At 68.9% G+C, this 56,878-nt stretch carries 49 protein-coding genes and 1 tRNA gene (1 of these 50 cut by a window edge); 32 read left to right on the plus strand and 18 right to left on the minus strand.

Annotated features, from left to right (window positions below):
* The coding region (gene fghA, locus GSQ87_RS06090) for an S-formylglutathione hydrolase (RefSeq protein ID WP_158914286.1) at positions 1-778 on the plus strand (778 nt) is incomplete at its 5' end.
* A gap of 166 nt (positions 779-944) precedes the next feature.
* Here the strand turns inward: fghA and GSQ87_RS06095 are convergent.
* Entirely contained in the window at positions 945-2,261 is a 1,317-nt protein-coding gene (locus GSQ87_RS06095) for an amidohydrolase family protein (RefSeq protein ID WP_158914288.1), read from the minus strand.
* A gap of 50 nt (positions 2,262-2,311) precedes the next feature.
* On the opposite strand from GSQ87_RS06095, the gene GSQ87_RS06100 reads away from it, so the two are divergent.
* The 7 genes from GSQ87_RS06100 (at position 2,312) to GSQ87_RS06130 (ending at position 10,634) form a co-directional block, all read left to right on the plus strand.
* The gene (locus tag GSQ87_RS06100) at positions 2,312-3,388 is read left to right on the plus strand and encodes an isoaspartyl peptidase/L-asparaginase family protein (RefSeq protein WP_158914290.1); all 1,077 of its coding nucleotides are present in this window, start codon (positions 2,312-2,314) and stop codon (positions 3,386-3,388) included.
* A gap of 323 nt (positions 3,389-3,711) precedes the next feature.
* The gene (locus GSQ87_RS06105; protein ID WP_371416653.1) at positions 3,712-5,124 is read left to right on the plus strand and encodes a circularly permuted type 2 ATP-grasp protein; all 1,413 of its coding nucleotides are present in this window, start codon (positions 3,712-3,714) and stop codon (positions 5,122-5,124) included.
* A 205-nt stretch (positions 5,125-5,329) separates the two neighbouring features.
* Complete coding sequence (locus GSQ87_RS06110) at positions 5,330-6,271, plus strand: alpha-E domain-containing protein (protein WP_158914292.1); 942 nt, start codon at positions 5,330-5,332, stop codon at positions 6,269-6,271.
* A 7-nt stretch (positions 6,272-6,278) separates the two neighbouring features.
* Positions 6,279-7,094: a transglutaminase family protein gene (locus tag GSQ87_RS06115; protein ID WP_254062754.1), complete on the plus strand. Its 816-nt coding sequence runs from the start codon at positions 6,279-6,281 to the stop codon at positions 7,092-7,094.
* 54 nt (positions 7,095-7,148) lie between these two features.
* On the plus strand, positions 7,149-7,892 hold the full coding sequence (locus GSQ87_RS06120) for a peptidase (protein ID WP_158914294.1): 744 nt from the start codon (positions 7,149-7,151) through the stop codon (positions 7,890-7,892).
* Positions 7,893-8,176: 284 nt separating this feature from the next.
* Entirely contained in the window at positions 8,177-9,991 is a 1,815-nt protein-coding gene (locus GSQ87_RS06125) for an ATP-binding protein (RefSeq protein ID WP_158914296.1), read from the plus strand.
* Positions 9,992-10,082: 91 nt separating this feature from the next.
* Positions 10,083-10,634 carry a hypothetical protein gene (locus GSQ87_RS06130; protein ID WP_158914298.1) on the plus strand — a complete coding sequence of 184 codons (552 nt, stop codon included), beginning with the start codon at positions 10,083-10,085 and terminating at the stop codon, positions 10,632-10,634.
* 9 nt (positions 10,635-10,643) lie between these two features.
* Here the strand turns inward: GSQ87_RS06130 and phaR are convergent, their stop codons facing one another.
* Positions 10,644-11,285: a polyhydroxyalkanoate synthesis repressor PhaR gene (gene phaR / locus GSQ87_RS06135; RefSeq protein WP_158914300.1), complete on the minus strand. Its 642-nt coding sequence runs from the start codon at positions 11,283-11,285 to the stop codon at positions 10,644-10,646.
* Positions 11,286-11,437: 152 nt separating this feature from the next.
* Here phaR and GSQ87_RS06140 point away from each other — a divergent pair, with 152 nt between their 5' ends.
* The gene (locus GSQ87_RS06140; RefSeq protein ID WP_158914302.1) at positions 11,438-12,457 is read left to right on the plus strand and encodes a LacI family DNA-binding transcriptional regulator; all 1,020 of its coding nucleotides are present in this window, start codon (positions 11,438-11,440) and stop codon (positions 12,455-12,457) included.
* Positions 12,458-12,488: 31 nt separating this feature from the next.
* Here GSQ87_RS06140 and cysN read toward each other — a convergent pair whose 3' ends face one another.
* The 5 genes from cysN to GSQ87_RS06165 all read right to left on the minus strand — a co-directional run bounded on the left by cysN (position 12,489) and on the right by GSQ87_RS06165 (position 17,662).
* The gene (gene cysN / locus GSQ87_RS06145; RefSeq protein ID WP_158914304.1) at positions 12,489-14,417 is read right to left on the minus strand and encodes a sulfate adenylyltransferase subunit CysN; all 1,929 of its coding nucleotides are present in this window, start codon (positions 14,415-14,417) and stop codon (positions 12,489-12,491) included.
* On the minus strand, positions 14,417-15,373 hold the full coding sequence (gene cysD / locus GSQ87_RS06150; protein WP_158914306.1) for a sulfate adenylyltransferase subunit CysD: 957 nt from the start codon (positions 15,371-15,373) through the stop codon (positions 14,417-14,419). Before cysD ends, cysN begins: the two co-directional genes overlap by 1 nt.
* Before the next feature lie 103 nt (positions 15,374-15,476).
* A complete protein-coding gene (locus GSQ87_RS06155) occupies positions 15,477-15,746 on the minus strand; it encodes a hypothetical protein (RefSeq protein WP_158914308.1) in 270 nt (89 codons plus the stop codon).
* A 33-nt stretch (positions 15,747-15,779) separates the two neighbouring features.
* Positions 15,780-16,652, minus strand: coding sequence for a bifunctional methylenetetrahydrofolate dehydrogenase/methenyltetrahydrofolate cyclohydrolase FolD (folD, locus tag GSQ87_RS06160; protein ID WP_158914310.1), 873 nt, complete (start codon positions 16,650-16,652; stop codon positions 15,780-15,782).
* Between the two features lie 119 nt (positions 16,653-16,771).
* Positions 16,772-17,662 (minus strand): alpha/beta hydrolase, encoded by an 891-nt coding sequence (locus GSQ87_RS06165; protein WP_158914312.1) that lies wholly within the window; start codon positions 17,660-17,662, stop codon positions 16,772-16,774.
* Between the two features lie 169 nt (positions 17,663-17,831).
* Between GSQ87_RS06165 and GSQ87_RS06170 the strand changes: the two genes are divergently transcribed.
* From GSQ87_RS06170 to treY, 7 genes are all read left to right on the plus strand, one after another.
* Positions 17,832-18,524, plus strand: a complete 693-nt coding sequence (locus tag GSQ87_RS06170; RefSeq protein ID WP_158914314.1) for a cysteine hydrolase family protein — start codon at positions 17,832-17,834, stop codon at positions 18,522-18,524.
* 219 nt (positions 18,525-18,743) lie between these two features.
* A complete protein-coding gene (locus GSQ87_RS06175; protein ID WP_158914316.1) occupies positions 18,744-21,851 on the plus strand; it encodes a maltotransferase domain-containing protein in 3,108 nt (1,035 codons plus the stop codon).
* Positions 21,826-25,116 (plus strand): maltose alpha-D-glucosyltransferase, encoded by a 3,291-nt coding sequence (gene treS / locus GSQ87_RS06180; protein WP_174241404.1) that lies wholly within the window; start codon positions 21,826-21,828, stop codon positions 25,114-25,116. The genes GSQ87_RS06175 and treS overlap by 26 nt, the downstream gene beginning before the upstream one ends.
* Positions 25,113-27,287 carry a 1,4-alpha-glucan branching protein GlgB gene (gene glgB, locus GSQ87_RS06185; protein WP_158914318.1) on the plus strand — a complete coding sequence of 725 codons (2,175 nt, stop codon included), beginning with the start codon at positions 25,113-25,115 and terminating at the stop codon, positions 27,285-27,287. Before treS ends, glgB begins: the two co-directional genes overlap by 4 nt.
* 5 nt (positions 27,288-27,292) lie before the next feature.
* Positions 27,293-29,398: a glycogen debranching protein GlgX gene (gene glgX, locus GSQ87_RS06190; RefSeq protein WP_158914320.1), complete on the plus strand. Its 2,106-nt coding sequence runs from the start codon at positions 27,293-27,295 to the stop codon at positions 29,396-29,398.
* Positions 29,395-31,164, plus strand: a complete 1,770-nt coding sequence (treZ, locus tag GSQ87_RS06195) for a malto-oligosyltrehalose trehalohydrolase (RefSeq protein ID WP_158914322.1) — start codon at positions 29,395-29,397, stop codon at positions 31,162-31,164. The genes glgX and treZ overlap by 4 nt, the downstream gene beginning before the upstream one ends.
* Positions 31,165-31,291: 127 nt before the next feature.
* Positions 31,292-35,920 (plus strand): malto-oligosyltrehalose synthase, encoded by a 4,629-nt coding sequence (gene treY / locus GSQ87_RS22310; protein ID WP_174241405.1) that lies wholly within the window; start codon positions 31,292-31,294, stop codon positions 35,918-35,920.
* A gap of 36 nt (positions 35,921-35,956) precedes the next feature.
* On the opposite strand, the gene GSQ87_RS06205 is transcribed toward treY, so the two are convergent.
* Entirely contained in the window at positions 35,957-37,057 is a 1,101-nt protein-coding gene (locus GSQ87_RS06205) for a pyridoxal phosphate-dependent aminotransferase (protein ID WP_158914324.1), read from the minus strand.
* A 248-nt stretch (positions 37,058-37,305) separates the two neighbouring features.
* Here GSQ87_RS06205 and GSQ87_RS06210 point away from each other — a divergent pair, with 248 nt between their 5' ends.
* Positions 37,306-37,929, plus strand: a complete 624-nt coding sequence (locus tag GSQ87_RS06210) for a DsbA family protein (protein WP_158914326.1) — start codon at positions 37,306-37,308, stop codon at positions 37,927-37,929.
* Positions 37,930-38,045: 116 nt separating this feature from the next.
* Here GSQ87_RS06210 and GSQ87_RS06215 read toward each other — a convergent pair.
* Positions 38,046-38,121: transfer RNA gene (locus tag GSQ87_RS06215), tRNA-Ala, on the minus strand.
* Between the two features lie 152 nt (positions 38,122-38,273).
* Between GSQ87_RS06215 and GSQ87_RS06220 the strand changes: the two genes are divergently transcribed.
* Positions 38,274-38,594 (plus strand): YggT family protein, encoded by a 321-nt coding sequence (locus GSQ87_RS06220; RefSeq protein WP_158914328.1) that lies wholly within the window; start codon positions 38,274-38,276, stop codon positions 38,592-38,594.
* Between the two features lie 58 nt (positions 38,595-38,652).
* Positions 38,653-39,990, plus strand: a complete 1,338-nt coding sequence (locus GSQ87_RS06225) for a dihydroorotase (protein WP_158914330.1) — start codon at positions 38,653-38,655, stop codon at positions 39,988-39,990.
* Positions 39,991-40,133: 143 nt separating this feature from the next.
* Here GSQ87_RS06225 and GSQ87_RS06230 read toward each other — a convergent pair whose 3' ends face one another.
* The 3 genes from GSQ87_RS06230 to GSQ87_RS06240 all read right to left on the minus strand — a co-directional run bounded on the left by GSQ87_RS06230 (position 40,134) and on the right by GSQ87_RS06240 (position 43,508).
* Positions 40,134-40,274, minus strand: coding sequence for a hypothetical protein (locus GSQ87_RS06230; protein WP_158914332.1), 141 nt, complete (start codon positions 40,272-40,274; stop codon positions 40,134-40,136).
* 59 nt (positions 40,275-40,333) lie between these two features.
* Positions 40,334-41,650, minus strand: a complete 1,317-nt coding sequence (locus GSQ87_RS06235; RefSeq protein ID WP_158914334.1) for a hypothetical protein — start codon at positions 41,648-41,650, stop codon at positions 40,334-40,336.
* A gap of 130 nt (positions 41,651-41,780) precedes the next feature.
* The gene (locus tag GSQ87_RS06240) at positions 41,781-43,508 is read right to left on the minus strand and encodes a tetratricopeptide repeat protein (RefSeq protein WP_158914336.1); all 1,728 of its coding nucleotides are present in this window, start codon (positions 43,506-43,508) and stop codon (positions 41,781-41,783) included.
* A 183-nt stretch (positions 43,509-43,691) separates the two neighbouring features.
* On the opposite strand from GSQ87_RS06240, the gene flbT reads away from it, so the two are divergent.
* From flbT to GSQ87_RS06265, 5 genes are all read left to right on the plus strand, one after another.
* Positions 43,692-44,120: a flagellar biosynthesis repressor FlbT gene (gene flbT, locus GSQ87_RS06245; RefSeq protein ID WP_158914338.1), complete on the plus strand. Its 429-nt coding sequence runs from the start codon at positions 43,692-43,694 to the stop codon at positions 44,118-44,120.
* The gene (flaF, locus tag GSQ87_RS06250; RefSeq protein WP_158914340.1) at positions 44,080-44,445 is read left to right on the plus strand and encodes a flagellar biosynthesis regulator FlaF; all 366 of its coding nucleotides are present in this window, start codon (positions 44,080-44,082) and stop codon (positions 44,443-44,445) included. Before flbT ends, flaF begins: the two co-directional genes overlap by 41 nt.
* Before the next feature lie 81 nt (positions 44,446-44,526).
* Positions 44,527-45,486, plus strand: coding sequence for a signal recognition particle-docking protein FtsY (gene ftsY, locus GSQ87_RS06255; RefSeq protein WP_158914342.1), 960 nt, complete (start codon positions 44,527-44,529; stop codon positions 45,484-45,486).
* A complete protein-coding gene (locus tag GSQ87_RS06260; protein WP_158914344.1) occupies positions 45,483-46,112 on the plus strand; it encodes an inner membrane-spanning protein YciB in 630 nt (209 codons plus the stop codon). The genes ftsY and GSQ87_RS06260 overlap by 4 nt, the downstream gene beginning before the upstream one ends.
* A gap of 71 nt (positions 46,113-46,183) precedes the next feature.
* Entirely contained in the window at positions 46,184-46,810 is a 627-nt protein-coding gene (locus GSQ87_RS06265; protein WP_158914346.1) for a MarR family winged helix-turn-helix transcriptional regulator, read from the plus strand.
* Here the strand turns inward: GSQ87_RS06265 and GSQ87_RS06270 are convergent.
* Both GSQ87_RS06270 and map read right to left on the minus strand, forming a co-directional pair.
* Positions 46,800-47,078 (minus strand): hypothetical protein, encoded by a 279-nt coding sequence (locus GSQ87_RS06270; protein WP_158914348.1) that lies wholly within the window; start codon positions 47,076-47,078, stop codon positions 46,800-46,802. The two genes, GSQ87_RS06265 and GSQ87_RS06270, sit on opposite strands and share 11 nt — an antisense overlap.
* Positions 47,079-47,185: 107 nt before the next feature.
* On the minus strand, positions 47,186-48,013 hold the full coding sequence (gene map, locus GSQ87_RS06275; RefSeq protein WP_158914350.1) for a type I methionyl aminopeptidase: 828 nt from the start codon (positions 48,011-48,013) through the stop codon (positions 47,186-47,188).
* Between the two features lie 371 nt (positions 48,014-48,384).
* Between map and GSQ87_RS06280 the strand changes: the two genes are divergently transcribed.
* Entirely contained in the window at positions 48,385-48,807 is a 423-nt protein-coding gene (locus GSQ87_RS06280) for a hypothetical protein (RefSeq protein WP_158914352.1), read from the plus strand.
* A 29-nt stretch (positions 48,808-48,836) separates the two neighbouring features.
* On the opposite strand, the gene sfsA is transcribed toward GSQ87_RS06280, so the two are convergent.
* The 3 genes from sfsA to ccmA are packed head-to-tail and all read right to left on the minus strand — an operon-like array spanning position 48,837 to position 50,841.
* Positions 48,837-49,550 carry a DNA/RNA nuclease SfsA gene (gene sfsA, locus GSQ87_RS06285; RefSeq protein ID WP_158914354.1) on the minus strand — a complete coding sequence of 238 codons (714 nt, stop codon included), beginning with the start codon at positions 49,548-49,550 and terminating at the stop codon, positions 48,837-48,839.
* Positions 49,551-49,561: 11 nt separating this feature from the next.
* Entirely contained in the window at positions 49,562-50,227 is a 666-nt protein-coding gene (gene ccmB / locus GSQ87_RS06290; protein WP_158914356.1) for a heme exporter protein CcmB, read from the minus strand.
* A complete protein-coding gene (gene ccmA / locus GSQ87_RS06295; RefSeq protein ID WP_158914358.1) occupies positions 50,224-50,841 on the minus strand; it encodes a heme ABC exporter ATP-binding protein CcmA in 618 nt (205 codons plus the stop codon). Before ccmA ends, ccmB begins: the two co-directional genes overlap by 4 nt.
* Before the next feature lie 94 nt (positions 50,842-50,935).
* On the opposite strand from ccmA, the gene GSQ87_RS06300 reads away from it, so the two are divergent.
* The 6 genes from GSQ87_RS06300 (at position 50,936) to pseH (ending at position 54,933) form a co-directional block, all read left to right on the plus strand.
* Complete coding sequence (locus tag GSQ87_RS06300) at positions 50,936-51,247, plus strand: Mpo1-like protein (protein ID WP_158914360.1); 312 nt, start codon at positions 50,936-50,938, stop codon at positions 51,245-51,247.
* 203 nt (positions 51,248-51,450) lie between these two features.
* A complete protein-coding gene (locus tag GSQ87_RS06305) occupies positions 51,451-52,128 on the plus strand; it encodes a LemA family protein (protein ID WP_158914362.1) in 678 nt (225 codons plus the stop codon).
* Position 52,129: 1 nt separating this feature from the next.
* A complete protein-coding gene (locus GSQ87_RS06310) occupies positions 52,130-52,951 on the plus strand; it encodes a YgcG family protein (protein ID WP_254062755.1) in 822 nt (273 codons plus the stop codon).
* Between the two features lie 15 nt (positions 52,952-52,966).
* The gene (locus GSQ87_RS06315; RefSeq protein WP_158914364.1) at positions 52,967-53,650 is read left to right on the plus strand and encodes a TPM domain-containing protein; all 684 of its coding nucleotides are present in this window, start codon (positions 52,967-52,969) and stop codon (positions 53,648-53,650) included.
* Between the two features lie 3 nt (positions 53,651-53,653).
* The gene (locus GSQ87_RS06320) at positions 53,654-54,364 is read left to right on the plus strand and encodes a cytidylyltransferase domain-containing protein (RefSeq protein WP_158914366.1); all 711 of its coding nucleotides are present in this window, start codon (positions 53,654-53,656) and stop codon (positions 54,362-54,364) included.
* Positions 54,361-54,933, plus strand: coding sequence for a UDP-4-amino-4,6-dideoxy-N-acetyl-beta-L-altrosamine N-acetyltransferase (gene pseH, locus GSQ87_RS06325; protein WP_158914368.1), 573 nt, complete (start codon positions 54,361-54,363; stop codon positions 54,931-54,933). The genes GSQ87_RS06320 and pseH overlap by 4 nt, the downstream gene beginning before the upstream one ends.
* Positions 54,934-55,097: 164 nt before the next feature.
* On the opposite strand, the gene pseG is transcribed toward pseH, so the two are convergent.
* Positions 55,098-56,132: a UDP-2,4-diacetamido-2,4,6-trideoxy-beta-L-altropyranose hydrolase gene (pseG, locus tag GSQ87_RS06330; protein WP_158914370.1), complete on the minus strand. Its 1,035-nt coding sequence runs from the start codon at positions 56,130-56,132 to the stop codon at positions 55,098-55,100.
* Between the two features lie 60 nt (positions 56,133-56,192).
* On the opposite strand from pseG, the gene GSQ87_RS06335 reads away from it, so the two are divergent.
* A protein-coding gene (locus GSQ87_RS06335) for an NAD-dependent deacylase (protein ID WP_158914372.1) crosses the window boundary here: on the plus strand, positions 56,193-56,878 show its 5' portion. Its footprint extends 10 nt past the window's final position; 686 of the gene's 696 nt are visible here — the first part of the coding sequence; it begins with the start codon at positions 56,193-56,195; the stop codon falls past the right edge of the window.

A 56,878-nucleotide genomic window follows, 5' to 3' on the forward strand; every position in this document is an offset into this window, starting at 1 on the left:
CCGCGAGACCGGGACGTCGATGACCTTCAGTGTCTTCGTTCCGCCCCAAGCGAAGACGGGCGCCAAGCTGCCGGTGGTGTTCTGGCTGTCGGGCCTGACCAGCACCCACATCAACGTGGTGGAAAAGGGCGAGTACCGCCGCGCCTGCGCCGAGCTGGGCCTGATCCTGGTGGCGCCCGACACCTCGCCGCGCGGCGAGGGGGTGGCGACCGATCCCGAGGGCGGATGGGATTTCGCCCTGGGCGCGGGCTTCTATCTAGACGCCGCCCAACAGCCCTACGCCGCCAACTACCGCATGGGCAGCTATGTCGCCGCCGAACTCCCGGGCGTGATCGGCGAGCATTTTCCCGCCGACATGGCGCGCAAGGCGATCATGGGGTTTTCCATGGGCGGGCACGGGGCGCTGGTCACCGCGTTGAGGAACCCCGGCGCCTATCGCTCGGTGTCGGCGTTCGCGCCCATTTCAGCGCCGTCGCAGGTCCCTTGGGGCCACAAGGCGTTCTCGGGCTACCTGGGCGGCGACCGCGAGGCCTGGGCGCAGTACGACGCCTGCGAACTGATCGCGCGGGGCCATCGGGTGGACGAGCTGTTGGTGGACCAGGGCGAGGTCGACGCCTACCTGCACACCCAGCTCCGCCCCGACCTGCTGGCCGCCGCCTGCGCCAAGGCCGACCTGCCGCTGACCCTGCGGATGCAGCCGGGCTATGATCACAGCTACTACTTCGTCTCGAGCTTCATCGAAGAGCACCTGCGCTGGCACGCGGCGCGGTTGGCCTGAGGCCCCTCTCCCCTTGCGGGAGAGGGAGGGGCCCGTTGCGTTAGCAATGGGAGGGTGAGGGGTCGACGGATGTTCGCCGTTGATATCGCAGCACGACCCCTCAACCTTCCCACGCGTCTATCGACACGCGGGCCCCTTCCTTCTCCCGCAAGGGGAGAAGGAGAAGCTAGGGCCGCTTGTAAACCGTCCCGTCCTTCATCACGAACACCACCCGTCGCACCGCCTGGATATCGACCGTCGGGTCGCCCGTCACCGCGATCAGGTCGGCCATATACCCAGCATGCAGGTGTCCCAGTCGGTCGCCCTGGCGCAGGATCTTGGCGTCCACGGCCGTCGCGGCCAGCAGGGCCTGGGCCGGGGTCATGCCGTCGCGCACCATCCAGTCCAGCTCGCGCCAGTTGTCGCCGTGGGTGAACACGCCGACGTCCGAGCCACACCCCACCGTCACCCCCAGCCGGCGCGCGAGCGCGAAGGCGTGGGCGGCGGTCTGCATGGCCGGCGTCGGCGGCGACTGGCCGGGGATGTAGTGCTGGAAGTAGATCCCGCTCGCCTCCACCGCCGTCAGGGTGGGCAGGTAGGCCACGCCCTGCTTGGCCATCAGGGCGAAGGTCGCCTCGCTGCCGTTGTAGCCGTGCTCGATGGTGTCCACCCCGGCCGAAGCCGCGCGCCGCATCCCCTCGTCGGTGGAGGCGTGGACGGCGACGGGATGGCCCTCGGAGTGGGCGGTCTCCACCAGCGCCCTTAGTTCCGCTTCGCTGAAGGTCGGCTGGGTCGAGCCGTCTGGTCCAACGCGGTAGTCGGCATAGACCTTGATCCAGTCAGCGCCCGCCGCCGCCTGTTCGCGCGCGGCCCGGATCATCTCGTCCACGCCCGAGACCTCCTGCGCGCCCTGGGTCAGCTCGACAGCGCCGGGATAGCTGCGGCGGGCGGGACCATAGGCGCCGGTGGCGACGATGGCGCGGGTGGCGACGAACAGGCGTGGCCCGGCGACGACCCCCTGCTCGATGGCCTGCTTCAACCCGACGTCGGCGGAGCCCGCGCCCTCGGTGCCCAGGTCGCGCAGGGTGGTGAAGCCGGCCATCAGGGTCGCGGTCGCCTGCTTGCCGGCGCGCAGCGTGCGCAGCGCCAGCGGCTCCTTGATCACCTGATCGTCCCACAGGGTCTCGTTGTAGGGATGCAGGAACAGGTGGGAGTGGATGTCCATCAGCCCCGGCAGCAGGGTCGTGTCCGGCAGCTCCACCACCTGAGCGCCGGGCGGGGCAGAGATCGTGGCGGCGGGGCCGACGGCGGTTATCCTGTTCCCCTGCACCAGCACCACCCAGCCGGGATGGACGCTCCCGTCGTCGGCGGTGAAGACCCGCGCGGGCCGGAGCAGCGTCGCCACCGGCTCGGCCGCGTGGGCGCCGGACGCCGCCGAAAGCAGCGCCAGCGCCGCCGTCGCCACCACCGCCAGAACGCCTGTTCCCCTGCGCCGCAATCTCATGCCAAATCCGCCCCGTCCCGTGATGTGCGGGCAGGGGAGCGGAGTTTCGCATGGCCGTAAAGAGCCTGTTGGGTGCGGCGGTGGCTGCTGTGGCCCTGATCGTCGGAGGACCCGCCATGGCCCAATCCCAAACCCCGCCGAAACCGCACTGGTCCATCGTCCTGCACGGCGGCGCCGGGGTGATCGAGCGCGCCGAGATGAGCCCGCAGATGGACGCCGCTTATCGCGCCGGCCTGAAGGCGGCGCTTGAAGCCGGTGCGGCGGTGCTGAAGCGGGGCGGAAGCTCCGTGGACGCCGTGGAAGCTTCGATCCGCATCCTGGAGGACGATCCCCTGTTCAACGCCGGTCGCGGCGCGGTCTTCACCGCCGAGGGCAAGAACGAGCTCGACGCCGCGGTGATGGACGGCAAGACGCTGATGGCCGGGTCGGTTGCCGGCGTCACCCGCACCCGCCACCCCATCAGCCTCGCCCGCGCGGTGATGGAGCATTCGCCCCACGTCATGCTGATCGGCTCGGGCGCGGACGCCTTCGCCAAGGCGCAGGGGCTGGAGCAGGTCGATCCCAGCTTCTTCTTCACCGAGCATCGCTGGGAAGGCCTGGTGAAGGAGCTGAACAAGGAGGGCCGCCCGATCCCGCCGCGCCCGGCCGGCGCGCCGCCGCCGCCCGCCCAGCCGCTGGCGGTGCTGGAGGGGCCGGACGCCCACCGCTTCGGCACCGTGGGCGTGGCGGCGCTGGACGAACACGGGAACGTGGCTGCCGGCACCTCGACCGGCGGCATTCAGGCCAAGCTGTGGGGCCGGGTCGGCGACAGCCCGATCATCGGGGCGGGGACCTATGCGTCCAACCAGTCCTGCGCGGTCTCTGCCACCGGGGCGGGCGAGTACTTCATTCGCCTGACCGTGGCGCGCGAGATCTGCGCCCTGGTCCAGTACAAAGGTATGGGGCTGCAAGCCGCCGCCGACGAGGTGATCCACAAGCAGCTCACCGCGCTGGGCGGCGACGGCGGGGTGATCGCCATGGCGCCGGACGGCCAGGTGGCGTGGAGCTTCAACACCTCGGGCATGTACCGGGCGAAGGTGAGCGCGGGTGGGGCCGAGATGGTCGGGATCTACAAGGACGAGCCGTAGCGCTTCTCCCTCTCCCCTTGCGGGAGAAGGAAGGGGCCCAGCTTTGCTGGGAAGGATGAGGGTCGACGAACGTCGGCCGCGGACATCGCAGCGCGACCCCTCAACCCTCCCATTGCTAACGCAACGGGCCCCTCCCTCTCCCGCAAGGGGAGAGGGCCCGCCGCGCACTGCCCCAAAATTCATCCGCGCCGCGCCCTTTCGCACAAAATCCAGGCGATGGAGCCGATTGACGTTCTGCACGCTTGAGCAGCGAAGTGTGCGGCTGAGCGATTTGCTCAGATCGTCAGGGTGAACAGGCGCTGAGCATGCTGGCATTCGACGAGATGAACGGCGCCCCGGACGACCAGACGTCTCCGGAGGTGCGCGACGGCTATACGGCGGTGAAACGCTGGCTGGACGACGCGCCGCCAGGCCTGCTGAAGGCCCGGCGCGAGCAGGCCGAGCTGCTGTTCCGACGGATCGGCATCACCTTCGCCGTCTATGGCGATGCCGAGGCCGAGGAGCGGCTGATCCCGTTCGACATCATCCCGCGTATCATCACGCAAAAAGAATGGGCAGGGCTGGAGCGCGGCCTGGTGCAACGGGCGCGCGCATTGAATGCATTCCTGGCCGACATCTACGGCCCGCGCGAGTGTATCCGCGCCGGGATCGTCCCGGCCGACCTGATCCTGCGCAATCCGCAGTTCTGCCTGGAGATGGTCAACCAGCGCCCGCCGCACGGCGTTTATGTCCACGTGGCGGGGATCGACCTGGTGCGCACCGGGCCGGACGACTTCTATGTGCTGGAGGACAACTGCCGCACGCCGTCCGGCGTCTCCTACATGCTGGAGAACCGGGAGGTGATGATGCGCCTGTTCCCGGACCTGTTCTCCAGCCATCGCGTGGCGCCGGTCGAGACCTATACCGACGCCCTGCTGACCACCTTGCGCTCGGTCGCGCCCCAGCGGGCCTCGGCGGACCCGACGGTGGTGCTGATGACGCCCGGGCTGCACAACTCCGCCTTCTACGAGCACAGCTTCCTGGCCGACAAGCTGGGCATCGAGCTGGTGGAGGGGCGCGACCTGTTCGTGCAGGACGAGGTGGTGTTCATGCGCACCACTGAGGGCGCCAAGCGGGTGGACGTAATCTACCGCCGTATCGACGACGACTTCATCGACCCGCTGGTGTTCCGGCCCGACAGCATGCTGGGCGTGCCGGGCCTGATGAGCGCCTACTGCGCGGGCAACGTCACGCTGGCCAATGCGCCGGGCGCGGGGGCGGCCGACGACAAGGCGATCTACAGCTACATGCCCGAGATCGTCCGCTTCTTCACCGGCGAGGCGCCGATCCTGAAGAACGTGCCGAGCTGGCGCTGCCGCGAGCCGGAGGCGCTGGCCCATGTGCTCGATCGCCTGCCGGAACTGGTGGTCAAGGAGGTCAACGGGTCGGGCGGCTACGGCATGCTGGTCGGGCCGACGTCTTCGAAGGCCGAGATCGAGACCTTCCGCCATCGGCTGAAGGCGTCGCCGGAGACCTTCATCGCCCAGCCGACGCTGGCGCTGTCCACCTGCCCGACCTTCGTCGAGAGCGGCGTCGCCCCCCGCCACGTCGACCTGCGGCCCTTTGTGCTCAGCGGCGCGGACGAGGTGCGGATCATCCCCGGCGGGTTGACGCGGGTGGCTCTGAAGGAGGGCTCGCTGGTGGTCAACTCCAGCCAGGGCGGCGGGACCAAGGACACCTGGGTGTTGGATGTTTAGCGTGGTGGCTGGGATCGCCAATCGCCCGCTGTCTTCCTTCCCCCTCGAAGGGGGAAGGGCAGGGATGGGGGTGTTCGCAGTGTTTGGTGGGAAGGGCGCGGGAGGCGTCGCCTCATCGGCGCGTCAGGAACCCCCAGCGCATGCACCCCCACCCGGGCCCTCCCCCTTCGAGGGGGAGGGGGAAACCTGTCCAGGGGAAGCTTAGATGCTCGCACGCACCGCCGACGCCCTGTTCTGGACCGCGCGCTACATGGAGCGCGCCGATTATCTCGCCCGCCTGCTGGAGACGGCGATGCGCGCCGCCTCGCTGCCGGCCAGCTATGGCGGCTCCTCCACCGAGTGGGAGAGCGCGGTGGCTTCGGCCGGGGCGGCGGAAGAGTTCTACGCCCGCTATGGCGACGCCACCGAGGAGACGGTGCGCGACTGGCTGGCCTTCAGCCCCGACTACCCCTCCTCGATCCGCAACTGCCTGACCACCGCGCGCACCAATGCGCGGGCGGTGCGCACCGCGCTGACGCCGGAGATGTGGGATGCGGTCAGCGACACGGCGGTGGAGCTGTCGCGCTTCCCGGCCCGGGGCATGGACAGCGAGGAGTTGATCCGCTTCCTGGAGTGGGTGAAGGGCGTGGTGCGCGCCTTCGATGGCGCGGCGCGGCGCACCATGCTGAGGAACGACGTCTACTGGTTCGTGCGTCTGGGCGGGGCGATCGAGCGGGCCGACAACACCGCCCGCATCCTGGACGTGAAGTACCATATCCTGCTCCCCGAGCATGAGCGGGTGGGCGGTTCGCTGGACTACTTCCAGTGGTCCACCATCCTGCGCGAGGTCTCGGCCAACACTGCTTACCGCTGGGTCTACCGCCAGAGCGTCAAGCCGTGGCTGGTGGCCGACCTGCTGATCCTCAACAGACAGATGCCGCGTTCGCTGGCCAGTTGCTACGAGGTGATCGCGCGCCAGACCGACCTGCTGGCCGAGGCCTATGGGCGGCGCGGGCCCAGCCAGAAGCAGGCGCGCTCGATCCTGGCGCGGCTGACGGGCGCGCGGATCGAAGATATCTTCCAATCCGGCCTGCACGAGTTCATCACCGGATTTCTCGACGACAACGTCCAGCTCGGCGGTTCCATCGCGGACCAGTACCTGACCTGATGGGGGGATGATGCGCGTCCACGTGGATTACGTGACCCGCTACGAATACGACACCCCCGCTCGCCTGATCCAGCAGGTGCTGCGCATGACGCCGCGTCCCTATGACGGCCAGCACGTGCGCGACTGGCGGGTGGAGATCGATGGGGACGGCCGGCTGCGGGCCGGAGAGGATGCGCTGGGCAACGTGGTCCACATGCTGTCGCTGGCCGGACCCGTGCGCCGATTGATGGCGCGGGTGATCGGCGAGGTCGACACTTCCGACACCGGCGGCATGGTCCATGGGGCGATCGAGCGGTTCCCGCCCGCCGTCTTCCTGCGCGAGACCGACCTGACCCGCTGCGACGCGGCCCTGCACGCCTTCGCCGCCGAGGTCGCCGCCAAGGGCGGTTCGAAGCTGGACCAGCTGCACGCCCTGTTGGGCGCGCTGAACGAGCAGGTGGCGTTCGACACCAGCCCGACCACCTCCACCACCACGGCGGCGGAGGCGTTCGCGATGAAGCGGGGCGTGTGCCAGGATCTCAGCCACATCTTCATCGGGGCGGCCCGCGTCATGGGCATGCCGGCCCGCTACGTCTCCGGCCACCTCGCCCGCAGCGACGGGGAGATCGACCAGGAGGCCGGTCACGCCTGGTGCGAAACCTATGTCGAGGACCTGGGCTGGGTCGGTTTCGACGCCGCCAACGGGGTCTGCCCCACCGACGCCTATGTCCGCGTCGCCATCGGCTTGGACTATTTGGGGGCGGCGCCGGTGCGCGGGAGCCGCTATGGAGGTGGCGGCGAACAACTGGACGTGAAGCTGCGCGTTACCCCGGCGGGCCAATAGGCCGGGCCGGCGACGGCGGCCAAGGGCGCGCCGAGCGGCCGGAGGAACGGACCCATGACCTATTGCTGCGGCCTCCTGCTGAAGGACGGCCTAGTGATGATCGCCGACACCCGCACCAACGCCGGCGTCGACAACATCTCGGTGTTCCGCAAGCTGCATACCGTCGAGGGGCAGGACAGGTTCCTGGCCGTGGCCACGGCCGGCAACCTGTCGGTGACCCAGTCGGTGCTGAGCAACCTGTCCAATGGGGTGCGCGACCCGATCACCGAGGAGGTCCACACCCTGATGACGGTGAAGGACATGTTCAGCGCCGCCAAGCTGCTGGGCGACGCGGTGGCCACCGTGAGGCGCAAGATCGCCGAGGCGGTCGAGCCCGAGATCTCAGCCGACGTCACCCTGCTGTTCGGGGGCCAGATCGCCGGCGAGGAGATGCGGTTTTTCCTGATCTACAGCGAAGGCAACTTCATCGAGTGCGAGCCCGAAACGCCCTATTTCCAAGCCGGCGAGACCAAGTACGGCAAGCCGATCCTGCTGCGCTCGGTCAATTACGAGACCGACCTGTACGAGGCGCTGAAGGTGGGGCTGGTGTCGTTCGACAGCACGCTGCGGTCCAACTTGGCGGTGGGCATGCCGATCGACCTGCTGTTGCTGCGGCGTGGCGAACTGACACCCGAACTATCCCACCGCATCGAAGTGGACGACGTCTATTTCCATGATCTCGGCGAACGCTGGTCGACGGCGTTGCGTGACGCCATCGTCGACATCCCGCCGGTGCCCTATGGGAATGGTAATAATTGATTGTGTTTTTCTTTGCTAATATTTCGAAATATCCACTTGTGTTGGGATTTGCTTATATTATTACCTAGAAATACTCAACTCATTAGGTTGATATAGAGCGTCAATCACCCAGATCGTCTTGCGACTTCCAGGCTCACGCCTTGATCACGCGCGTTGCAGAGATGAAGCCGTTAAGATTTCTAAAGCGAATTTGGGGATATCAAACTAACCAAGATACCTCGGTGAGGGCCATGGCTCGCGATATCCTCACGAACGCCCTGCCAATTTTCAACCGGAAATTGCATATGGGCCGAAAGGTCCGATGGGCTGCTTTCGTCGGTCTGGTGATGCTGCCGGCGGGGCTGGTTCTGAGCGGGCTCATCCTGCTCGGGAGTTACCGTCACCAGCTCCAGCTCGAGCGCCGCCTGGACGTCGCCCAGAATGCGCGGGGCGAGATGTACGGCCTGCTGCGATATGCGACCCAGGCCGAATCCAGCCAGCGGGGCTTCCTGCTTTCGGGCAACCCGGCCTTCCTACTTCCCTATTACGCCGCGCTCGACAAATTGCCGGAGTTTCGACAGCAGCTCTCCAAGGATCTGACTGTCCCCGGACAACAGGAGCAATTCGCGATCGTTTCCCAACTTCTCGGTCAAAAGCTCGACTACCTCGCCCAGTCGATCGAGCTGCGCAGGACAGGGGAGCCGGAGACGCTGTTGCGCTTGCGCAAGTCGGGGCGGGGCGAGCGTTACATGTCCGGCATCCGGCAAGGCACGGCGCGGCTGATCGCGCTTCAGCTCGCTTCGGTCCATCGCCAGGAAGCGGAGCTTGAGCAGGCGGGGCGTGAAACCGCCTTGCTGGTGGCGGGCATGTTCACGGGCATGTTCGTGCTGATCATCGGGGCGGCGGCCCTGGTCGCCCTGGCCTTCCGCGATCATGAAGCCTACGAGCAGCGGCTGCGCATCGCCAGCGAGCAGGCCGAAGCCGCCAACCACGCCAAGAGCGAGTTCCTGGCCAATATGAGTCACGAGATCCGCACGCCGCTGAACGGGGTGGTGGCGGTGGCCGACATGCTGTCGCGCGCCAACCTGGAGTCCAAGGAGCGCGAGATGGTCGAGATCATCTGCGCGTCCGGCGACACCTTGCAGCGCCTCCTGTCCGACATCCTGGACGTGGCCCGCATGGAATCCGGCAAGATCACCATCGAGGCCGCGGTCTTCCACGCCGGCGACATGGCCCGATCCGTCGCCGGCCTGTCCCAGCTCAAGTGCGACGAGAAGGGCGTGCGCCTGGTGATCGAGGTGGCGCCGGAGATCGACCAGACCGTGATGGGCGACTTGGTGCGCGTGCGCCAGGTGGTGACCAACCTGCTCAGCAACGCGGTCAAGTTCACCGAGAAGGGCGAGGTGCGGTTGATCGCGGACCGCACGCCCGATGGCGCGGCGCGCTTCACCGTCATCGACACCGGGGTCGGCTTCCCCATGGCCGACAAGGCCAAGGTGCTCGGACGCTTCGAGCAGGCCGACAGCTCCATCGCCCGCCGGTTCGGCGGCACGGGCCTCGGCCTGTCGATCTGCCGCGACCTGGCCAAGCTGATGGGCGGCGCGCTGGATTGTTCGAGCGAACCGGGCGTCGGTTCGCGTTTCTGGGTGGAACTGCCGCTGGAGGCGGCCGAGCTCGAACCCACGCCCGAGGTGGAGATCGCGTCCGAGGGCATGGATCAGGCGATGCGCATCCTGCTGGCCGACGACCACCCCACCAACCGCAAGGTGGTGGAGCTGATGCTGGAGGGCGGCCTGGCCGACCTGACCAGCGTCGAGGACGGGGCGCAGGCCCTGGAGAAGTTTCGCGCGCAGCCGTTCGAACTGGTGCTGATGGACATGCAGATGCCGGTCATGGACGGCCTGACCGCCATCCGTGAAATCCGCCGCGTGGAGCTGGAGGGCTCTCTCCCGCGCACGCCCGTAATCATGCTGACCGCCAACGCCTTGCCCGACCAGATCGCCGCGGCCGTCGAGGCCGGCGCCGACCTGCACCTGTCCAAGCCGTTCACCGCCGGCGCCCTGTTCGACGCCATCAATCTGGCGATGACCCGCTCCGACAGCGAGACCCTGGCGGCCTGATCTCGCCTTGACGAGACGGTTTACGCATGTAGTCATGGATCGACTACAGTCGTAATCCGGCGCGGTCCTCCGCGTCTCGAAAGGGTCGCCGATGAAGTTCGCCCCGCTCGCGCCCATCGTCGCTATCCTTATCCTGGGGGGATGCGACCAGCGGGGCGCGCAGACCGACGCGTTCTGGCGCGCGCGCCAGGCCGCCGTGGACCGTCCACAGTTCTGGTCCGTCCAGGCGGTGGGCCAGCCGGGCAGGCCGATCCGGGTCTGCACCGACACGCAGATGCGCAAGGGGTTCGGCAGGCCAAACCCCGCGATCGGGGATCAGCTCTGCGGACGGCTCGGAGATGCGGTCCGCACCAAGGACGGTTGGGCCTTCCGATGCACGCTGGGCGGAGAGACCTATGCGGTCAACGCCTCCAACCACGGCGATCCGGCCCGGGCCTTCGAGGCAAGCTTCAGCATCAGCTCGCTCGACACCGGCAAGGGCTATCGCCAGACGCTCCGCTACGCCCGCCTGGGCGACTGCCCGGCGGGTTGGGATATCGGCCAGGCCACCAACCAGCGCGGCGAACGGGTCAGCGACGCGCTCGCGCCACTTGGCGGGACCCCGGCCCCGCAACCCATCCCGTCGACGGCGGCGCCGAGGTGAGGGCCTAGCTCACCCTTTCTTGGCGAGGCGTTCGAGTTGGCGTTGCATCTCGTCCATGCGGCTCTTCAGGTCGGCGATGGAGTCGTCTTCGGCCGGGGGCGTCGCCGCTGGTTCGGGGCGATGGGCCTCGGGCGGAGTGTAGGCGAAGGGGGTGAACATCTTCATCGCCCGGTCGAACAGCACCATGTTCTGGCGGATCTGCTCTTCGAACACGCGGTAGCCCTCCTTGCCGGTGAAGGGGGTGGGGAAGCCCGCGCCGAGCGAGCCGGCCACCTGTTCGCGCAGCCGGTCCTGCTGCTGGGCGAAGGCGTCCAGCGACATTTCCAGATAACCGGGCACCAACCCCTGAATCTGGTTGCCGTAAAGCTGGATGAGCTGACGAAGGAACTGGATCGGCAGCAGGTTCTGGCCGCTGTTCTCCGCCTCGAAGATGATCTGGGTCAGGACCTGGCGGGTAATGTCTTCGTTGGTCTTGGCGTCATAGACGACGAAATCCACGCCCTCCTTGACCATGTCGGACAGGTGTTCGAGTGTGACGTAGGAACTGGACTGTGTATTATACAGCCTCCGGTTCGCATACTTCTTGATGACCACGCGGTCGCCGGTCTTCTTGGCTTCCGGGCCAGGTTCACCCTGGGCTGTTTCGGACACCTAATCCTCCATCCCTCGTCGCGAACGGCGACGTTTCGTAAGACTATCGTGGATCGCCCTGCTTCCGCTAGGGTGAGCTTTTAGCGGGCATGCAGACGACGGCGGCCTTAGGCCTTATGATCGAATGCGGACGATCCGGATTTATGGGGGAGATGCGTCTGAAGACGAATGGCCCTGTCACCCTGAGCGACGTCGCCGCCCGCGCCGGGGTGTCGATCAAGACCGTGTCGCGGGTGGTCAATCGAGAGGCGAACGTCTCCAGCGCGACCCGTGAACGGGTCGAGGCGGTGCTGAGCGATCTCGATTACCGGCCGAACATCTTCGCGCGCAGCTTGGCGGGCTCGCGCTCGTATCTGCTGTCGTTGCTGTTCGACAATCCGAACGCGAGCTACGTCCACGATCTTCAGCTGGGCGCACTGCGGCAGTGCCGGGCGGTCGGCTACCACCTGATCGTTGAGGAGATGGATTCCGGCGCCGCAGATTTCGAACAGCAGGTGGCGCGCCTGCTGCAGGGCTCGCTCACCGATGGGCTGATCCTCACCCCGCCGCTTTCGGACAATGCGCTGCTGCTGGCGGCGCTGGCGGCGCGGGGGCTGCCCTGCGTGCGCATCGCGCCCTACACGGCCGGAGAGGTGGGGACGGCCATCCTGATCGACGACGCGGCGGCGGCGGCGGAGCTGACGACGCACCTGTTGGACCTCGGGCATCGGCGCATCGGCTTCATCGAGGGTCCTTCCGGACATGGGGCGACGCGCCTGCGCTACGACGGCTTCGCCTCGGCGCTGCGGGCGAGAGGGCTGGCGCCGGAGCCGGACCTGGTGGTGACGGGCGATTTCACTTCCCGATCGGGGATGGAGGCGGGGGAGCGGTTGCTGGCGCGCCCCGATCGGCCGACCGCGATCTTCGCCAGCAACGACGACATGGCGCTGGGCGCGATGCTGACCGCCAGCCGGTTGGGGCTGCACATCCCGGAAGACCTGTCGGTCGCCGGCTTCGACGACTCCCGCACGGCGCTGCTCACATGGCCGCAACTGACCACCGTGCGCCAGCCGGTGACGGATATGAGCGCGGCGGCGGCGCGGGTGCTGATCTCCAGGGAGCCCATGCCTAGGAGGATCATGTTCGACCTGGAGGTGGTGGTGCGGGGATCGACGGGGGTGGCGAGGGGGTAGGGTTCCTTCTCCCCTTGCGGGAGAAGGATCGCTACCCCACCACGCCCTGCGCCTTCAGCAACGCCACCACAGCCTCGGCATGCTCGGCCGGCTCGCCCTCGGCGGCGGCGAGGCGGAGTTCGGGATGCTCGGGCGCCTCGTAGGGGCTGTCGACGCCGGTGAAGTGCTTTAGCTGTCCGGCGCGGGCCTTCTTGTAGAGTCCCTTCACGTCGCGGCTTTCGGCCACCTGCAAGGGTGTATCGACGAACACCTCGAAGAACTCGCCCTCGGGCAGCATGGCGCGGGCCATGTCGCGTTCGGCGCGGAACGGCGAGATGAAGCTGACCAGCACGATCAGGCCGGCGTCGGCCATCAGCCTGGCCACCTCGGCCACCCGGCGGATGTTCTCCACCCGGTCCGCGTCGGTGAAGCCCAGGTCGCGGTTGAGGCCATGGCGCACGTTGTCGCCATCCAGCAGGTAGGTGTGGCGACCCTCCGCCTGCAGCTTCTTCTCCACCAGGTTGGCGATGGTGGACTTGCCGGCGCCCGATAGGCCGGTGAACCATAGCACCGCCGGCTTCTGGCCCTTGGCCGCCGCGCGGGTCTCGCGGGAGACGTCGAGCGCCTGCCAGTGGATGTTGTGCGCGCGGCGCAGCGCATAGCCGATCATCCCGGCCGCAACCGTGGCGTTGGTCATCCGGTCGATCAGGATGAAGCCGCCCAGGTCCTTGTTCTCGGCGTAGGGCTCAAAGGCGATCGGCTGGTCCAGCGAGATATTGCAGGTGGCGATCCCGTTCAGCTCCAGCGTCTTGGCCGCCAGCCGCTCCAGGGTGTTGACGTTGATCTTGTGCTTGATCTCGGTGACCGTGGCGGCCGCCGTCCGGGTCCCGAGCTTGAGCCAGTAGGATCGCCCGGCCAGCAAAGGCTCCTCCGCCATCCAGACCAGGGTGGTCTCGAACTGGTCGGCGACCTCGGGCGGGTGGTCGGCGATGGCGATCACGTCCCCGCGCGAGCAGTCCACCTCGTCGTCCAGCGTCAGGGTGACGGACTGGCCGGCGACCGCATGGTCCAGGTCGCCGTCGAAACTGACGATGCGCGCGACGGTGGAGGTCTTGCCCGAGGGCAGGATGCGCACCGCATCGCCGGGCCGCACCTCGCCTGAGGCGATCAGGCCGGCGAAACCCCGGAAGTCCAGGTTGGGACGGTTGACCCACTGCACCGGCAGGCGGAACGGCTTGCGCCGGTCGGCGGCGACGTCCAACTCCACCGTTTCCAGGTGCTCGATCAGCGATGGTCCAGCGTACCAGGGCGTGGCCGGCGAGCGGCTGGCGATATTGTCCCCGGCCAGGCCGGAGATCGGGATGGCGGTGAAGTCGCGCACGCCGATGGAGGTGGCGAAGGCGCCGTAGTCGGCGACGATGGCGTCGAAGCGGGCCTGATCGTAGCCGACCAGGTCCATCTTGTTCACCGCCAGCACCAGGTGGCGGATACCCAGCAGGTGGGCCAGATAGCTGTGCCGGCGGGTCTGGGTCAGCACGCCCTTGCGCGCGTCGATCAGGATCACCGCCAGGTCGGCGGTGGAGGCGCCGGTGACCATGTTGCGGGTGTACTGCTCGTGGCCGGGCGTATCGGCGACGATGAACTTGCGCTTGTCGGTGGCGAAGAAGCGATAGGCCACGTCGATGGTGATGCCCTGTTCGCGCTCGGCCGCCAGCCCGTCGACCAGCAGGGCGAAGTCGATCTCCTGGCCCTGGGTCCCGACGCGCTTTGAATCGGCTTCGAGGGCTGAGAGCTGGTCCTCGAAGATCATCTTCGAATCGTAGAGCAGCCGGCCGATCAGGGTGGACTTGCCGTCGTCGACGCTGCCGCAGGTGATGAAGCGCAGCAGCGACTTGGTTTCGTGCGCGGCCAGATAGGCGTCGATGTCGCGGGCCGCCAGTTCGGAGGTGCGGTAGGCGCCGGTCGAGGGGGGAGCGGGCATTAGAAGTAGCCCTCCTGCTTCTTCTTCTCCATCGAGGCGGACTGGTCGTGGTCGATGGCGCGGCCCTGGCGCTCGCTGGTGGTGGTCAGCAGCATCTCCTGGATCACCTCGGTCAGGGTCGAGGCCCTGCTCTCCACCGCGCCGGTCAGGGGATAGCAGCCCAGCGTGCGGAAGCGGATCGAGCGCTCCACCGGGACCTCGCCGGGACGGAGCGGAAACCGCTCGTCGTCGACCATCAGCAGCAGGCCGTCGCGCTCCACCGTCGGGCGGGGGGCGGCGAAGTAGAGCGGCACGATGGGGATGTCCTCGCGCCGGATGTATTGCCACACGTCCAGCTCGGTCCAGTTGGACAGGGGGAAGACCCGCAGGCTCTCGCCCCTGGCCTTGCGGGCGTTGTAGAGCCGCCAGAGTTCGGGGCGCTGGCTCTTGGGGTCCCAGCGGTGGTTGGTGGAGCGGAACGAGAAGATCCGCTCCTTGGCGCGCGACTTCTCCTCGTCGCGGCGCGCGCCCCCGAAGGCGGCGTCGAAGCCGTATTTGTCCAGCGCCTGCTTGAGCCCCTGGGTCTTCCACACGTCGGTATGCACCGACGAGCCGTGGTCGAACGGATTGATCCCGGCGGCCACCGCCTCTGGGTTCTTGTGGACCAGCAACTCCATGCCGGCCTCGGCCGCCATCCGGTCGCGCAGGGCGTACATGGCGCGGAACTTCCAGGTGGTGTCCACGTGCAGCAGCGGGAATGGCGGCGGGGCGGGAAAGAAGGCCTTGCGCGCCAGGTGCAGCATCACCGCGCTGTCCTTGCCCACCGAGTACAGCATCACCGGCCGTTCGGTCTCGGCCACGACCTCGCGCAGGATGTGGATCGACTCCGCTTCCAGGCGCTGCAGATGGGTGAGGGCGGCCGATCCGGCGCGCGCGTGCGATGCGACCGGAGGCAGGGGGGGATCGGACAAGGTCATGGTCGGCCTCATCTAAGCACTGAAGCCGAGTTCGCCTCTTTAGAAAAGCTGGGAGCCTTCATAGGCCAGGCCATCGCGTCCGTCGGGGCGGAAGGCCGAGGGATCAGGGCTTGCGGCGGGTCAGGAAGCCGCCGCTCATCTGACCCAGGGCGGTGCGGCATTTGGGGGAGACCCTGGTCCCTTTCATGGCGAGGCATTGGCGCACCGCCCCCCGGACATGGGGCAGGCCCATGCAGAAGGTCTGGACGTCGGCCGCGCAGGCTTCGCGCGCCTGCGGGATGATGGCGCTGCGCTGGGCCGTGAACACCTGCGCCTGGGCGGAGCCGGCGGCGAGCAGGCCGGCGAGGGCGAAGGCGGCGATGATCTTCGGCATGGCGGGGTTCCTCGTACGCGTGGCGAGCGCGACTCACCCGCCCAGGCCCTCGCGCCGCTTGTAGGCGATCAGGGTGTTTTCCAACAGGCACGCGATGGTCATGGGGCCGACGCCGCCGGGGACCGGGGTGATCGCACCGGCCACCTCGACCGCCTCGGCGAAGTCCACGTCGCCCACCAAACGGGTCTTGCCGTCCTCGCCATCCAGCCGGTTGATACCCACGTCGATGACGATGGCGCCCGGCTTGATGAAGTCGGCCTTGACCAGCCCGGGAACGCCGACCGCGCTGACCAGGATGTCGGCCTGGCGGCAGACGCCGGGCAGGTCGCGGGTGCGGGAATGGGCGATGGTCACTGTGCAGTCCGCCGCGAGCAGCAGTTGGGTCATCGGCTTGCCGACGATGCCCGAGCGGCCGAGCACTACGGCGGTCATCCCGGCCAGCCTGGGCGCGACCTCGGCGATCAGCTTCATGCAGCCGCGCGGGGTGCAGGGGATCAGACCAACCTCGCCGCCCCACAGCCGGCCGACGTTGAGCGCATGGAAGCCGTCCACGTCCTTGTCCGGGTCGATCGCCGCCAGCACCCTGGCCACCTGGATATGGCCGGGCAGGGGAAGCTGGACCAGCACCCCGTCCACGCCCGGATCGGCGTTCAGGCTGGCGACCAGCGCCAGCAGCTCGGCTTCGGACGCGTCGGCGGCCAGCCGGTGCTCGGTGGAGACCATGCCGGCCTTGCGGGTCGCCACGCCCTTGTTGCGCACATAGACTTGGCTGGCCGGGTTCTCGCCCATCAGCACGACGGCCAGGCCCGGACGGCGCGCGCTCGCGGGCAGGGCCTCGATCTCGGCGGCGATCGTCTCGCGCAGCCGGGCGGCGCAGGCGGCGCCGTCGATGATGCGTGCGGTCATGCTCGAACCCCTGGAAGCGCTCACGAGGCGCGCGCGTGGCGGAACCGAGGTCCGCCGAACCGGAGCGGCCTGCTAACGCACGACCGTCACAAACCCTAGCCCGGCGGAACGGCGGCGGATCAGGGCCTAGTCTGCAGCCATTTCACGATTTCCGACTCCAGAGCGATCCGGTGATCGGAGAAGGGATGGTCGGTGATCATGTGGACCTCGCGCACGTCGGCGTCGCCCACGGCGCGCAGCCGGTCGGCGAGCGCGTGGGAGGCGGGCTGGCTACCGTCCTCGGCGGTCACCAACAGCACCGGCCGTGGCGCGATGCGGGGCGCAAGGCGGCGGAAGTCCCATCGCTCGGGCGCGGCGATGAGTTCGCCGACCAGGCCGTCCACGGTGGCGCCGCCGAGCGGGATCACGTTGTCGGGGAAGTCCGATCCCGGCGCATGGGCCCGCGCCAGCGCCTTCGGCGCTCCGCCCTGGGCGTCTTGTCCCATGTTCCAGGCCGAGATCATGATCAGGCCGGCCACGCGCGGAGCGTTGGCGGTCGCGCTCGCGGCCATGAAGCCGCCCATACTGTGCCCGGCGACGAAGATGCGGCGGGGATCGACCCCGAACTTGGCGGCGACCGCCGGATCGCGCAGGAAGCCGAGCGCGGCGTCCGCATCCTCGCGCGCATGGGCGAAGGAGAACCGGCCGGGACTTCCCCACGATCCGCGATAGTGCAGGGTCAGCACGTCGAAGCCGGCGCGCCGCACCGCCTGCGCCAGGTCCAGGTTCTGTTCGTTGCCGGGGAAACCGTGCAGCAGGAGCAGGGTGGCGTGCGGTCCAGGTCCCGACGCCGTGTAGAGGACGCCGTTGAGCAGCGCGCCGTGACTGGGGATGCGCACATAGGCCATGCCGGCGGGGTGGGCGGCGTCGCGCGGCGGATCGGCGATCACCGCCATCGGCGTCTGCGCCCTGGCCGCGCCGGTCAGCGCGAGAAGGCCGCACATGGCCCCGATGACGAAAGACCGCTTCATCCTAGTCTCCGCTGACGATGTGCGTGCGGCCAACGCGACTCGCCGCCCTTTTCCTTACAAGCCTCTTAGCACCCACGGCCCGGTCGTGTCGTCCGACGGAGGGGAACGACGGGGGCGGCAGGGCGTGGTTTCCTGCATCGGCGCGATGCGTGATGGATGGATGGGACGGATGCACTCGATCGAACTCGACCCGGCGCTGGAGACGCGCCTTCGCCGCGATCGCGGCGGCGGCCTGCACGTGCTGGACCGGATCGACCTGGCGCGGACGGCGCACGTGGTCATCGATCTCCAGAACGGCTTCATGGAGGGCGGCGCGCCGGTCGAGGTGCCGACCGCCCGCGAGATCGTGCCCAACGTCAATCGCATCAGCCAGGCCGTGAGGCGGGCCGGCGGCCTGAACGTGTTCGTCAGGTTCACCACCCCGGTGGAGTCGCTCCAGGGCTGGGCCAGCTTCTATTCCCGCCTGTCGCCCGAACGCCGCGCCGCGCACCAGGCCGCCTTCGCACCCGGCGCGCATTATTGGGAGCTTTGGCCGGACCTGTCGGTGGAGGACGGCGACCTGGCCTTGGACAAGCAGCGCTTCAGCGCCTTCACGCCCGGGACCTGCGACCTGCACGCGGTGCTGGGAGGGCGCGGGATCGACACCCTGATCGTCACCGGCACGGCGTCCAACACCTGCTGCGAGAGCACCGCGCGTGACGCGATGCAGCTGAACTACAAGGTGATTTTCGTCAGCGACGCCAACGCCGCCCACACCGACGCCAACCACAACGCTACGCTGAACAACATGTGCGCATTGTTCGCCGACGTGATGACCGCCCAGGAGGTGACGGCGCTGATCGCCGCCTCTTCATCTTCGTAGGCGCGACGGGCGAAAAGGATGCGCCCTGCCTGCAACGCTTTCAAATCGTGGAGGGGGCCGGCGGAACGGAAGCGGTGAAGGGGCCGTTGTTGGGGCGACTTGGTCGGGTTTCCGCTTGGAACTGGCCGGGACCGCCACTTCGCCGGAGACTGCATGAGGCCCCAGCAATCCGGTGTCGCTCTGAGGATATGCTCCGTCGCCCATCGAGAGGCCGTCGCTTTGGCGCGCCGGGCCGATGCGCTGGAGGGCGTGCGAGAGCTGGGCTTCGAGGCCCTCCTGCTCCCGCCCGAGGTCTGGGCGGCCTGCACCGGTGCTTCGACCCTCGACCCTGGCGTCCTCTCGTTCGCGGCGCTGCGTGATCTGGCGCAATCGCTGTCGACGGCGGGATTGGGCGTTTTCCTGGACGTCGATCTGGGCGCCTTGCCCCTCGAACATCCGCTAGTCCAGGCCCATCCGGACGCTTTCGCGATCCGACCGATCACCGAGGAGCTGGCCTCGATCGATCCGCGCCGGCGAGCGGCGGCGAGCGGGCAGGCGCGCATGCGGCGTCGGACGGCGGAAACGGCGCTCCTGCTCGATTGGGCCGCCTCGACCCTGGGCGAAGCGTTCGGGGCCGGGGTGCGGGGCGTGCGCTTCCTATCGCCGGCCGGCTTCGAGCCGGCCTTCTGGACCGCCCTGACCGAGCGGGTCGGAGCGACGGCGATGGAAGCGACCTTCATTGCCGCCACGGCGGGGCTCGACCGGCCGTCCGTGCTGGCGCTTGACGGTTGCGGGTTCGACTATCTGACTTCGTCGCTGGCCTGGTGGGACGCGCGCGCCCCCTGGCTGATCGAGGAGTACGAAGCCTTGCGGCGGATCGCGCCGCTGATCGCCGACTTCGGCGACACGGCCGAGGGCGCGCCGCGCGTCCAGGCCTCGCCCGCCGCCTATGCGCGTTCGCTCCATCTGGCGGCCGCGATGGGCGCGGGCGCGATCGTCCCGATGAACGGAACGGCGGAGGGCGGCGATCTGCCGATCCTCGCCGAAGCCATGCGCGCGGCCAATCGCCAGACGGTCGAACTCTCCGGCTTCGATGGCGAGATGCGACTGCTCACCGGCGCGGGAAGTCCGGCGACGGCCTTGCTGCGCGCGGCAGGGCCGGACCTGCGCGCCGCCGATACGGCCCTGCTTGTATTGGTCAATCCGGACCTGGACCGGCCGGCCTCGTTCTCAAGCGCCGATCTCGGGCCGCTGGGCGCGATGTTCGGACCCTATGCGCGTATCGATGGCGAGGGCGAGCCGTTCGCGCCCCTGGAACCGGGCCAAGTGCGGCTGCTAACGGCGGGTCGGCAAACGCCGATCCTGATCGCCAGCAAGGGCGGCAAGGCCGGCGCGAAAGCCGCAGCGGAGGCTCCGCGCATCGCTATCGAGGCGCTGTCGCCCTCCGTCGACGGCGGACGGTTCGCGGTCAAGCGCACGGCGGGCGATCCGGTGGTGATCGAGGCCGACATCTTCGCGGACGGGCACGAACAACTCGCAGCCGAACTGCTGTGGCGCCCCGTCGACGCCGAGGATTGGCGCCCGGTGCGGATGGAGCCGCTGGGCAACGACCGCTGGCAGGCCGAGTTCACCCCTGAGCGGATGGGTCGCCACCTGTTCGCCGTCGAGGCCTGGCTGGATCGGTTCGGCGGTTTGCGTCGCGACTTCGCCAAGAAGCTGGCGGCTGGCGTGGCGAGTCCCGTCGACGTCCAGGAAGCCATGATGCAGGTCCAGGCCGCGCGCGACCGCAGCGGCGCCGGGTTGCGGCTGGCCTTGGGCGAGATGCTGGCCGACCTGGACGCGGCGAACGAGGCCGCCAAGGCCGAGCTGTTGCTCTCGCCCGACCTGGCGCGGCTGATGGACCGGGCGGACGCGCGGCCGTTCAGCGTGCGCGGCGAACTTCAGGCGTTGGACGCCGAGCGGTTGGGCGCGCGGTTCGCCAGCTGGTACGAGCTGTTCCCCCGCTCCCAGACCGACGACCCCGCGCGTCACGGCACGTTCGACGACGTGATCGCGCGCCTGCCGGCGGTGCGGGCCATGGGCTTCGACGTGGTCTACTTCCCGCCGATTCACCCGATCGGGCGCAAGAACCGCAAGGGCCGCAACAATAGCCTGACCGCCGGCCCCGACGATCCCGGCAGCCCCTACGCCATCGGCTCGGAAGAGGGCGGCCATGACGCGGTGCATCCCGAACTCGGCGGGCTGGAAGGGTTCGAGCGCCTGATCGCCGCCGCCCGCCAGCAGGGACTGGAAGTGGCGCTGGACTTCGCCATCCAGTGCGCCCCCGACCATCCCTGGCTCAAACAGCACCCAGGCTGGTTCGATTACCGGCCCGACGGCACGATCAAGTATGCCGAGAACCCGCCCAAGACGTACGAGGACATCGTCAACGTCGACTTCTACAAGCCAGATTCCGTTCCTGGCCTGTGGCTGGCGCTGCGCGACGCGGTGCTGTTCTGGGCCGAGCGGGGCGTGCGCCTGTTCCGGGTCGATAACCCCCACACCAAGCCGCTGCCGTTCTGGGCGTGGATGATCGCCGACGTGCGCGGCCGCTATCCGGATGCAGTGTTCCTGGCCGAGGCCTTCACCCGGCCCAAGGTGATGTACCGCCTGGCCAAGGTCGGCTTCTCGCAGTCCTACACCTACTTCACCTGGCGCCACACCAAGGCGGAGCTGACCGACTACCTGGTCGAGCTGACCACTACCGCGCCCAAGGAGTTCTTCCGGCCGCACTTCTTCGTCAACACGCCCGACATCAACCCCTACTTCCTGCAGAGCTCGGGACGTTCGGGTTTCCTGATCCGCGCGGCGCTGGCGGCGACGCTGTCGGGCCTGTTCGGGGTCTATTCCGGCTTCGAGCTGCTGGAGGCCGATCCGGTGCCCGGCAAGGAGGAGTACAAGGACTCCGAGAAGTACGAGATCAAGCCGCGCGACTGGAACCAGCCCGGCAATATCATCGCCGAGATCACCCGGCTGAACGCCATCCGCAAGGCCAACCCGGCGCTGCAGACCCACCTGGGCGTGATCTTCTACAAGGCGTTCAACGACAGTGTGCTCTACTTCGGCAAGGCGACGGCGGCCAAGGCCGACATGGTGCTGGTCGCCGTCAACCTCGATCCGCACAACGCCCAGGCGTTCGACTTCGAGATCCCGCTCTGGGAATGGGGCCTGCCCGACGACGGCGCGCTGGAGGTGGAGGACCTGCTGCGCGACAGCCGCTTCACCTGGCGCGGCAAGGTCCAGCGCATGACGCTCACACCCGACCAGCCCTACGCCATCTGGCGTGTCCAGCCCCTCCGCCAGGCCTGACGTGACCCGCACCCCCGACCCCATGCCCGAAGTCTCTCCGGCCTCCACCATCGCCGCCGATCCCCTGTGGTACAAGGATGCGGTCATCTACCAGCTGCACCTGAAGTCGTTCTTCGACGCCAACAACGACGGCGTCGGCGACTTCCCCGGCCTGATCTCCAAGCTGGATTACATCGCCGAACTGGGCGTCACCGCGATCTGGCTGTTGCCCTTCTACCCATCGCCCCGCCGCGACGACGGCTACGACATCGGCGAGTATCGCGGCGTCCATCCCGAATACGGGGTGATGGACGACGTGCGTCGCTTCATCGCCGAGGCCCATGCGCGGGGCATCCGGGTCATCACCGAGCTGGTGATCAACCACACCTCCGACCAGCATCCCTGGTTCCAGGCGGCGCGCGCTGCGCCGGCCGGTTCGCCGGAGCGGGACTTCTACGTCTGGTCCGACGACGACCACCGCTGGTCCGACACCCGCATCATCTTCCTGGACACCGAGAAGTCGAACTGGACCTGGGACCCGGTGGCCAAGGCCTATTTCTGGCACCGCTTCTACTCGCACCAGCCAGACCTGAACTTCGACAACCCGGTGGTGCTGGCCGAGGTGCTGGACGTGATGAAGTTCTGGCTGGAGGCGGGGGTGGACGGCCTGCGCCTGGACGCCATCCCCTATCTGGTCGAGCGCGACGGCACCTCCAACGAGAACCTGCCCGAGACCCACCACATCCTCAAGCGCATCCGCGCCGAGCTGGACGCCACCTTTCCGGACCGCATGCTGCTGGCCGAGGCCAACATGTGGCCGGAGGATACCCAGCAATACTTCGGCGACGGCGACGAATGCCACATGGCCTTCCACTTCCCGCTGATGCCGCGGATGTACATGGCGATCGCCCAGGAGGACCGCTTCCCGATCACCGACATCATGCGTCAGACCCCGGACATCCCGGAGGCCTGTCAGTGGGCCATCTTCCTGCGCAACCACGACGAGCTGACCCTGGAAATGGTCACAGACCAGGAGCGCGACTACCTGTGGGAGACCTACGCGTCGGATAAGCGCGCGCGGATCAACCTGGGCATCCGCCGCCGCCTGGCTCCGCTGATGCAGCGCGACCGCCGGCGGGTCGAGCTGATGAACTTCCTGCTGCTGACCATGCCGGGCACGCCGGTGCTCTACTATGGCGACGAGATCGGCATGGGCGACAACATCCACTTGGGCGACCGGGACGGGGTGCGCACGCCGATGCAGTGGTCCAGCGACCGCAACGGCGGCTTCTCCCGCGCCGACCCGGCCGAGCTGACCCTGCCGGCGATCATGGACCCGCTGTACGGCTTCCAGGCCGTCAACGTGGAGGCCCAGTCGCGCGACAGCCATTCGCTGCTCAACACGCTGCGGCGGATGCTGGCCGTGCGCAAGCAACGCCAGGTGTTCGGACGCGGCGCCCAGCGCTTCCTCAAGCCGCAGAACCGCAAGGTGCTGGCCTATCTGCGCGAGTACGAGGGCGAGACCATCCTGTGCGTGGCCAACATGGCGCGCACCGCCCAGGCGGTGGAGCTGGAGCTGTCGGAGTTCGCCGGCCGCACGCCGCTGGAGCTGACCGGCCGCACCCCGTTCCCGACCATCGGCCAACTGACCTACCTGCTGACCCTGCCGCCCTACGGCTTCTACTGGTTCCAGCTCAGCGAGGACATCGCCCCGCCGGCCTGGAGCACCGCCAGCGCCGGCATGCCCGAGCACCACACCTTCGTCTTGCGCGGCGAGCTGTCCGATCTGCTCGGCTATCCCAGCCGCAGCGTGCTGGAGACCGAGATCCTGCCGTCCTATGTCGCGGCGCGGCGCTGGTTCCAGGGTAAGGACGCGACAGTCCAGAGCGCCGTCGTCCGGCGCGCCTCGTCCCTTCCGGGCGGCGGCGACCAGTTCCTGGCCGAGGTGGAGGTCGAGACGGCCCTGGGGCGCGGGCTCTATCAGGTGCCGCTGGGCGTGGCCTGGGAGGACGAGGTCTCCGGCCCGTTCGCCCCCAATTTGGCGCTGGCCCGGGTGCGGCGGGGCCGGCGCGTTGGGCTGCTGACCGACGCCTTCGCCACGCCGGGCTTCGTGCGGTCGCTGATCATGGGGTTGCGGTCGGGAGAGGACATCGCCACCGACGCCGGGACGCTGCGCTTCCGTCCCGAGCCGGGCTTCGACCTGCCGGTGGACGCGGAGTTGGAATGGCTGGCCGCCGAGCAGAGCAATTCCAGCCTGAAGATCGGCTCCCAAGCCGTGCTGAAGCTGCTGCGCCGCACCGAGGCGGGCGTGCATCCCGAGCCGGAGATGACCCGCGAGCTGGCCCGTCGCGGCTTCGCCAACGCCGCGCCGCTGCTGGGCGAGGTGGTCTGGAACGACGCCGACGGATCGCCGCGCACCCTGGTGGTGGTGCAAGGCTTCGTGGAGAACCAGGGCGACGGTTGGGGTTGGACGGTCGAGTACCTGGGCCGCATCCTGCACGACCACGGCCAGGATTCCGTTGTCGCCGAGGAGAAGCCCGGCTTCGAGAGCTACGAGAACTTCGCCCACGTGCTGGGCCGAAGGCTTGCCGCCATGCATGCCGTGCTGGCCGAGCCGAGCGACGATCCGGCCTTCGCGCCCGAACCGGCGGGCGAGACTGATGTGGCGGAATGGACCCGCCGGGTCGGCGGCCAGGTGGCGGGTGCGCTCGACCTGCTGACTGCGCGCGTCGAGGACCTGCACGACCCCGAAGCCGTGCGCGAGGTGCTCGCCCGCCGCACGGACCTGCTGACGGCCATTGCGGGACAGGCGAAGGCGGGGCTGGGCGCGCCGCGCACGCGTATCCATGGCGACCTGCATCTCGGCCAGGTCCTGGTCACTGGCGGCGACGTGGTGATCATCGACTTCGAGGGCGAGCCGGCCAAGACCATGGAGGCGCGCCGGCTCAAGGACAGCCGCTGGCGCGACGTGGCCGGCATGCTGCGCTCGTTCGACTACGCCGCCGCCGTGGCCGCCGCCAAGGACGAGCAGGGCCGCACCGGGGCTGGCGACGTGCGCACTGGCGAACTGCTGGACCAGTTCCGCGAGGTCGCCGTGGCCGCCTTCCTGGAAGGCTATTCGGAAGAGGGCCTCGATCCCGACCCCGGCCTGCTCGATCTGTTCCTGCTGGAGAAGGCGGCCTACGAGCTCGCCTACGAGGCCGCCAACCGGCCCGACTGGCTGCGTATCCCGGCGCGGGGGCTGATCGCCATCGCCGGCCGGCTCCTTTCGAAAGCCGCCTCATGAATCCGCTCGACGCCGCCGCCGCCGAACTGATCGAGGGCCGGCTGACCGATCCGTTCGCCTTCCTCGGCCCCCACGAGGCTGCCGAGGGGCGCGTCGTGCGCACCTTCCAGCCGGGCGCCGAGGCGGTCGAGGTTCTCGCCCGCGACGACGGGCGCGTGCTGGGCGAACTGGCGGCGGGGCAGGGCGGCCTGTTCGCCGGCGCCGTGAGCGAAGCGGTCCCCTACGTCCTGCGCGTCCGCTGGCCCGGCGCGGTGCAGGAGACCGAGGACCCCTACGCGTTCGGCCTGGGGCTGGGCGATCTGGACCTGCACCTGTTCAGCGAGGGCCGTCATTGGGACCTGGCGCGGCGCATGGGCGCCCAGCCGACCGAGATGGACGGCGTGAGCGGCGTTTCGTTCTCGGTCTGGGCGCCGGATGCGCGCCGAGTTTCTGTGATCGGCGACTTCAACACCTGGGACGGTCGCCGCCACCCCATGCGGTTGCGCCATGGGGCCGGGGTGTGGGAGCTGTTCACGCCGCGCCTGGAGCCGGGCGCGCGCTACAAGTTCGAGATCGTCGGCGCGGACGGCGTCGCGCGCCAGAAGGCCGACCCGCTTGCCCGCGCTACCGAACCGCCGCCCGCCACATCGTCGGTGGTGGCCGCCGCGCCGGACTTCGCCTGGACCGACGGCGACTGGATGGCCTCGCGCGGACAGGCCCAGGCGCCGACCGCGCCGATCTCGATCTACGAGGTTCACGCCGGCTCGTGGCTGCGGCCCGAGGGGAATTTCGAGGGCGTGCTGGACTGGGCAGCGCTCGGCGAGCGGCTGGTCCCCTATGCGGCCGGGATGGGCTTCACCCATATCGAGCTGCTGCCGATCATGGAGCATCCGTTCGGCGGCTCCTGGGGCTACCAGCCCCTATCGCAGTTCGCGCCCAGCGCCCGCTATGGTTCGCCCGAGGACTTCGCCCGCTTCGTCGACACCTGCCACCGCTTCGGCGTCGGGGTGATCCTGGACTGGGTGCCGGCCCACTTCCCGACCGACGCCCACGGCCTCGCCCGGTTCGACGGCACGGCCCTGTACGAGCACGCCGACCCGCGGGAGGGGTTCCACCAGGACTGGAACACCCTGATCTACAATCTCGGCCGGCGCGAGGTGGCGGGGACGCTGATCGCCAGTGCGCTGTGGTGGCTGGAGGTCTTCCATGTCGACGGCCTGCGCGTGGATGCGGTGGCCTCGATGCTCTACCGCGACTACAGCCGCAACGCCGGGGAATGGGTGCCCAACCAGTTCGGCGGACGCGAGAACCTGGAGTCGATCGACTTCCTGCGCCGGCTGAACACCGTCGTCGCGGAGCGTTGCCCCGGCGCGATCACGCTGGCGGAGGAGTCCACCGCCTGGCCCGGCGTCTCGGCCCCGGTGCACGAAGGCGGGCTGGGCTTTTCCTACAAGTGGAACATGGGCTGGATGCACGACACGCTCAGCTACATGGAGCGCGATCCGCTGTATCGGGCGTGGCACCACAGCGAGCTGACCTTCGGGCTGATCTACGCCTTTTCGGAGAAGTTCGTGCTGCCGCTGTCCCACGACGAGGTGGTGCACGGAAAGGGCTCGCTGCTCGGCAAGATGCCCGGCGATCCGTGGCGCAAGATGGCCAATCTGCGCGCCTACCTGGCCTTCATGTGGGCCCATCCCGGCAAGAAGCTGCTGTTCATGGGCATTGAGCTGGCCCAGTCGCGCGAATGGAACCACGACGGCGAGCTGGACTGGGGCCTGCTGGAGCAGGGCGACCATGCCGGCGTCCAGCGGCTGGTGCGCGACCTGAACCGGCTCTACGCCGCCGAACCGGCCCTGCACCGCACCGACGTGGAGCCGTCCGGCTTCCGCTGGATCGTCGGCGACGACCAGGCCAACAGCGTGTTCGTCTTCCTGCGCTCGGCGCCCGGCGCCCAGCCCCTGCTGTTTGCGGTCAACATGACGCCGGAGCCGCGCTGGGCCTATCGCGTGGGCGCGCCCATGGCCGGGACCTGGCGCGAGGCGCTCAACACCGACGCGCAAAGCTACGGCGGCGGGAACATCGGCTCGGGCGGAACCGTTGAAGCCCGACCCGAGCCCCTGCACGGGCAGCCCTGCTCGCTGGAGCTGACGCTGCCGCCGCTGGGCGCGGTCGTTCTGAAATACGAGGGCTAAGCTGCGTGACGATCATTCCCGACCGCCTGGATGCGGGCCTGCCCTATCCGTTGGGCGCCACCTTCGACGGCCTTGGGGTCAACTTCGCGGTGTTCTCGGCCAACGCCGAGCGCATCCAGCTCTGCCTGTTCGAGCAGACCGGCCGGCGCGAGATCGCGCGGATCGACCTGCCGCAATGCACCGACGAGGTCTGGCACGGCTATCTGCCCGGCGCCTATGACGGTCTGCTCTACGGGTTCCGCGCCCACGGGCCCTATGCGCCGCAGGACGGCCACAGGTTCAATCCGAACAAGCTGCTGCTCGATCCCTACGCCAAGGGTCTGGCCGGGGCGGTGCGCTGGACCGACGCCCTGTTCGGCTACCGGGTGAACTCGCCGCGCCACGACCTGTCCTTCGACCGCCGCGACAGCGCGCCGGCCATGCCCAAGGCGGTGGTGGTCTCCTCAAGTTTCGACTGGCAGGACGACAAGCCGCTCAACACGCCCTGGTCGGACACGGTGATCTACGAGGTCCACGTGCGCGGCCTGACCAAGCTGCTCAGCGACGTGCGACCGCCCGAACAGGGCACCTTCGCCGCCCTGGCCGATCCCGCGGTCATCCAGCATTTCCAGCGCCTGGGCGTCACCGCCGTCGAGCTGCTGCCGATCCACGCCTACGTGCAGGACCGTTTCCTACAGGAGAAGGGGCTGACCAACTACTGGGGCTACAACACGCAGTCCTTCTTCGCGCCCGAGCCGCGCTACATGGCCAGCCAGGACTTGAACGAGCTGCGCCTGGCCATCCGCCGGCTGCACGCCGCCGGCCTCGAAGTGCTGCTGGACGTGGTCTACAACCACACCGCCGAGGGCAGCGAGCAGGGCCCGACCATGTCGTTCCGCGGCCTGGACCACGCCAGCTATTACCGCCTGGTCGAGGGCCAGCCGCGCTACTGCGTCAACGACACCGGCACCGGCAACACGCTCAACACCTCCCACCCGCGCGTGTTGCAGATGGTCGCCGACAGCCTGCGCTACTGGGTCGAGGAGTTCCACGTCGACGGCTTCCGCTTCGACCTGGGCATGACGCTGGGGCGCTCGCCGGGCGGCTTCGACCCCTCCCACGGCTTCTTCCAGGTGTTGCGCCAGGACCCGGTGCTGTCGAAGGTCAAGCTGATCGCGGAACCCTGGGACGTCGGGCCGGGCGGCTATCAGCTCGGCGCCTTCCCGCCGGGCTTTTCGGAGTGGAACGACAAGTTCCGCGACGGCGTGCGGCGCTACTGGCGCGGCGATCCTGGCATGCGGCCCGAGCTGGCGGCGCGACTGGCGGGCTCGGCGGACCTGTTCAACCGCCGCAAGCGACGGCCGTGGGCGTCGATCAACTTCCTGTCCAGCCACGACGGCTTCACGCTGAACGACACGGTCTCCTACGAGCATCGCCACAACGAGGCCAACGGCGAGGACAACCGCGACGGTCATAGCGAGAACTATTCCGACAACTGGGGCGTGGAGGGCGAGACCGAGGACGCCGGAATCCAGATCGTGCGCGACAAGGTCCGCCGCTCGATGCTGGTCAGCCTGTTCACCAGCCTGGGCGCGCCCATGCTGCTTGGCGGCGACGAGTTCGGCCGCACCCAGAAGGGCAACAACAACGCCTACTGCCAGGACGACGAACTGTCGTGGTTCGACTGGGACCTGATCCGCTCGCCGGAAGGCGGGGCATTGACGGACTTCATCGCCCGGCTGATCCGGTTGCGGCGCGAGCACCCGGTGCTGGCCTGCAAGGACTTCCTGCACGGCGATAAGGAATTGATCCCCGGCGTGCGCGAGATCGACTGGTTCGACGAGCGTGGAGCCAACCTGTCGCCCGATGACTGGCGCAATCCGGAGGGACGCGCCCTGGTCATGCGCCGCGCGGTGCGCGTGCCGGGCGGCGTGCAGGTCGCCACCCTGCTGATGAACGGGGGCGGGACGCCGATGAGCTTCCGCCTGCCGCCGCCGACCGATTTCAAGCGGGTGGTGATGCTGGACAGCGCCGATCCCGGCGTCAGCGAGCGCGATATGCAGGGCGACGACGTCTATGAGGTGCAGGACCGCGCCGCGGTGCTGATGATCGGCCTGGCCAAGGCGTCATGACGGGCCCGGCGCCCCGGCCGAGGTTCGGCGCGGTCCCTATCGGCCCTGACCGCACCCGCTTCGGACTCTGGGCGCCGGCGTTGTCGCAAGCCTCGGTCGAGATCGAGGGGCAGGCGCCGGTTCCGATGCAGGCGCTGGAAGAGGGGTGGTTCGAAGCTGAGGCGGCTTGCGGTCCCGGCGCCCGCTATCGCTTCCGTGTCGGCCCCGACCTGCTGGTTCCGGACCCCGCGTCGCGCGCGCAGGCCGGCGATGTGGACGGTCCCAGCCTGGTGGTCGATCCCGAAAGTTACGCTTGGCGCACCGAGGGCTGGAAGGGTCGGCCCTGGGAGGAGACGGTGGTCTGCGAGGTCCATGCGGGGCTGATGGGCGGCTTCGCGGGCGTCGCCGAGCGGTTGCCGGCCCTGGCCGAGCTGGGCGTGACCGCGATCGAGCTGATGCCGATCGCCGACTTCGCGGGCGCGCGCAACTGGGGTTACGATGGGGTGCTGCCCTATGCGCCCGACGCGGCTTACGGCTCGCCTGACGACTTGAAGGCCCTGGTGGACCGGGCGCACGAGCTGGGCCTGATGATCTTCCTGGACGTGGTCTACAACCACTTCGGCCCGGCCGGGAACTATCTGCACGCCTATGCGCCGCAGATGTTCGACGAGAGTCGCCATACGCCCTGGGGCGGCGCGATCGACTTCGCCCGGCCCGAGGTGCGGCGCTTCTTCACCGAGAATGCGCTGATGTGGATGATGGACTACCGCTTCGACGGGCTGCGCCTGGACGCCGTCCACGCCATCTCACGGCAGGACTGGCTGCCCGAGATGGCCGAGGCGGTGCACAAAGCCGCGGGTCCCGACCGCCATGTCCACCTGATGCTGGAGAACGAGGCCAACACCGCCAGCCTGCTCGGCGGCCCGCCGAAGTTCGACGCCCAGTGGAACGACGACTTCCACAATGTGCTGCACGTGCTGCTGACCGGGGAGAGCGGGGCCTACTACCGGGACTTCGCCGACGATCCGGCGGCCAGGCTGGCGCGTTGCCTGGGGGAGGGGTTCATCTACCAGGGCGAGCCGTCGCCGAACCATGACGGCGCCCCGCGCGGCGAGCCGAGCGCGCATCTGGGACCCACGAACTTCATCAGCTTCCTGCAGAACCACGACCAGATCGGCAACCGGGCGATGGGCGAGCGGCTGACCGTCCTGGCCGATCCGGCGGCGCTGCGGGCCGCGACCGCCCTGCTGCTGCTCTGCCCGCAAATCCCTTTGATCTTCATGGGCGACGAGATCGGGGCGATGACGCCGTTCCTGTTCTTCACCGATTTCGACGGAGGCCTGGCCGACGCCGTGCGCGAGGGCCGGCGCAAGGAATTCGCCAAGTTCCCCGCATTCTCCGATCCGGCCAAGCGCGCACGCATCCCCGATCCGAACGCCGTCGCCACCTTCGAAGCCTCCAAGGTCAGCGAGAACGTGGAAAGCGATGCATGGCGCGCCCTGTATTGCGATCTGCTGCGGCTACGGCGCGAACATGTGGTCGGCGGCCTGAAAGGCGCCCGCACCCTGGGCGCCGAGGTCGTCGGCGACAAGGCGGTGAAGGCGCGGTGGCGGCTGGGCGACGGGCGGACCTTGATGCTGGCGCTGAACCTCGGCGGCGCCGATGTTCAGCTCGATGCTCCGGACGAGCCGCCGCTGTATCTGATCGGGTTGGACGCCGGAGTGGCCGCGACGACGCTGTCGCCGGCCAGTTTCGTCGCCTGGCTGTCGGAGGCGGAGCATGGCTGAGCCGACAAGGGCCAGGATGGCTATCCGCTACGCCCCGTGACGGTCTACTTCATCACCACATATTCTCTTGGACGCATCGATGGGCTCCAGTCCGCGTTCCTAGCGCTCACGATCAGGGTCGAAAACGATGACTGAAGACGCCCTTCAGGCCCTCGCGCGCGAGGCCGGTCTGCTCGTCGATTGGGAGGACGCCGCCGGAAGCGCCCAACGCGTCGGTCCCGACAGCCTTCGCGCCATCCTGTCCGCCATGGGCTTGCCCTGCGCCAACACGCCGGAGGCCGCCGAAAGCCTCGCCGAGCTGCGCCTGGCCCGGCGCGCCGATGCGGGCGGCCTGCTGACGGCGAACGCCGGATTGGGGCTGAAGCTGCCGTTCGAGCCCCGCGATCGCCGGGTGCGCCTGCGCCTGGAAGGCGGGACCGAGCGCGACATGCGCCTGAAGGATGCGTCCGACGGTCTGCGCCTGCCGCCCATCGCCGAGCCCGGCTACCACACGCTCGAAGTCGACGGGCGAGAGGTCCGGATCGCCGTCGCGCCGCGTCGCGCCGTGGGCGTGGAGACGCTCGCTCCGGGGCGCCCGATCTGGGGCGTCGCGGCCCAGGTCTACGCGCTTCGGGGCGCACGGCCATCGGGCTTCGGCGACTTCGGGGCGCTGGCGGAGTTTTCCAGCGCCGCGGCGCGGGCGGGCGCGGATGCGGTGGCCATCAGCCCGGTCCACGCCCTGTTCGCCGCCGACCCGTCGCGCTACAGCCCCTATGCGCCGTCGACGCGCCTGTTCCTGAACGGCTTGTACGCCGACCCGACGGCGGTGTTCTCCGAGATCGATACAGGGGGCGAGGCCGACGGCGGCGAGCTGATCGACTGGACGACCGCGGCGCCAGCCAGGCTGAAGGCGCTGCGCCGGGTGCACGCCCAGGCCCGCCAGCGGCCCGACGATCCGCGCTGGCGGGCGTTCGAGAGTTTCCGGCAGTCTGGGGGCGCCGATCTGGAGGGCCACGCCCGCTTCGAAGCCCTGTACGCGCACTTCTTCGCCGAGACCAGTGCACGCGGCTGGCAGGGGTGGCCGGAGGCGTTTCGCGATCCGGCGGGCGCGGCGGTCGCCGCCTGGGCGCGCGATCACGCCGAAGCGGTGGAGTTCCACGCCTTCCTGCAATGGCTGGCGGACGCCGGCTTGGCGCAGGCCCAGGCGTCGGCGAAGGACGCCGGCATGGCGGTGGGGCTGATCTCGGACCTGGCGGTGGGCCTGGATGCGGGCGGCAGCCACGCCTGGAGCCGGCCGGACGACCTGCTGCGCGGGCTGAGCGTCGGCGCGCCGCCCGACATGTTCCAGCCGACCGGCCAGGACTGGGGCATCTCCGCCTTCTCGCCCCAGGCCCTGCGACGCAGCGGCTACGCCGGCTTCCTCGCCACCCTGCGCGCCGCCATGCGCCATGCGGGCGGCGTGCGGATCGATCATGCGATGGGCCTGCGCCGGCTGTGGCTGACCCCCGCCGGCGCCAAGCCATCGGAAGGGGCGTATCTGCTCTATCCGTTCCAGGACATGTTGCGTCTGATCGCCCTGGAGTCGCGTCGCGCCCAGGCGCTGGTGATCGGCGAGGACCTCGGCACCGTCCCGCCGGGCTTCCGCGAGGCGCTGGACGCGACCGGCGTGATGGGCATGCGGGTGCTGCTGTTCGAGCGCGCCAAGGACGGGACCTTCGTCAGCCCTTCGCGCTGGTCGGCCCAGGCGGCGGCGCTGACCACCACCCACGACCTGCCGACGCTCGCCGGCTGGTGGCGGGGACGCGATATCGATTGGGCCGAAGAGCTGGGCCGCACCGCCGATGCTACGGCGGATCGCGCCGCGCGGGACCTCGACCGCACCCGCCTGTGGGCCGCCGCCCTCACCGCCGGCGTCGCGGAGGGCGCGCAGCCAGCGCCGGAGGAGCCCGAGCGCGCGGTGGACGCCGCCCTGGCCTTCGTGGGCTCCGCGCCGAGCCGCCTGGCGATCGCGCCGATCGAGGACCTGATGGCGCAGGTCGAGCAGCCCAACCTGCCGGGCACCATCGACGAGCATCCGAACTGGCGTCGCCGTCTTTCCACCGCCGAACCGTTCGCCGACCGGGCCACGGCCGCCCGCGCCGCGCACTTCGCCGCCGCCCGCGCCGGATCGTTCAACGCGGGCGCGCGCACCGTTCCGCGCGCCACCTATCGCCTTCAGTTCCACAAGGGCTTCCCCTTCGCGCGCGGGGCCGAACTCGCCCCCTATCTCGCCAAGCTGGGGATCAGCCACGTCTACAGCTCGCCGATCGCCACCGCGCGCGCGGGCTCCAACCACGGCTACGACGTGGTCGACCCGACGGTGATCAATCCCGAGCTCGGCGGCGAGGACGGGTTCCGCGCCATGGTCGCAGCCCTGCATGCCCATGGGCTCGGCCTGATCCTCGACATCGTCCCCAACCACATGGCGGTGGGGCAGGGCGACAACGCCTGGTGGCTCGACGTGCTCAAGCGCGGCCGGGCGAGCCGGTACGCGGATTTCTTCGACATCGATTGGGACATGCCCGACCCGGAGCTGAACGGCCGCATCGCCGCGCCCTTCCTCGGCCAACCCTACGCCGAAGCGCTCGAAGCGGGTGCGATCCGGCTGCGCGAGGTCGACGGCCAGCTCTGCGCCGTCGCCCATGACACGCACCTGTTCCCCATCCGGAGCGAGGATCGCAAGGAGATCGCGCTCGAGGGCCTGGGGCTGTTCGATCCGCACGACGTGGAGGGACGCGCCCGCCTGCATGAGCTGCTCGGCCGCCAGCACTTCCGCCTGGCCTGGTGGCGCACCGCCAACGACGAGATCAACTGGCGGCGCTTTTTCGACGTCACCGAGCTGGCCGGCCTGCGCGTCGAACGGGAGGATGTGTTCGACGCGGTCCACGCCCTGCCGCTGCGGCTCTATGCCGAGGGACTGGTCGACGGGCTGCGGGTGGACCACGTCGATGGCCTGACCGATCCCGCCGCCTATTGCCGCCGCTTGCGGGCGCGGCTGAGCTCGCTGGAGGCGGGACGATCGCCGACCGCCCAGCCGGGCGCGGCTTGGCTGGTGGTCGAGAAGATCCTGGCCCAGGGCGAGATGCTGCCGGTGGATTGGGAGACCGACGGGACCACCGGCTACGACTTCATGAACGATGTCGCCGCCGTCCTGCACGACCCCGAAGGCGAAGAGGCCCTGACCCGTCATTGGGTCGAGCTCAGCGGCCGCCCGGGCGACTTCGCGCCCGAAGAACGCGCCGCGCGGCTGGAGATGCTGGAGCGCAGTTTCGGCGCCCAGCTGGAGGCGACGGTGCGCGCCTTCCACCGCCTGGCCCGTTCCGAGTCCGCCGCGCACGACTATTCGGCCGGCGCGATCCGGCGCAGCCTGGTGCAACTGCTCGCCGCCTTCCCCGCCTATCGCACCTACGCGTCGGAGGGGCCGGCGCCGGGCTCGGACGTGGCGATGGTGGTCGAGGCCCTGGCCCAGGCCCGCATCCACGGCGCGCCCGGCGACGCCGAGGTTCTGGAGCAGGTCGCGCTGTGGCTGTGCGGCAGGGGCCCCGGCGCGCCCAGCCTGCGCCGGGAAGCATTACGCCGGTTCCAGCAGCTCAGCGCCCCGGTCTCGGCCAAGGCGGTGGAGGACACCGCCTTCTACCGCTACAGCCGCCTGATCTCGCGCAACGACGTGGGCTCCGATCCTGCGCGCTTCGCCGCCGACATCGGCCAGTTCCACGCGGCGAACCAGGCGCGGGCGCAGGCCCATCCCCACGCCATGCTGGCCACCGCCACCCACGACCACAAACGCGGCGAGGACGTCCGCGCCCGGCTGGCGGCGCTCGGCGGGCTTGCCGGTCCATGGATCGAGGCGGCGGGCCGTTGGTCCCGAGCCAATGCGGACCTAGGCTTGGCCATCGACCCGGCGGATGAATACGAACTCTACCAGACCCTGGTGGGCGCATGGCCAACCGGACTTGCTTCCGACGACGAGGCCGGGCTGGGCCAGTTCGCCGACCGGCTCGCCCAATGGCGGCGCAAGGCCTTGCGGGAAGCCAAGCTGCGCTCGTCCTGGGCGCGACCGGACGAGGCGTACGAAGAGGTCTGCGAGGCTTTCCTGAGGGCGGCGCTCGATCCTCGGCGATCCGTCGGTTTCCTGGCCGATTGCCACGGGTTCACCGGGCGGCTGACGCGCGCGGCCCTGCCCAACAGCCTCGTCCAAGCGGTGCTGAGATGCACGGTCCCTGGCGTGCCGGACCTCTATCAGGGCGCCGAGCTGTGGGACCTGAGCCTGGTCGATCCGGACAACCGCCGACCCGTCGATTTCAAGCTACGCCAACACCTGCTGGATAGGCGGGCGGACGATCTCGCCGATACCCGCGACGGTGCGATCAAGCTGCATGTCGTCCGCAAGGCGCTGGCTGCGCGGTCGAAGTTCGCCGCGGTGTTCCGCGACGGCGGCTACGAGCCCCTCGATATCGCCGGCTCCCGCAAGGACCATGTCCTGGCCTTTTCGCGACGGGCCGCGTCGGGGCGGGTAGTGGTGATCTGCCAGATCCGCTGCGATCGCCTCCTGTTCGACGGGGGCGTCCGGACCCTGGGCCCTGACTTCTGGCGGGACACGAGGATCGAGCTGGGGACAAGCGCGTCAGCCGCTCCAGCCGTGGACCTGCTCACCGATCGCGAGCTTCCAGCCGGCGCGCTGGGCATGTCGGACATCCTCGCCTCGCTGCCCGTGGCCATGCTCCACGTCCCGGCCTGACCTCCCGTCGTCAACGAGGCGGACGAGGGCCCCGCGTCAGCCCCGCAGCGCCTTGGAGACGCCCTGGAGACCTGCCTCCAGCTCCTGGTAGGTCGGCCAGCCGTAGCCGAGGCGGAAATAGGTGTCCGGCATCTCGAACCAGTGGCCGGGCCCCAGATAGGTTCCGTGCTGTTCCAGCAGCCGGCGGTAGAAGGCGTCGACGCCGCCCGGCGGCTCGACGCGCATGCGGGGGAAGCAGACCACCCCGCCGGAGGGCGGGACCCATTCCAGTAGCTCCTCGCCCGCGATCCAGTCGCTGACCAGGGCCAGGCGACGGCGCATCTCGTCGAGGGTGGGGGTCAGGATGGCTTCGCGGTTGGCCAGGATCTGCTCGGCGATCCATTCGTGGATGACGCTGCCGCAGATGCTGATCTGCTCCTTGGCGGCCAGGAAGAGCTCCTGTAGGGCCGGGTCCCGGGTGATCAGCCAGCCCAGCCGGATGCCCGGCACGCCGTAGGCCTTCGACAGTGACGACACGCTGATGACATGCGAGCCCAGCGAGGCCCCTAGCGGCAACATCGCGCCGAGGGACAGGTCGCGGTAGGTCTCGTCCACCACCAGATAGCAGCCGTGCTTCTTGGCCAGTTCGACCAGACGCTTCAGCTCGGCTTCGCTGAACACCACGCCGGTGGGATTGTGCGGGCAGGTGACGCTGACGATCCTGGTCTTCGGCGTGATCGCCGCCTCCAGCGCGGCGAAGTCGACCTTGAAGCCCCGGTCGAAATCGAGATCGACGAAGGTGATGGCGCAGCCGATGGCCCGGGGCGTCTCGAGGTTGGTGGCGTAGTTGGGGCGCACCACCACCAGGTGGTCCTCGGCCGACAGCAGCGAGGTGGCGATGATGAACAGCGCCCCCGCCGCGCCGGCGGTGACCAGCACATCGTCCGCCGACAATCCGTGGCTTCCCTCGACGATCAGCTTGCGCAACAGGGGACTGCCCCGGTGCTCGTTGTAGAGCAGGGTCAGGTCGGGGATCTTCAGCCCCAGGCTCGACAGACTCTGGTCGGTGATCGAGCTTTCCGACAGGTTGTTGCGGATGTTCCCGTAGCCGTACTCCTCGGGAGATTCCACTTCGATCGGCATGCGGACATAGCGCACGGGCGAGCCCCTCTTCAGATTGCAGGCCGGATTTCATCGCAACGCCGCCCGTCTATCCACCCCCCTGAAGAGGGGGAGGCGGAGGGGCTTGTCCGGAACCTGTAACGGCGGGACCTGCAGCGACGAACACCGTGCAGCAGACGAACCGGTTGGCCGCATGGCGTGACAGCGCCGGCCATCGGCCAAGCTGTCTGACCTAGTTATGGAGCTACACGGTGAGCCACAAACCTCATACCAATATTGCTCGCTTGGCCACCGTCGCCTTATCGTCCTGCGCGCTGGCCTTGGTCGGGTTCGCGACCGTCGCGGCTGTTGCGGCAGGATTGCCTGGCGATCCGGCGATCACGAAAAACGCCAGCGCGCTTTTCCACGATCCGCAAACCCAGGTGCTTGGCAATCCCCATGGGGATGTCACGATCGTAGAATTTTTCGACTATGCGTGCCCGACCTGCAAGGCGACCGAACCTCGGGTGGAGCAGCTTCTCAAAGCCGATCACGGCGTGAAGCTCATCGTCAAGGAATTCCCTGTGCTTTCCCCGCAATCTGCGATCGCCAGCAAGGTCGCGCTCGCCGCGGTGAAGCAGGGCAGGTACGCCGCCTACCATCAAGCCCTGCTGTCCTATCGGGGCGGCCTGAACGAGGCGGTGATCTATGGCGTCGCCCACGACGTCGGACTCAATGTCACGCAACTGCGCAAGGACATGAACGCGCCCGAGATTTCCAGGGAGATCGCTTCCAATCTCGCCTTGGCCCAGACCATCCATGTGCCTGGGACGCCGACCTTCATCCTGCGTGGCCGTATGCTGCCCCAGCCCACATCCCAGATCGATTTCCCTTCGGTCGTCGCCGCCGCCCGACACGACAGGGCGTGAGCGCCTAGCCGGCGAGGTTGGCGGTTTGTGCAGCAGGCCCCTGTGCAACAGTGCTCCGCATGTTTCTGTGGAGCGCCGCTAATCCCCTTGGCGGCCGAAGGCCTGGAAGCTGTTCCTGGTGGAGCCGAGGGGAGTCGAACCCCTGACCTCCTCATTGCGAACGAGGCGCTCTACCAACTGAGCTACGGCCCCGGAACAGGTTCCACCGAGGACCCGAAAGGGCCCGCGGCGAGGGCGGGACATAAGTCTGCTCGTGCGCATCCTGTCAAGCGTCGGTTCGAGGCTTCGGCAAGCTTGAGTGCGGCGAAGAACGCAGGCAAACAGCCTTTACCTAGGAGACTCCCATGCCGATCGTCCGCGCGCTGCTCTTTCTGTTCGACAGCCTGATCAGCCTGGCCATCTTCCTCGTCATCATCTCGGCGATCCTGAGTTGGCTGGTGGCGTTCGACGTCATCAACCTGCGCAATCCGAGCATCTACCGGATCGTGCGAGCGCTGGACGCCATGACCGAGCCCCTGTTGCGCCCGATCCGGCGGATACTGCCCAACCTGGGCGGCATCGACATCAGCCCGATCATCCTGTTGCTGTTGCTGCAGGCGATCCGCATGGTGGTGGATGGCTTCGTGGCCCCGATGGCCTATGGAGCGCCGGGACTGGCCTACTGACGTCCGATGGGTTCGTCGGGCGGCTTGGAATCGGAAGCCCTTTTGCCTGAGGCCCACCATGTCTGAGACCTATGACCTGATCGTGCGCGGCGGCGAGGTGGTGAACCACGCCGGACGCGGGCTGGCCGACGTCGGCGTGCGCGAGGGACGCATCGCGAAGATCGGCGAGCTGTCCCAGGCCTCGGCCGGGGAGGTGTTCGACGCCACCGGCCTGACCGTGCTGCCCGGCGTGATCGACACCCAGGTCCACTTCCGCGAACCGGGACTGGAGTGGAAGGAAGACCTGGAGACCGGCTCGCGCGCGGCGGTGCTGGGCGGGGTCGTGGCGGTGTTCGAGATGCCCAACACCCAGCCGACCACCACCGATCCGGCGGCGCTGGAGGACAAGCTGGCCCGCGCGCACGGGCGGATGCATTGCGACCACGCCTTCTATGTCGGCGGCACCCACGAGAACGCGCACTTGCTGGGCGAGCTGGAACGGCTTCCGGGTTGCTGTGGGGTGAAGGTGTTCATGGGCGCCTCCACCGGCACCCTGCTGGTGGCTGACGATGCGGGCGTGGCCGAGGTGCTGCGCCACGTGCAGCGGCGCGCCACCTTCCATTCAGAGGACGAATACCGGCTCGAGGAGCGCCGGCCCCTGGCGCGCCAGGGCGACTGGACCAGCCATCCCGAGGTGCGCGACGCCGAGAGCGCCATCCGCTCCACCCACCGCCTGGTGCGGCTGGCGCGCGAGCAGGGCAAGCGCATCCACGTGCTGCACGTGACCACGGCGGAGGAGATCGAGTTCCTGGCCGACCAGAAGGATGTCGCCACCGTCGAGGTCACGCCCCAACACCTGACCCTGATCGGCCCCGAAGCCTATGAGCGGCTGAAGGGGCTGGCCCAGATGAACCCGCCGATCCGCGAGGCCCGCCACGTCGCCGGCCTGTGGAAGGGGATCGTGCAGGGGGTGGCCGACGTGCTGGGCTCCGATCATGCGCCCCATACGCTGGAGGAGAAGGCGCGGCCCTATCCGGCCTCGCCCTCGGGCATGCCGGGGGTGCAGACCCTGCTGCCGGTGATGCTGACCCATGTGGCGGCCGGGCGGATGAGCCTGGAGCGGCTGGTGGACCTGACCAGCGGCGGCGCCCAGCGGGTGTTCGGCACCGCCGGCAAGGGGCGGATGACAGTGGGCTACGACGCCGACCTGACGGTGGTGGACCTGAAGGCGAAGCGCACCCTGCGCCACGCCGACATGGCCACGCGCTCGGGCTGGACGCCGTTCGACGGCATGGAGGTCGTGGGCTGGCCCAAGGCCACTATCATCCGCGGCCGGGTGGTGATGCGCGACGACGAGATCGTGGCGCCGTCGCTGGGCCGGCCGGTGCGCTTCCAAGAGACCTTGGGCGCGGGGTGAGGCGCGCTGAGTTGCGGCGCGCGCTGCGTGCTTCGAGACGCGATTCGCGCTCCTCAGCATGACGAAACTTGGTGGATTGCAAAAACCTACGTCATCCTGAGGAGCCCCGGAGGGGCGTCTCGAAGGACCCACTTCGTCCAGCCTTAAATTCCCTTCCCGACCTCCACCGCCTCGAACACGTTGAACGCCACGTTCTGGATGTGGGCGCCCTCGATGAAGAAGCGCGGGATGGGATCGGGGCGGCGGGGATACGGCGTCGTCCATCCGGCGCGATAACGCCTCAAAAACAAAACGGCCCGCGGGGCGAACCCGCGGGCCGTAGAGCTACGATAAGGCGCGAGCCCTACTTCTTCATATTGGTCGGCAGCTGGCAGGGCAGCCCGGCGCCGGCGGCCTGACCACAGCTCAGCAGCGTCTGCACGCTGTCGCTCTGGGTCATTTCGAGCACCCAGCCCGGATTGCCGTCCGAACACGCGGTCTCGATGTAATCGGTGCCGGCCTTGGTGGAGCCCAGGAAGCGGGCGCCGGACACCTTGCAGCTCGACCGGCCCTTGGCGGCCAGGCCGGCGCTGTACTTGGCGTAGATCGGCGCGAGGTCCGTCAGCTTACAGGCGCCGTTGGGGCCGAACTGGCCGGCTCTCACGCAGTCGACGAACCGGGCCTTGCCGTCGCCCGCCGAGGGGAACACCGCCACGGTGCCGTCGGGACGGTTGGAGCAGGCGAGTTCGACCACCTCGTCCTTGGCGTCGGTCATGCCGATCGGGCGGTACTTGGTCACGTCGCAGTTATAGCCGCCGGACTTGGCCAGCTTGGTGTAGGTGGCGACTTCTTCGGTGGCGACCTTGGTGGTGTCGGTCAGGGTGCAGCCGCCGAGGCCGGCCGCCTGGGCGCAGCTGATGACGTTCTTGTAGGCGCCGGTCTTGTCCGTATCCAGGACGAAGCCCGCCTGGGAGCCGCAGCCGACCTCGTAATAGGCGTCGCCGCTGGTCTTGTCGGCGCCGATGTAGTGGGTGCCGGAGACCTGGCACTGGTGGCCGGACTTGGCGACCAAGCCGTTGATGTAGGCCATCACCTGGTCCTTGGAGGTCAGGGTGCACTCCATGTTGCCCTGGCCCATGGTGGCGGCGCAGGGCTCGGCCACGGTCGCCGCCGCGGCGGCGCCGGGCGCGGGCGTCTGCAGGATGAAGCCGGAGCCTTCCTGGCAGGCGACCTCGTAGACGGTGGTCGTGGCGTTGGCGCCGACATAGCGGGCGTCCTTGGGCGTGCAGGTCATGCCGGCCTGGGCCACGATCGGCTTCAGCCCCGCCGCCGCATTGGCGTTGCCGGGCAGCTTGCAGGTCAGGGTGGGCTGGGACTTGGTGGCCAGGCAGTCGTAGGCCTTAACCGTCGTGCCCTGGGCCAGCAGGATGTAGCCGAGACCCTCCGAGCAGGCGACCTCGTAGATGTCCTGCTTATCCTTGGAGCTGCCGATGAAATAGGCGTCGGAAACGTTGCACGACAGGCCGGCGGCCTTGGCGACGGCGGGAGCGGCCTTCATGCCCTTGTCGCGCTGGTCCTTGGTGATCTCGGCCTTCTTGGCGTCGGCGGCGTGGGCGGCGAGGGGAGCCGAGCCCATCGCAAGCGCGGCCATCGCGGCCAACGCCATCGTCAAGCGTCTCATCCAGGTGTCTCCTCGTCTGCTTGAAATTTTCTTTGGCGGCGACATAAGCCCGCACCCGCCGCCGGGGTCAAGGCGAGGTGAGGCGGCTCGCCGCAGCGACGCTTCCAAAATCGGTTGGCGACCGGGTGGTTCAACCCTGTGCGAGCGCTTGCGCGATCTCGGCCATGACCGGTTCCCAGCGGTTGAAGCTGGCGGGCAGGAACACCCGCGCCGACGGATACCAGGGATAGTGGTCGGTCCCCAGCATCGGCCACGCGCCGGGGGTGGAGATGAACCAGGTCGGCGCGCCGCTGGCGGCGGCCAGGTTGGTGGTGGCGTTGGGCGGTCCGATCACCAGGTCCAGCGCGCAGCATAGCGCCGCCACGTCCTCCAGGTCGTCCTTCAGGTCGATGCCGGGCGGGGTCCAGATCCGCACGCCGGTCTGTTCGTAGGCGCGGGCGAGTTCGGAGCCGCATTCGCCATACTGCAGGTTCACCAAGGTCGCACCCGGCGTACGCAGCACCGGCGCCCAGGCGTCGAACGGCGAAAAGAAGCGCGACCGCGCGGCGTTGATCTTCAAGCTCTTCCACACCAGCCCGATGCGGCGACCCGGGGCCTCCGCGTCCAGCACGGCGCGCCAGTGGGCGATTCGCTGGGGATCGGGGTGGAGGAAGGCGCGGCGGTCGGGGAAGGCCGCGACGTCTTTGCGGTACTGCTCGAGCACGCAGGCCAGCGGCGCCCACAGATCGACCGGGGGAACGTCCTGGAGCGCATGCACCGCACGCACGGAGCGCAGGCCGATGGTGTAGGTGGCGTGGGCCGTCACCCTGGCCGTCGGGAAGGACCGCTGGAACAGCTCGACCAGGCGCGGCTCGACCGCCAGCCACAGCACGCCTTCGGGGCCCAGCGCCTCGATCACGTCGGGCACGACGTTGGCGAACAGCACCTCGTCGCCCAGGCCCTGTTCGCCGATGAGCACCAGGGTGCGGCCCCGCAGGTCCGCGCCGGCCGTCCAGCCGGGGCGGTCGATGGCGTGGAACAGCACCTCGCTATAGCCGGGGTCCAGGCGCGCGGCGTAGGTCCGCCAACCCAGCTCCAGCTCGCCCGCCGCCAGGAACATCGTGGCCTGGGCGAACTGGATGGTCGCCCGCTCGCTTTCCAGCGCCGTGGGCTCCAGGGCGAGGGCGCAGTCTTCCAGCGCCCCGTGGGCGTCGCCCAGGGCCAGCCGGACATTGGCCAGGTTATAGCGCGCCTTGGCCAGACCTGGGTCCAGGCGCAGGGCCTCGGCGTAGAAGATCGCGGCCTGCTCGATCTCGCCCTGCTCGTTGAGGACGGTGCCCAGCGTGTTCCACAGCATGGCGTGATCGGGATGGGCGTTGAGGGCGCTCTTGAGCACCCCCAGCGCCTCGTCGTAGCGCATCTGGCCCCGCAGGGCGCAGGCCAGGTTGTTGTAGCCGTCGACGAACTCGGGCTTTTTCGCCAGCACGATGCGGAAGAACTGCTCCGCCAGCTCGTGCCGGTTCATCTGGTAGGCCAGTCGGCCGATGTCGTTGGCGATATCGCAGTCGTCCGGGTTCAGCTCGACCGCAGCCTTGTAGCAGGCCATGGCGTCTTCGAAGTCGCCGCTCTTCTCCCGGCAGATGGCCAGCAGGTGCCAGGCAAGCGCATTGCGCTCGTCCAGCTCCAAAGCCTTCAGGGTGAGGGTGGCGGCCTCCTTGTGCTGCTCGGCCCTGAGCGCCTCGGCGGCCTGTTGCAGCAGCGGCAGGACGGCCTGCGCCTTCAACTCCGCCATCGCCAGGTTCAACCGGGCGACCGGGTCGCGAGGGGGCGTCGGAACGGGGGCGTCGGCGCCGATGGGTAAGGGGTTTGCGTGCGCCATCCTGCACCGTCGGGTTCACGGCCCATCAGAGGGCACCAAGCTTAAGGGTTTGCTAACCGTGCGCTCGCGCCGCAGGGGCTAGGGGCGGCTAAACCAGACGTTAACCATGAATCTTTAGGTCGGGTTCAGCGTTCCAGGTTTAGCGATTCCGTAGTGCCTTGGACGGCTTTGGGAGACGGTAGAATGCCGCTCAAACTGTCGCTGAAACCGGGTGAGAAATTCGTCCTGAACGGGGCGGTGGTCCAGAATGGGGATCGTCGCGGCGTTCTGGTCCTGCAGAACAAGGCGTCGGTCCTCCGCGAGAAAGACATCATGCAGTTGGAGGAGGCGGTCACCCCCTCGCGCCGGGTCTATTTCCCGGTGATGATGATGTATTTGGATGAGGCGGCCGCCAAGGACTACTTCGATGAGTTCGCTCAGCGTATGAACGAATTCATGGGCGTGATACGGAATGCGGATATTCTAGCTGAATGCGTAACCATTTCTAAGCATGTGTTGGGCCGTAATTACTACAAGGCCCTGATGTTGTGCCGTAAGTTGATCGAATACGAAGACGAGAGGTTAGGGCAGCATGTCTCTGCAGGCCTACCAGCAAGCGGCGCAACGGGCTGAGAGCCCGCGCGACACCGAGTATCGCCTCTTCGCGGAGGTGACGCGCGCCCTGATCGCGGCGCAGCAGGCCGAGCGGCACGACTTCAAGACCCGCGTGGGGGCGCTGGACTGGAACCGGCGGCTATGGACCACGCTGGCGATCGATTGCGGCCGTCCCGACAACCGCCTGCCGGACGCGGTGCGCGCCCACATCATCTCGCTCAGCATCTGGGTCAGCAAGTACACCAGCCAGATGATCCGTGAGCAGGGCAACTACGACCTGCTGATCGAGGTCAACCGGATCATCATGCAGGGTCTGACCCCCCAGGCCGCCCAAGCCGCTTAGACAGAGGCGGCGTAAGCGCGAAATCGCGACAGTTTCGCCACGCCCTACCGCGCGGACCGGCGCGCCGCTAAAAGGCGCGCCATGACCGATCCAAATCCGGGCAAGCCCAAGACCGGCTGGCTACAGCGCCTGACCAGCGGGCTGCAGCGCTCCTCGCGCCAGTTCACCGACCAGGTGGTCTCCACCTTCACCAAGCGCGCGCTGGACGAGGCGGCGCTGGACGAACTCGAAGAGCTGCTGATCCAGGCCGACCTGGGCGTGGACGCCAGCGCCCGCATCGTGGAGGCTTTCGCCCGCGAGCGCTTCGGCGGCATGGCCACCGACGCCGAGATCAAGGAGACGCTCGCCGGCGCCATCGCCGAGGAGCTGCGCTCGCACGCAGGCCGGTTCGATCCGCTGGCGGGACCCAAGCCCTATGTGGTGCTGCTGGTGGGGGTGAACGGTTCGGGCAAGACCACTACGCTGGGCAAGATCGCCGCCGATCTCAAGGAGCGTGGGGCCAAGGTGCTGATCGCGGCCGGCGACACCTTCCGCGCCGCCGCCATCGAGCAGCTGCAGGTCTGGGCCGACCGCTCCGGGACGCCGATCTTGATCAAGCCGCCGGGCTCCGACGCCGCCGGCCTCGCTTTCGAGGCGGTCACGCGCGCCAAGGCCGAAGGGCTCGACGTGGTGCTGATCGACACGGCCGGGCGTTTGCAGAACAAGACCGGGCTGATGGAAGAGCTGGCCAAGATCGTGCGCGTGCTGAAGAAGATCGACGTGGCCTATCCCCACGAGACTCTGCTGGTGCTCGACGCCACCGTGGGCAAGAACGCCATGAGCCAGGTCGAGGTGTTCACCAAGATCGCCGGCGTCACCGGCCTGGTGATGACCAAGCTGGACGGCACCGCGCGCGGCGGGGTGCTGGTGCCCCTGGCCGAGGCCAGTTCCGCCCCGGTGAAGTTGATCGGGGTGGGCGAGGGGATCGACGATCTCCAGCCGTTCGACCCCGAAGCCTTCGCCCGCTCCCTCGTCGGCCTCGGCCCCAAGGAAAACGCATGAGCCCCGACACCCCCTCCACGACGCCGTCGCCCGGTCCGAAGTCCGGCAATCCGACCCCATGGGTGCGCATGGCCATCGACTATGCGGGGCCGGCGGCCTTCATGATCGCCTTCTTCGTGACCCATAACCTGCTGACCGGCACCTGGGCGCTGGTGGCGGTCTCGGCGGCGGCGCTGGTGGTCGGCTTCGTGATCGAGCGCAAGATCGCCCCTTCGCCGCTGATCTGGGGGCTGGCGGCGCTGGTGTTCGGCATCCTGACCCTGGTGTTCCACGACCCGCGCATCATCAAGATGAAGACCACCTTCATCGACGTGGCGCTGGGGGTGACGATGCTGGGCGGCTGGGCCATGGGGCGCAGTCCGATCAAGCTGCTGATGGGCCAGGCGATCGCGCTCAGCGAGGCGGGCTGGCGGCGGCTGACCCTGCGGTTCGGCTTCTTCTTCCTGGTCATGGGCGTGGCCAACGAGGTGATCTGGCGCACTCAGCCCGACGCGGTGTGGGTGATGTTCCGCTTTCCGGGGCTGCTGATCCTGTCGCTGTTGTTCTCCGCCACCCAGATTCCCGGCATGATGAAGGACGCCCAGGCAGCCGAGGCGGCGGTGCGGCTGGCCGAAACGCAGGAATAGCCGTCCGCCTGCTGCGTATTGTCGTGAAATCGACGCGCAACATCGATATCGTCCCGCGTCGGAGGAATCCGATGCCCAAGACGCACCGCCCGTCCGTACCCGCCCTGGATCGCTCGCCCAGCCATCTGCTGCATCGCGCGCTCCAGCTGGCCCTCGACATCTATACGGTGGAGACCGGCCCGGTTTCCCTGACCCAACGGCAGTACGCGGTGCTGAGCGCCGTGGCCGCGCAGGAGGGCCTGACCCAGACCGATCTGGTGCGCGCGACCGGCATCGACCGCTCGACCCTGGCCGACATGGCCGCCCGCCTGATCGCCAAGGGATATCTGGTGCGTGAGCGTTCGGCCTCCGATGCGCGGGCCAATACGGTGAACCTGACCCCCGAGGGCCGCGCCGTGCTGGAAGCCGCCCGTCCGCGGGTGGAGGCGGCCGACCGGCGTATCCTCGAACTCCTCGGCGCCAAGAAGCGCGAACCCTTCGTCGACGCGCTCCGCCGCCTGGCCCGGGCGGGCGAAGTCGCCCTGTTGCCCGATGTCGCGGCGGTCGAGAAGAAGGCCAAGCGCCATGACGACGAGGCGGAGGGCCGAGGCAAGAAGCACAAGGCCGGCAAGAAAAAGAAGAAGTTGAAGCTCCAGGCCGAGCCCACGGCTGAGCCTGAAGCCCAGCCTCAGCCCAAGATCGAAATCGTCACACCGTGATGTCGAGCAGCGAGCCGGGCCTGAGCGGTCGGCTCGGCGGATTGTTCGGGTCCAGCGCCTGGGGCTTCACGCTCGCGCGAACGGGCGTCGCGGCCACGGTCGCGACCGGGGCGACGGCGGCGATCGCCGCCTGAGGCGCGGCCGCCGAAGACCCGTTCAACGCCGCCTGGAAGAAGGCCTTCTGCGCCGCTTTGACGGCTCCGCTACGCGCGGGGACGGTGGTTTGGGGGACAGGCGATGTCCCGATAGGGCTGCGGGCGCCGACCATGGCGCATCCTCCGACTCAACACGTCTAGCAGGGCTTAAGGGTGGGGACCCTGAACCCCGGCGTCAACGCCTTGAAAACGAATGGGCGTTCACGCCGGTTTCTGTCGCCTAGACGCCGCCGGCGATGTGCGGCTTGAACAGGCCGGTGGGCGAGGCGGTGAAGATCTCCACCCCATGCTCGGTGACGCCGATCGAATGCTCGGCCTGGGCCGACAGCGACTTGTCACGGGTGACCGCCGTCCAGCCGTCGCTCAGCACCTTCACCGCCGGCTTGCCGAGGTTCACCATCGGCTCGACGGTGAAGAACATGCCGGCCTGCAGCTTGGCCCCTTCGCCCCGGCGGCCGTAGTGCAGCACATTGGGGCTGTCGTGGAACACTCGCCCGACCCCGTGGCCGCAGAAGTCGCGCACCACCGAGCAGCGGTTGGCCTCGACATAGCTCTGGATGGCGTAGCCGATGTCGCCCAGGGTGGCGCCCGGCTTGATCGCCGCCAGGCCGCGCGCAAGACCTTCATAGGTGATGTCGACCAGGCGGCGGGCGCGGGCGGCGACCTCGCCCACCCCGTACATGCGGCTGGTGTCGCCGTGCCAGCCGTCCTTGATCACGGTCACGTCGATGTTGACGATGTCGCCCTCGCGCAGCGGCTTGGGTCCGGGAATGCCGTGGCAGACCACGTGGTTGGCCGAGATGCAGACGGTCTTGGTGTAGCCCCGGTAGCCCAGGCAGGCGGGCAGGGCGCCGTGGTCCAAGGTGAACTCGCGGGCGAGGTCGTCCAGGTGCTCGCTGGTGACGCCCGGCTGGACGTGGGGGATCAGCATGTCCAGGCACTCGGCGGCCAGGCGGCCGGCGGAGCGCATGCCGGCGAAGTCTTCGGCGGTGTGGATCTTTATCCCACCGGTGCGGACAGGCATGTCGGCGAGGGCGTCGAGGGTCATGGGCGTGTCTCTGGTCCGCTGGCGCGCCACGCCGGGGAGGGCGCAGCACGCTTAGGATCGCGTTGAGGTCGATGTCGCAAGACTAACATAGAACTTCCGCGCCGTTTCAAAAGGGCGCTCCGCCGCCTGTCCGCCTGCGCACGGGCGGATCGACGTTCTATTTGCGGCCGCCGTCAAAAGCGGCCCGGGTGCGAATCAAAAGCGTCCGCCGCATCGGCCTATGGGAAGATAATTTCGAGCAAACGAGGCGGTGGGGATCGATGCGAGCTTGGCTTTAGGAGGAAAGCGTATCCCAACCGTGGTTGATTTTGAAACTTGCAGAGGGTTTGGCGAGTTTAGCTATTGGAAAAATAATGCGAAGGACCACCGGGATGCGAACTTTGATTATCGCCGGAACTGTTTTGCTGCTGACAGCTAGTGTTGGCCAGGCGCAGACGACGGGGGCGGGCTCCAGCTCCACTTCGAGCACAGGCTCCGCGTCGGGCGGCGGCGCCATGACCTCTCCAGGCACGGGAGCCGGTTCCAACATGCCCGGCGCCGCCACGAGCTCTTCGCCCAGTTCCAGGACCCGGAGCGGGCGGACCCAGAACACCGCCGGTTCGCCCTACGCCGGCGGCCCGACAGCCGGTACGAGCGCCACCTCGCCCAACAACGTGCCGGGCGCGGGGATGAATATTCCTCCGACCTACGGAACGGGCGCGAACGGGATGACGCCGGGCACGACCACGCCCGGTGCTGCGGCGGCTCCCCCGATGTCGTCGGCCCCGCCTGTGACCTCGGCCGGCCCGCACTAGACGCCGACGTTCTGGCCCCTACGGCGCGGTCAAGGCGCACCGTGGGGAAGGCGGCGGCCGACGACGATTTCCTCCGTGCTCATCTTGCAGGCGTAGACCAGCACTTCCAGGCCGGCTGTTATCGCCCCGGCGAGAGCTGTGGCGAAGGCTGGGTCCAGGTCCGCCGCCACCGCGAAGCGATCGCAGTCCGAACGCTGGACGACGAACAGCAGCACCGCCCGGTCGCCGTCGGCGAGCCGCGCGCTCAGTTCGCGCAGGTGCTGGACCGAGCGGGAGGATACGCAGTCCGGCCATTCCGCCAGGCCGGCTTGACGCGACAGAGTCACCGACTTCACCTCGACCCAGGCCGGCGGCTTGCGCGATTGCGCGGTGGGCGAGGACAGCAGGAAGTCCACCCGGCTCTTCTCGCCGTATTTCACCTCGGCCCTCACCTCGGCATAGCCTGCAAGCTCGGGAATCAGGCCCAGCGCCAGGGCCTCGGCCGTCAGCCGGTTGGGCAGCATGGTGTTGACCCCGATCAGCGCGCCATCGGCCTCCACCAGTTCGAGCGTGTGCGGCAGCTTGCGGGTCTTGGCCTCGCTGCGGGAGGTCCAGACCGTCATGCCCGGATCGGCCATCCCCAGCATCGAGCCGGGATTGGGCACATGGACGACTTCCTCGCGGCCGTCGTCGAAGACCACGTCGGCGAGGAACCGCTTGTAGCGGCGCAACAGGGTCGCGCGGTGCAGGGGTGGCAGGCGCATGGCTTACGGGGTCAACTCAGGGCGTTGCGGCAGGCGGCGGCCATGGCGAAGGGCGCGAGCGCCGCGGCCGCCAGGCTGTAGGCGGTCAGGAACAGCAGGCCGGAGCGCCAGTCGAGCCCGCCGGCCAAGGCGCTGACCGAGCCCGCGCCGAAGATCACCAGGGGCGCGAACAGCGGCAGCACGATCACCGCCACCAGCACTCCGCCGCGCCGCGCGCCCAAGGCCAGCGACGCCCCGATCCCACCGACGAAGGCGAACCCCAGCCCACCGAGCAGGGCGGTCAGCACGGTCAGGCCGGCCAGGCTCGGCGACGCCCCCAGCGCGATGGAGACGATGGGCGCCAGGACCGCGAGCGGCAGCCCATTGCCCACCCACTGGGCGGCGCACTTCACCGCCGCCACCGCCTCCAGCGGAGTCGTGCCCAGGCTGAGCAGGTCGAGCGCCCCGTCCTCGAAATCCCGCTCGAACAGGCGTTCCAACGACAGCAGCGAGGACAGGGCGAGCGCCGCGAACGCCGCGCCGGGCGCCACCGCCGCCAGCCGCTGGGGCGACGGCCCTTCGGCCAGCGGCAGCAGGGTCGATAACCCGACATAGAAGGCGCCGGCGAACAGCGGGCCGCCGCCGCGTCCCCACGCCAGGGTCAGCTCGCGGCGGAACAGGGCGGTCAGCGCGCTCATGCCCGACCCAGGGAGACGGCGCGGGTGGGGACGGGCAGGGGATCGTGCACCGCCGCCAGGATCATGCCGCCGCCGTCCAGGTGCACGCGCATCAACGCGCCGAAACGGGTGCGGCGCGCGGCGTCGAGCGGGGCCAGCGGTTCGTCCAGCAGCCATAGCCCGCGCGGGGCGGCGATCAGCCGGGCCAGGGCGAGGCGGCGTCGCTGGCCGGACGACAGCTTGCGCACCTCCAGCGCCAGCAGGGGCTCCAGTTCCAGCGCCTGCACCGCGTGGGCGCGACCTTCGTCCATGCCGCCGAGCCAACGGGTCCAGAAGTCCAGTTCCTCCGCCGCCGTGCGGCCGGGTTTCAGCCCATCGTGATGGCCGAGCAGGTGCAGGTCGCGGGCGCGCGCCTCTTCGGGGTCGATCTGGCCGCTCGGGTCATGGAAGACGATCCGTCCCGCCGCCGGCGGCAACAGTCCGGCCACCGCGCGCAGCAGGCTGGTCTTGCCCGCGCCATTGGCTCCGGTCAGCGCCACGGCCTCGCCCGCCTCCACCGTCAGGTCGAAGCCGTCGAACAGCGGGCGCTCGCCGCGGACAAGGGCCAGGGCCTCGATGGACAGGCGCGAGATCATCACCTCGCCTGTAGAGCAATTCGCGCCGCCGTCGAACAGATGTCGGCGGGCGGCCCTGCTTGCGCGCCGGTCGGTCGGAGCGCATGTTTTCGCCATGACCGATGCAGCCCAGCGATATCGGACGTTCCGGGACTTCTATCCCTTCTATCTCACCGAGCATGTGAGCCGCACGAGCCGCCGCCTGCACGTGGTGGGGACCAGCCTGGCGATCGCCTGTCTGCTGGCGGCGATCCTGGTGGACTGGCGCTTCGCCCTGGCGGCGCCGATCATGGGTTACGGCTTCGCCTGGACGGGGCACTTCTTTTTCGAGAAGAACCGGCCGGCGACCTTTCAGTACCCGCTGTTCAGCCTGATGGGCGATCTGCGCCTGTTCGGCGAGACGGTGATGGGTCGGCGGCGCTGGTGAGGTGTCGCTGAGAGGGTCTGCGTGCTTCGAGACGCGGCTCACGCCGCTCCTCAGCATGACGAAGGTTTTTGCAGTCCCCCCAACCTATATCATCCTGAGGAGCCCCGAAGGGGCGTCTCGAAGGACGCACGAGCGTTCGCGAGGGGAGCCAACCGACGTGACCGACCGTTAAGGTGCGTCGGCGCGCCGCGCCTGCTATGACGATGGTTCGAAGATCGCCAAAGGGGCTCAACTTGCGTCGTTTCTCTCGGATCGCCGTCGTTCTCGCATTTCCGCTGGTGCTCGGCGGCTGCGGCGTCAACACCATTCCCACCCTCGAAGAGCAGGCCAAGACCCAGTTCGCCAACCTGCAGGCGCAGTACCAGCGCCGCGCCGATCTGATCCCCAATCTGGTGGCGACTGTCAAAGGCTACGCCGCCCAGGAGAAGAGCGTGCTGGTGGAAGTGACCCAGGCGCGCGCCTCGGCCACCCAGGTCCACGTCGACCCGTCGGCCGTCAACGACCCCGCCCAGCTCAGCAAGTTCGCCGCCGCCCAGAACGGCCTCAGCGGCGCGCTGAGCCACCTGCTGGTGGCCAGCGAACGCTATCCCCAGCTTCAGTCGGATCAGAACTTCCTGGCCCTGCAATCGCAGTTGGAGGGGACCGAGAACCGGATCACCATCGCACGGCGCGACTACAACAAGGCGGTGCAGGCCTACAACGTCACCCTGCACACCTTCCCTGGCGTGTTCTGGGCCTCGACCCTTTACCATGCCGAAAAGCCGATGGCTTTGTTTCAGGCGACCGACACCGCCCAGAACGCTCCCTCGGTGAGCTTCGACGCAGCCCCGCCCGCAGCCCCTGCCGTCAGCACAGCCCCGGCGGCCAATACGGCGCAGTAGGGTGATCTCCTTGCGCGAGCGGCGGGCGAGCGGGCTCGGCGCCTGGACGGCGGGCCTGCTCGCCGCCTTCGCCCTGCTGTTCGCGTTCGCGGTTCCGGCCATGGCCGCACCGACCTTCCCGCCCCTGACCGGGCGGGTGGTGGACAATGCGCACGTGCTGACGCCCGAGATCACCGCCGCCCTGACCCAAAAGCTTGCCGCGCTTCAGCAGAAGAACGGGCGTCAGGTCATCGTCGTCACCCTGGCCTCGCTCCAGGGCGACGACATCGAGGACTACGGCTACCAGCTCGGCCGCGCCTGGGGGATCGGCCAGAAGGGCAAGGACGACGGCGCCCTGTTCATCGTCGTGCCCGGCGAGAAGAAGGTCCGCATCGAGGTCGGCTACGGTCTGGAGCCGGTGCTGACCGACGCCCTGTCGAGCGTGATCCTGCAGACCCAGGTCCTGCCGCACTTCCGCGACGGCGACATCCCCGGCGGGATCACGGCGGGGACCGATGCCATCGTCCAGCAACTTGGCCTCAGCGACGCCGACGCCAAGCAGCAGGTCGCGCAGGCGGTGAAACGTCCGCGCCCGCGCCATCACGAGACCATCGGGTCGATCTTCTCGCTGCTGCTGATCCTATTTGTGATCGGCGGCTTCCTGCGGGGCGGGCGGCGCGGCGGCGGCATGGGCTGGGTGCTGCCGATGATGTTCCTCGGCGGGGCTTTCGGCGGCCGCGACCGCGACGACGACTGGGGCGGCGGCGGTGGGGGCGGCGGCGACAGCTTTGGCGGCGGCGGGGGCGGCTCCTTCGGGGGCGGCGGCTCGTCGGGCAGCTGGTGAGGGGCGGACAGGCCGATGCTTAGCGAAGCCGATCACCAACGCATCGCCGCAGCCGTCGGCGCGGCCGAGGCGCGCACCACTGGCGAGATCGTCTGCATCATGGCGGGCGAGGTCTCCAACTATCGCGAGGTGCCACTGGCCTGGGCGGCGGCGATCGCCTTGCTGGCCCCGCTGGCGGCGCTGATGCTGGGGGTCGATCCGGCGGTGCTGACGCCCTGGCGCCACGACTGGACCGTCAGCCACGCCTCCGCGCTCGGCAGCGCCCTGACCCCGACGCTGGAGGCCTTCGTGGTCGCCCAGGCGGTCCTGTTCGCGGTGGTGGCGGGGCTGGTCTCCATCCCCCAGGTCCGCCGCGTGCTGACGCCGACCCCCTTGAAGCATCACCGGGTCCATCGCGCGGCCTTGCAGCAGTTCCTGGCCACCGGCCTGCACGTCGCGGCCGGGCGGACGGGGGTGGTGATCTTCGCCTCGCGCCACGACCGGCGGGTGGAACTGCTGGCCGACGACGCCATCCATGAGGCGGTAGGCGACAAGGTGTGGAACGCCGCCGTCGCCGCGGTGCAGGACGGCATGAAGCGGGGCGATCCGGCCTCGGGCTATGTCCGCGCGATTGAGCTGTGCGGCGACGCCCTGGCCGAGCACTTCCCCTCGACCGGCCCCCACGAGAACACGATCAGCGACCGCCTGTTGGAGCTGTAGGCCATGCTGGCGATCCTGCAGGCGCGCATGAGCTCCACCCGCTTGCCGGGCAAGGTGCTCATGCCCCTGGCGGGCGAGCCGATGATCGGCCGCCAGATCGAGCGGCTGCGGCGCGCGAAGGGCATTTCCGCCATCCTGGTCGCCACCAGCACGCGCGCCGACGACGATCCGCTGGTCGGCTACGTTGCGGGGCTTGGGGTCGAGGTGTTCCGGGGCGACCTGGACGATGTGCTGGACCGTTTCCGCCAGGCGCTGAGCTGGCAGGGCGATCCCGAGCAGTTCCTGCGCCTGACCGCCGACTGCCCCCTGGCCGATCCCGAGGTGATCGACCTGTGCATCCGCCGCCATCGTGAGCGTGACGCGGACTACACCCACAACTCGGTGGACGGCACCTATCCCAAAGGGCTGGACGTTGAGGTCTGCCGCACCTCGGCCCTGCTCGCCGCCTGGAGCGAGACCCAGGACCCCTACGACCGCGAGCACGTCACGCCCTTCATCTATCGCCGGCCCGAGCGGTTCCGGGTGGAGGTGGTCGTCCACGACCCGCCGCTCCGCTGGCGCTGGACGGTGGACACGCCGCAGGACTACGCCTTCGCCAGCGCCGTCTACGACGGGCTCTACGCCGCCAAGCCGGACTTCGTCATGCAGGACGTGCTGGACTGGCAGGCCGCCAATCCCGGTCAGGCGATCCCCAATCCGGTCGAGGCGGCGTGAGCGTCCATCTGCGGCGGCTGGCGCATCAGGATGGCGAACGGGTGCTGGCGTGGCGCAATTCCTCCGAGATCGCCGCCTACATGTATTCCGACCATCTCATCGGCCCCGAGGAGCACGCCCGCTGGCTGGCCTCGGCCCTGGAGGCGGACGACCGCAGGTTCTGGATCATCGAGCTGGACGGCGCGCCGGTGGGCCTCGCCAACCTGGCGCGGATCGATCTGGCCGACAGCCGCTGCGAGTGGGCCTTCTACCTCGCCGATCCGTCGACGCGGGGACGGGGCGTGGGCGCCTGCGTGGAGTATCTGGTGCTGGGCTGCGTGTTCGAGCGGTTGGAGTTGAACAAGCTCTGGTGCGAGGTGCTGATCGAGAACGCCGGGGTCTGGCGGCTGCACGAGGCGTTCGGCTTCACCCGCGAGGCGCTCTACCGCGATCACGTACGCAAAGGCGGCGTCTGGCGCGACGTGGTGGGGTTGGGCCTGCTGCGACGCGAATGGCCCGAGGCCAAGGCGCGGGCCGAGGCGCGGCTGGGCAAGGCTTTCGACCTGTCGGCGCTGTCCATCGAGGGGTGAGGTTGAGGCGGCGTGCGTGCTTCGAGACGCGCTCCGTTGGAGCGCTCCTCAGCATGACGAAGGTTTTATGGACGCGCTCTTATCGAGTGTGTCTCCCACAACATTCGTCATGCTGAGGAGCCCCGAAGGGGCGTCTCGAAGCACGCAGTTCGGCGCCGCCGTTCTCAGATCAGCGCCAGTATCGCGTCCGCCGCCCGCCCCGCGCCCTGACCGTCGCAGAGCGCGCGTGAGGCCGCCGACAGGTGCAGCCGAACCTCGGGCCGCAACAACTCTCCAAACGCCGCTGCGAACCGCTTGTCGAAGCCCGCATCGGCCGTGTCGGCGGCGAGCAGGACGCCGGCGCCGGCCAGGTTACGGATCATCTCGCGCTGATTGTCGGCGACGATGGCGGCGAGCGTCGGCAGGCCAAGCGCGCAACGCTCCCAAGTGCTGGACCCGCCGGCCCCCACCGCCACGTCCGCCGCCCGCATCAGCGCCGCCACCTCGCGGGCGTCGGGATGGATGTGCAGGCCCGGGTCCGCCTCGGCCATGGCCGTCAGGGTGGGGAGGCTTTCGGCGTCGCTCGCCAGGGCCACGTCGAAATGGACCGCCGGTGCGAGGGGGCGCAGGACGCGCACCGCCCGTGCGGCGATCCCATCCACATCGCTGAGGCCGAAGGAGACGAACACCCGTCGCACTTCGCCGGCATGGGAACCTGCATCCGCTTGCGCCAGCGTGGCCACGTCGGGGCGGACCAGGGCGTAGGCGGGGCCGAGCGCCAGCCGGCAAGTCTGCGGAACCCGCCCGGCGTAGTCCGCCTCGTCGCGCCCGAGGCCGGGGTCGATCAACAGGTCGCAGGCGTAGGTCCGGTCGGCCAGATCGTCGATCACCACCAGCACCGGGATCCGCTCGCGCAGGGCTGCGACGCGACCTGCATCGAGACCGTAGTCGTCCAGCACCACCGCCCCAGCCTGGAAAGCCGCCGCCGCCTCGACCAGCGAAGCCGGATCGTCCGAACGGTCGAACAGCGGCCATGCCGCGTCGGCATTGGAGAACCGCTCGATCAGTTTCCGACCGCTCTCCGCCACGGCGAAGGCGCACGTCGCGCCCCGCTCCTGGAGCGCCATGGCCAGTGTCAGGTCACGCATCACATGGCCGCCGCCCACGCCCGCGCCGGAGGCCGGGGCGAACAGGATTCTGGGTCTAGCCGCCTGCGCCATGCGCCCTCATAGCCGATCATCCCGGGTGGTCGATGACGGAGCCTAGGCTATCGTGGGGCGATGAACATCTTCGTCCTCACCGGCGCCGGGGTCTCGGCCGAGAGCGGCCTTGGCACCTTCCGCGACACCTCGGGGCTGTGGACGCGGTTCGATCCAGCGAAGCTGGCCACGCCGGAGGCGTTCAAGCGCGATCCGGCCCAGGTCAACGCCTTCTACGACGCCCGCCGCGCCAACCTGCGCGGGGCCCAGCCCAATGCGGCGCACTTCGCCCTGGCGGACCTGCAGCGGCGGTTGGCGGAGACGGGCGGGCGGCTGTTCCTCTGCACCCAGAACATCGACGATCTGCACGAGCGGGCCGGCGCACAGCACGTGGTCCACATGCATGGGGAGCTGTTCAAGGCGCGCTGTCCCGGCTGTGAGGCCGTGGTCGACTGGCGCGACGACCTGAGCGGCGCACGGTGCGCCGACTGTGGCGGGGGGTTACGCCCGCACGTGGTCTGGTTCGGTGAGACGCCCTTGGAGATGGACGCGATCTACGACGCCCTGGAGGAGGCGGACCTGTTCGTCGCCATCGGCACCTCGGGTTCGGTCTATCCGGCGGCGGGGTTCGTCAGCGAGGCGCGGCGGGCGGGGATACGCACCTGCGAGATCAACCTGGACCCCTCCGACAACGCGCGCGCCTTCGACGAGCGCCGCTATGGAGTCGCGAGCGAGATGGTGCCGGCCTGGGTGGAGGACGTGCTGGG

It is taken from the genome of Caulobacter sp. S45 (assembly GCF_009765965.1).
Taxonomy (GTDB): Bacteria; Pseudomonadota; Alphaproteobacteria; order Caulobacterales; family Caulobacteraceae; genus CAHJWH01.

What these genes read in the sequence shown, in the direction of transcription:
- GSQ87_RS06095 (WP_158914288.1), bottom strand. Translation starts at nt 2,261, where the DNA reads ATGAGATTGCGGCGCAGGGGAACAGGCGTTCTGGCGGTGGTGGCGACG.
- GSQ87_RS06100 (WP_158914290.1), top strand. Translation starts at nt 2,312, where the DNA reads ATGGCCGTAAAGAGCCTGTTGGGTGCGGCGGTGGCTGCTGTGGCCCTG.
- GSQ87_RS06105 (WP_371416653.1), top strand. Translation starts at nt 3,712, where the DNA reads ATGAACGGCGCCCCGGACGACCAGACGTCTCCGGAGGTGCGCGACGGC.
- GSQ87_RS06110 (WP_158914292.1), top strand. Translation starts at nt 5,330, where the DNA reads ATGCTCGCACGCACCGCCGACGCCCTGTTCTGGACCGCGCGCTACATG.
- GSQ87_RS06115 (WP_254062754.1), top strand. Translation starts at nt 6,279, where the DNA reads ATGATGCGCGTCCACGTGGATTACGTGACCCGCTACGAATACGACACC.
- GSQ87_RS06120 (WP_158914294.1), top strand. Translation starts at nt 7,149, where the DNA reads ATGACCTATTGCTGCGGCCTCCTGCTGAAGGACGGCCTAGTGATGATC.
- GSQ87_RS06125 (WP_158914296.1), top strand. Translation starts at nt 8,177, where the DNA reads ATGGGCCGAAAGGTCCGATGGGCTGCTTTCGTCGGTCTGGTGATGCTG.
- GSQ87_RS06130 (WP_158914298.1), top strand. Translation starts at nt 10,083, where the DNA reads ATGAAGTTCGCCCCGCTCGCGCCCATCGTCGCTATCCTTATCCTGGGG.
- GSQ87_RS06140 (WP_158914302.1), top strand. Translation starts at nt 11,438, where the DNA reads ATGCGTCTGAAGACGAATGGCCCTGTCACCCTGAGCGACGTCGCCGCC.
- cysN (WP_158914304.1), bottom strand. Translation starts at nt 14,417, where the DNA reads ATGCCCGCTCCCCCCTCGACCGGCGCCTACCGCACCTCCGAACTGGCG.
- cysD (WP_158914306.1), bottom strand. Translation starts at nt 15,373, where the DNA reads ATGACCTTGTCCGATCCCCCCCTGCCTCCGGTCGCATCGCACGCGCGC.
- GSQ87_RS06155 (WP_158914308.1), bottom strand. Translation starts at nt 15,746, where the DNA reads ATGCCGAAGATCATCGCCGCCTTCGCCCTCGCCGGCCTGCTCGCCGCC.
- folD (WP_158914310.1), bottom strand. Translation starts at nt 16,652, where the DNA reads ATGACCGCACGCATCATCGACGGCGCCGCCTGCGCCGCCCGGCTGCGC.
- GSQ87_RS06165 (WP_158914312.1), bottom strand. Translation starts at nt 17,662, where the DNA reads ATGAAGCGGTCTTTCGTCATCGGGGCCATGTGCGGCCTTCTCGCGCTG.
- GSQ87_RS06170 (WP_158914314.1), top strand. Translation starts at nt 17,832, where the DNA reads ATGCACTCGATCGAACTCGACCCGGCGCTGGAGACGCGCCTTCGCCGC.
- glgB (WP_158914318.1), top strand. Translation starts at nt 25,113, where the DNA reads ATGAATCCGCTCGACGCCGCCGCCGCCGAACTGATCGAGGGCCGGCTG.
- treZ (WP_158914322.1), top strand. Translation starts at nt 29,395, where the DNA reads ATGACGGGCCCGGCGCCCCGGCCGAGGTTCGGCGCGGTCCCTATCGGC.
- treY (WP_174241405.1), top strand. Translation starts at nt 31,292, where the DNA reads ATGACTGAAGACGCCCTTCAGGCCCTCGCGCGCGAGGCCGGTCTGCTC.
- GSQ87_RS06220 (WP_158914328.1), top strand. Translation starts at nt 38,274, where the DNA reads ATGCCGATCGTCCGCGCGCTGCTCTTTCTGTTCGACAGCCTGATCAGC.
- GSQ87_RS06225 (WP_158914330.1), top strand. Translation starts at nt 38,653, where the DNA reads ATGTCTGAGACCTATGACCTGATCGTGCGCGGCGGCGAGGTGGTGAAC.
- GSQ87_RS06235 (WP_158914334.1), bottom strand. Translation starts at nt 41,650, where the DNA reads ATGAGACGCTTGACGATGGCGTTGGCCGCGATGGCCGCGCTTGCGATG.
- GSQ87_RS06240 (WP_158914336.1), bottom strand. Translation starts at nt 43,508, where the DNA reads ATGGCGCACGCAAACCCCTTACCCATCGGCGCCGACGCCCCCGTTCCG.
- flbT (WP_158914338.1), top strand. Translation starts at nt 43,692, where the DNA reads ATGCCGCTCAAACTGTCGCTGAAACCGGGTGAGAAATTCGTCCTGAAC.
- flaF (WP_158914340.1), top strand. Translation starts at nt 44,080, where the DNA reads ATGTCTCTGCAGGCCTACCAGCAAGCGGCGCAACGGGCTGAGAGCCCG.
- ftsY (WP_158914342.1), top strand. Translation starts at nt 44,527, where the DNA reads ATGACCGATCCAAATCCGGGCAAGCCCAAGACCGGCTGGCTACAGCGC.
- GSQ87_RS06260 (WP_158914344.1), top strand. Translation starts at nt 45,483, where the DNA reads ATGAGCCCCGACACCCCCTCCACGACGCCGTCGCCCGGTCCGAAGTCC.
- GSQ87_RS06265 (WP_158914346.1), top strand. Translation starts at nt 46,184, where the DNA reads ATGCCCAAGACGCACCGCCCGTCCGTACCCGCCCTGGATCGCTCGCCC.
- GSQ87_RS06270 (WP_158914348.1), bottom strand. Translation starts at nt 47,078, where the DNA reads ATGGTCGGCGCCCGCAGCCCTATCGGGACATCGCCTGTCCCCCAAACC.
- map (WP_158914350.1), bottom strand. Translation starts at nt 48,013, where the DNA reads ATGACCCTCGACGCCCTCGCCGACATGCCTGTCCGCACCGGTGGGATA.
- GSQ87_RS06280 (WP_158914352.1), top strand. Translation starts at nt 48,385, where the DNA reads ATGCGAACTTTGATTATCGCCGGAACTGTTTTGCTGCTGACAGCTAGT.
- sfsA (WP_158914354.1), bottom strand. Translation starts at nt 49,550, where the DNA reads ATGCGCCTGCCACCCCTGCACCGCGCGACCCTGTTGCGCCGCTACAAG.
- ccmB (WP_158914356.1), bottom strand. Translation starts at nt 50,227, where the DNA reads ATGAGCGCGCTGACCGCCCTGTTCCGCCGCGAGCTGACCCTGGCGTGG.
- ccmA (WP_158914358.1), bottom strand. Translation starts at nt 50,841, where the DNA reads ATGATCTCGCGCCTGTCCATCGAGGCCCTGGCCCTTGTCCGCGGCGAG.
- GSQ87_RS06300 (WP_158914360.1), top strand. Translation starts at nt 50,936, where the DNA reads ATGACCGATGCAGCCCAGCGATATCGGACGTTCCGGGACTTCTATCCC.
- GSQ87_RS06305 (WP_158914362.1), top strand. Translation starts at nt 51,451, where the DNA reads ATGGTTCGAAGATCGCCAAAGGGGCTCAACTTGCGTCGTTTCTCTCGG.
- GSQ87_RS06315 (WP_158914364.1), top strand. Translation starts at nt 52,967, where the DNA reads ATGCTTAGCGAAGCCGATCACCAACGCATCGCCGCAGCCGTCGGCGCG.
- GSQ87_RS06320 (WP_158914366.1), top strand. Translation starts at nt 53,654, where the DNA reads ATGCTGGCGATCCTGCAGGCGCGCATGAGCTCCACCCGCTTGCCGGGC.
- pseG (WP_158914370.1), bottom strand. Translation starts at nt 56,132, where the DNA reads ATGGCGCAGGCGGCTAGACCCAGAATCCTGTTCGCCCCGGCCTCCGGC.